The following is a 57,671-nucleotide window of genomic DNA, read 5'->3' as shown; positions in this document are numbered from 1 at the left end:
AGATAGTCGAGCCATTGGTAACCTTGCCCTTTGGTCAATGCGGATTGGTAAATGGCTTTGAGTTGCAATTCGTCTGATGATTGCGAAAAAACGACTCCGCCAAGGCTTAGCAATAGGGCTGTAAAAAAAGTTTTCTTCATAGTTTTAGGTTGTTTTGGAACATTATAGTTGGCGGCAATTTCGGGAAAGTTTATGAATTATTAGGTAGATTGTTTAAAAAATGGTTTGGGGTTGTTTAAGGTTTAAGATTGTTTAAAGTTTAAGGTTGTTGTGTTTGGGGTACATCGAGCCTTCGGCTCTTTTTCGATTTACTTTGAGTGGACTGGCCTGAAGTCCAGCCTTACAAAATATAACGAGTCTACGACTCTCTATCGAATGTAAGAGTTCCGGAGGAACGAAACATTTTGTAGCAACGGATTTTAATCCGTTATGTTTTTGATCCGTTGTGTATTAATGCATCGAATTTCAATGTATAAAAGAAACAAAACCTCTTATAAAAATAAGTCGTCTCGCCTAGCCTCGATCGCAGCGGCATCCTTTTTTACAAAAAAACCTAGTAGTGGGTTACTACTAGGTTTTTTTTGTAAAAAAGATAGAGCGGAGAGCGGGACGACTCGTAAGGTGCTCCGCTTACGTCTGCTCCTAAAAATTAAGGCAGTGGTTCGAAACTAATGGCGGTTCCTCCCCCAGCGGCTAATTGCAATTTGAGTTTGCTAGCCGATGTTACCACTTGTGTTTTGATGGTGTAAGCAATTGGATTTTTCTCCCAATGTGCATTTTTGGCATCTTGGTAGATGATGGCTTTGTATTTTTTGCCTTTGGTTAGAAAGTCCAATTTGATTTCGGTGGTTCGGGCATTTTCATCGGTGATGGCGCCTAGGAACCAAGTGTCTTGGCCTTTGGTTTTTCTGGCCACGGTAAGATAATCGCCGGGTTCTGCTTCTAGATACAAGCTTTCGTCCCAATCCATCGCCACGTCTTTGATGAACTGAAAAGCATCGGGATATTTCTCGTAGTTTTCAATCAAGTCGGCCGCCATTTGCAGAGGAGAATACATCGTCACGTACAAGGCCAATTGCTTCGCCAAAGTGGTGTGCACTTGCTCGGTTTTGTTTTTATCGTAGTAACTCATTTTGATTTCAAAAATCCCCGGAGTGTAATCCATAGGGCCGCCTAACTGACGTGTGAAAGGCAAAATGGTTTCGTGCGCTGGCGGATTTCCGTTGCTCCAAGCGTTGAATTCGTTTCCTCGAGCCGATTCGGCCGCGATGTAGTTGGGATAGGTTCGGCTGTAGCCTGTTGGGTGCGAACTTTCATGTGAGTTGACCATCAATTTATTATCGGCAAAGCGACGCGCCACAAAGTTAAAGTGATTCACCATTGCTTGTCCGTCGTGGAATTCGCCACGCGGAATGATTTTGCCCACATAACCCGTTTTGGCCGCAGGATAATCGAATTTCTTCATCAAATCGAGCGCGCGGTCCAAGTGGCGTTCGTAGTTGCCCACAGAACCCGAAGTCTCGTGGTGCATAATCATTTTTACATTTTTTGCTTTGGCGTAAGCCGAAACTTCTTCCAAATTAAAGTCGGGATAAGGCGTCGTAAAATCAAAAACATCCTCTTTCCAGTTGCCTACCCAGTCTTCCCAACCTACGTTCCAACCTTCGACCAACACACCATCGAAACCGTGCTTGGCGGCAAAATCAATATAGCGTTTGGTATTTTCAGTAGTTGCGCCGTGTTTGCCTGTTGGAATTGGATTGCCCGCAGCGTTTTGCGCATTTTGAGAACCCGCATAATCCCAAGTCGATTTCCCCACGTGCATTTCCCACCAAATCCCCACATATTTCATTGGTTTTATCCAAGAGGTATCTTCGATTTTAGAGGGTTCGTTTAGGTTCAAAATCAATTTGGAACTCACAATTTTTCTAGCATCGTCGCTTACCATAATCGTACGCCAAGGCGACACGCAAGGCGCTTGCAAATAGGCTTTGTCTCCTATGGCGTTGGGCACCAAATTGGCTTTTAGCGTGTACTTTTGCACGTTGGCATCCAAATGCATTACGGGATAATTCACCACCGCCGCTTCAAAAATATTGAGGTACAGTCCTGAAGGCGATTTCATTTGCAAAGGCGTTTGCACTGTGTATTTTCCGGGAATGGATTTTACTCCGATTCCGTTGTTAAGGTCCAGTTTTTCGTTGTCAATTTCGGAGAATTTCGTTTCGTTGTACACGTATTCATTGCTGTCAAAATCACCCGGAATCCAGAACACTTTATGGTTTTCTGTCAAATTGAATTCCGTTTTCTCGTCCGAAATGATAAAATAGTTTAGGTTTTCTTGTTTTGGGAAATCGTAGCGAAACGCCACTCCTTCGTCAAAGGCTCTAAAGACCAAATTGAGTTTTACTTTTGAATCTTTCTGAACCAAAGCTACAATCAATTCGTTGTAATGGTTCACGATTTGGGCTTGTTCACCTAGTACTGGTTTCCAAGTTTCGTTGACCGCATGAGTCGTTGTACCTGTCACTTCAAAATGGTTGACCAAAGCCGTTTTGTCTTTTAAACTCACCCCCAAAGCACTAGACAGCACCACAGGTTTATTTTTGTAGCTCACCGCATAGGTCGGTTGACCATCGGGCGTGAGCTGAAACGTAAGTGCCAAAGTTCCCGTTGGCGATTCCACCTTTTGTGCGGACACCCAACTCAGGGAACATAGGAGAAGTAAGGAAAATAATTGTTTCATATTGGATTCTATTTATTTTTGTAACTATAAAAATACGCAAAAAGTCACGAACCTTAGCTGTAATTAGGTAAGCCTTATGAGTTTTAATGGCAAAGAACACCACTCTAACGTTTGCGCACTCATAAGTTTTTGATATACTTCAGCAGTACAATAATTTTAAATTATCTATCAATTTCACACTCATAAATTGAATGCAGTTTGTATTAATTAAATGCTATAGATAATAGATTCTATGCAAATACTATTTGAAAATAAAGAGTTTGAAGGAATGTTTGGCTTAAATAAAAGTAAGACGAACTGGTTTAAACATTTCGATGCTTTAGTTTTTGTAGGCATGGGAGAAAAATCCACAATTGTTAGATAATATCAAAGACAAATTATTTACAACAACTACAATGGATTTGTAACTGCGTTAATTAAACCACCTGAATTTAAAAAGATTGCCTCAAGTAATTAATGAAGTTCAAAAAAATAATCTAAATTTAGTGCGGAGATTTCGATTAGAATTATTAGAATTTCAATTTAGATTAGGCTTTGATATAACTAAAAAAGGAAAAATCCATTTTGTTTAAACAAATAATGTACGATTTTTTTTACTTCGGATTTTAAAAAAATGGGGAATAAAACAATACACACCAAATTAGGCAATTATCGATTTGAATTTTTATTGACAGCTTTATTGTTATTAATTTTCGATAAAATATTCTTTCCAAATAATGATTTTTATCTAAAATACATTTGGCCATTAAATATGGTAGTGATTTCTATAGCTAGCTTTGGCATATATTTAGAGCATAATAAAAAAATAAAAACAATTCGAAATATACTTTCGCTTATAAGTATTTTAATGCCATTTGGATTTATTTTTCTAAATCAACATTTCTGGTTTATACAAATTCTAACTATATTTTTTATTATATACTATTGCTTTATTTTTAGCGAAGTAATGTTTCAAATAACATATTCGAAAGAAGTTCGCATTAATGTAATTATCGGTTCTTTTTGTGGTTACATGCTTTTGAGTATGATTGCTTTATTTACCTATTTATTAATTGAATATAATTTCAGTAATTCATTCCACGGCATTAGCACAGGCAATCCTTCTTTCATTTACAATGAGTTGTCTTACTTTAGTTTTATAACCCTTACCAGTATTGGTTTTGGTGATATTTATCCTATAACCGATATGAGCCGATTGGTTACTGCTTTTTTTGGTATGGCGGGACAGTTTTACATGGTTGCTGTTGTCGGAATTATTATCTCAAAATTCACATCAAAATAAAAAAACAAAGTAAAATGAAGATCAAAAGACATTCAAATGCCATATGGAACGGCATAGGAAAAGACGGAAAAGGAAGCATCACTTCTCAAAGTGGTGTTTTAAATCAAACGCAATATGGGTTTCAATCACGTATTGCTGAAGGAATTGGAACAAATCCAGAAGAATTAATTGCTTCAGCACACGCTGGATGTTTTTCTATGAAATTGGCCTTTAACCTTCAAGCAGCTAATTTTACGCCTAAAGAATTAAATACCGTTTGCGAAATTGTTTTTGAAGATGGAGTAATAATTGAATCGAATATAAGTTTAAATGCAAAAGTTGCAGGGATTTCAAATGAAAAATTCGATGAGTTAGTAAAAGATGCAAAGGCTAATTGCCCTATTTCAAAACTTTTGAATTGTAAAACTTCAGTAACTTCCCAACTAAATTAAAAAAATATATAACGCAATATTAGAATCTGCAAATGTTGGTTGATCCTTGTTTAAACTCATTTCAGAAAATCATTTTCGAAATAAGCCTCTGAAAACCAAAAAAATATTGGATAATGTTTCAGATAAAATTATCATAGAATCGATGAATAGTATCATAATGAAGGCCGAAAGATTTAACAAAGGATCGGAAAAAAATGCAGAGATTTTACCTTTGACTATTACTTTTTCGATTCTTTGATTTTCAATAATCAGTTTAACCAATACACCCTCTGAAAAAATTGCCATAAAAAACGGCATGAGCATAGATAAAGTCACAGAATACAACCTAAACACCCTAAACATTTTTAGAATTACGAAATCGGAATGGGAAAGAAATAATAATACTTAAACCAGAATTCTATAACTAAAACCCTAAACCATGAAGGAACTTCCCTGTTTTAGTGAAATAACCTCTCTCGAAAATCCTTAATACTTTCTTCTTCATCCGATGGATGGATGCGCTACTTCGTTTGTCAAAAAAAAATGTAAGTGAACACTTTCTACTAATTATATAACATTCCCTCTTAATTATATAAGCTTCTGATCTCTAATTGTTTTCACCTTTGTATTGTTGTGAAACGCATTCACAATGAAAAAAAATTATGATGAAAACAAATGCAGAATTACAGACAGATGTTCAAAACGCCATTAAATGGGAACCGTTATTGAATGCAGCAGAGATTGGAGTTACAGCAAAAGATGGTGTAATTTCTTTGACGGGCGTGGTAGATAGCTATGCAAAAAAAGTGGAAGCCGAAAATGCGGCCAAAAAAGTAATTGGTGTCAAAGCACTGGTCGAAAAAATCGACGTCAAATTCCCGAGTTCGTTCGTAAAGACCAGCTTAGAAATTGCCAATGAAGTGTTGGCGGCACTAAAATCAAATTGGTCGGTTCCAGAGGATAAAGTTACCGTTAAGGTCGAAGACGGCTGGGTGACGCTGGAAGGTGAATTGCCTTGGAATTACCAAAAAGAAGCTGCAAAAAGCGCTATTATTTATCTTGCTGGCGTAAAAGGCGTCACCAACAATATAAAAATAAAATCCGAAAGCCATGACGCCATTGAAAAAAGGGACGTCGAAAAAGCCATTGGCAGAAGCTGGAGGATAGACGATAGCGATATAGCTGTTTCGGTTTCTGGAACAACTGTTACGCTCAAAGGAACAGTAAGCTCTTGGTATCAAAAAGAAGAAGCGGCACGTATTGCTTGGAATACACCTGGTATTTGGCATGTAAAAAACGAATTGGAAGTAGACTACTATTACAGTATAGTAAACTAAATCCAATTTTAAGGCGGTAAAAGTTCATGCTTTTACCGCTATTCTTCTTTTAACACACTTTACTCCAACTTAGCAATTTTCTATGTGTTACTTGAATTAAAAATACCACTTCATAAGATTTTAACTTACTCATATGCATCAAATAAAATACTTTTTTGTTTCAAAAATTATGACAATGAGAGAAAGGATTGAGTTTATTTAGAGAAATTTATCAACTAAAAACTTATAATAAGTAGTGAACTAAGTGATCCTTTTTAGTCATAAAAAAAAGTAGTTAAAAAACGAACAGATTAATCAAAATCACTTTAAAAATAGGACTAAATGAAAACAGCCATAGGAATATCAGAATCTCATCGACAAGCCGTTGCCAATGAATTGTCTAAAATTTTAGCAGACGAAACGGTACTTTACATCAAGACTAAAAATGCTCATTGGAATGTAGAAGGCATCGATTTTTATGATAAACACAAATTTTTTGAAACCCAGTTTGGTCAGTTGGATGAAATAATTGATAGCGTGGCTGAACGTATTCGTTCCATTGGTCATTATCCTCCTGCTACGCTAAAATTGTATCTTTCATTAACTCATCTTACCGAACAAGAGAGATCACAAAATGATAGTCTAGCATTTATCAAAGAACTTTTAGGCGATCATGAAAGCATCATCATCATTTTGAGAGAGCATATCAAATCTTTTGCGAATGAGTTTCATGATTTGGGCACCAGTGACTTCATGACTGGATTAATGGAAACACACGAAAAAATGGCTTGGTTTTTACGATCTCATTTAAAAAATTAAATTATGTATTACGAAAACAATAATTTTTGGGGAATGCACTTTTTTTGGTGGCTGATTTGGTTTATTTTTCTTATTTGGATATTTGCCACACCCTACTCTATTCCGGGAGAAAGAACAAAATCCAACTCACCTTTGGGAATACTAAAAAAACGTTTTGCATCAGGACAAATTGATGTAGAAGAATTTCATAGATTAAAAAAAACGCTGGAAGAATTGTAAAAAAACAAAAAGTGGGCCCAAAAGCCCACTTTTCTTTACTATAATGTAAAATAAACTTACGCTAAATCAAAACGATCTGCATTCATCACTTTAGTCCAAACTTTAATAAAGTCTTTAACAAACTTTTCTTTGTTGTCGTCTTGTGCATACACCTCAGCATAAGCTCTTAAAACGGAATTAGAACCAAAAACCAAATCAACTCTAGTAGCTGTCCATTTGGTAGCTCCGGATTTTTTATCCACAATGTGATACAAATTATCACCTTCGGGCTTCCAACTGTAGTTCATATCGGTGAGGTTAACAAAGAAATCATTGCTAAGCACACCTTCATTGTTGGTGAATACCCCGTGTTTGGTTCCGCCATAATTTGTACCCAAAACACGCATACCGCCTAATAAAACCGTCATTTCAGAGGCTGTTAATCCAAGAAGTTGTGCTTTGTCGAGCATTAATTCTTCAGGTTGTACCACATATTTTGCTTTCATGAAATTTCTAAAAGCATCATTAGTAGGTTCTAGAACTTCAAACGATTCTACATCGGTCATTTCTTGCGTAGCATCTCCTCTACCTGCATGGAAAGGTACTTTTACATTAAAACCACCTTCTTGTGCTGCTTTTTCTATAGCGGCACTTCCACCTAAGACAATCAAATCGGCAAGACTTACTTTTTTAGACAAACTTGCTTGGATTTCGGTAAGCTTAGTAATTACTTTTTGCAATCTTTCTGGCTCATTAGCTTGCCAATCTTTTTGTGGCGCTAATCGGATTCGTGCACCGTTGGCTCCGCCTCTAAAATCAGAACCTCTAAACGTTCTAGCGCTATCCCAAGCGGTGTTGATTAATTCTGCTCTATTCAATCCGCTGTTTAATAAAGTAGCTTTTAGTTCTTCGATTTCTGTATCCGACAAGGTGTACTCCACTTTTGGAATAGGATCTTGCCAAATCAAATCTTCTTGTGGCACATCGGCTCCCAAATAACGTTCTTTTGGTCCTAAATCACGATGCGTTAATTTGAACCAAGCTCTAGCAAATACTTCAGAGAAATACGCTGGATCTTTATAAAAACGCTCAGAAATTGCTCGGTAAGCGGGATCCATTTTCATAGCCATATCAGCATCTGTCATGATTGGATTTCTTCGTACTGATGGATTGTGAGCATCAAAAGGTTTATCTTCTTCTTTAATGTTGGTCGGTTCCCATTGCCAAGCACCTGCAGGGCTTTTGGTTAACGCCCAATCATGATTCAACAACAAATCAAAATATTCGTTATCCCAACGAGTAGGATTAGTAGTCCAAGATCCTTCCAAACCACTAGTTACCGTATCGCCAGCATTTCCATTTCCTTTGGGGTTCAACCATCCTAAGCCTTGATTTTCAATTGCGCCACCTTCTGGTTCTGGGCCTAATTTTGATGCATCTCCATTTCCGTGTGCTTTTCCAACCGTATGCCCACCAGCAGTTAATGCCACCGTTTCTTCATCGTTCATTGCCATACGTTGGAAAGTAATACGAACATCGTGTGCTGTTTTTAAAGGATCGGGTTGTCCGTCTACTCCTTCAGGATTTACATAAATTAACCCCATCATTACAGCTGCTAATGGGTTTTCTAAATCTCTTTCTCCAGAATATCTGCTACCTTCACTACCGCTTTTGGCTAACCATTCTTTTTCTGCTCCCCAATACACGTCTTTTTCTGGATGCCAAATATCTTCACGACCTCCTGAAAAACCAAATGTTTTGAGTCCCATTGATTCATAAGCCATAGTTCCTGCCAATATTATCAAATCGGCCCATGAAATTTTGTTACCATATTTCTTTTTAATCGGCCACAATAACCTTCTTGCTTTATCCAAATTACCATTATCAGGCCAACTGTTTAGTGGAGCAAAACGGATGTTTCCTGTTCCTGCACCTCCACGACCATCTGCAATTCTGTACGTACCGGCAGAATGCCAAGCCATTCTGATCATCAAACCACCATAATGTCCCCAATCAGCAGGCCACCACTCTTGACTTTCTGTCATGAAAGCTTTTAAATCATTTTTTAATGCTTCTAAATCTAATTTTTTAAATTCTTCTGCATAATTAAAAGACGCTCCTAAAGGATTGGTTTTATTATCGTGCTGATGAAGAATATCTAAATTGAGGGATTTAGGCCACCAATCTTGATTGCTTGCACCTGAGTTTGCGATTTTAGTTAGCGCTCCGCTAGAAAACGGACATTTACCACTTCCGTTAGAAGAATTACTGTTACTTTCCATAGTATGTTTATTTTAAATTGATAGCTTAATGCTGGCTAATTTACCATAGTTTTTTCTTTTGATTATTTATTTTCAATAGATAAAAACTATTTTAAAAATGTAAAACATTATGTCTAAAGATATTAAATTAAATATAAATAAAAGACCAATAAAAACATACATCTATTGAACCTTTTAAACTAAGGCATAAAAAAACCTCTTAGTTTGCGCTAAGAGGTTACCTTATTTATGAATGCTTTTATTAAATATTGGTATTTAATTTACTGTTTTTCCGACTGTAGCTGAAATAAATCACCAAGCCAATTAATAACCAAACTCCAAAATAAATCCAATTCCAGACACTTAATTCGGCCATCATATAAAGACAACAAATTAATCCTAGCAGAGGAATTAAAGACAAATTTTGTTTGTAAGCCCAAACACTTAATACAATTAATGAGAACAAAAAGATCCACATGGGTATTTTGTGTTTAAATAACTTAAAACCACTTTCATATTTTTTGGCATCTGAAATTGGCAATCCAGCTACAACTGTCTCATATTTTGAATCATCTTCGGCATGTATACTCAATAAATTTTCTAAATCTGATGATGATTCAACCGCTGATTCTCCTTCTAAAGCGGTTAAATAAGTTGAAACCTTTTGAGTTTCTTCTTTATTCAATGAAGTCACTATTGCAGAAGGTTCATTGACTTGCGTTTTATTGGTAATAAAATCCATTGTAGCTTTTTCATTATATCCAAAAGCAAAAACTAAACCTATTATCAAAAGAAGAGGCATAATATATTTTGAATTCACATAGGGCGTTTTGAATTTCCCTCGTGGAATATCCGGTTTGTTTTGCAAGGCTAGTACACCAGCACAAACTAATACAAAAGCAAATAAAGTTCCGATACTGCACAAATCGGTAACCATAGTTAAGTTTAAGAACAAAGCGGGTACAGCTACTACAAAACCAGTAACAATTGTAGCAAAAGAAGGTGTCTTGAATTTTGGGTGTACCGTTGAAAATTTCTTTGGTAACAAACCATCTCTACTCATACTCATCCAAATACGAGGTTGTCCCATTTGAAAAACTAATAACACGCTAGCCATGGCAATAACCGCAGAAACTGCAATAATCCCAGACATCCATTTTAAATCTAATTTTTCAAAAACAAAAGCTAATGGATCCCCTACGTTCAATTGATTATAACTAACCATTCCAGTCAAAACCAAAGCGATTGCAATATATAAAAGTGTGCATAAAATAATAGCCCACATCATTCCTTTTGGCAAATCGCGCTGAGGATCTTTACATTCTTCGGCTGTCGTCGAAATTGCATCAAATCCTATGTAAGCAAAAAACACCGCTGAAACTCCCTTTAGCACCCCAGAAACGCCATTAGGTGCAAAAGGAGACCAATTAGCGGTATCTACATAAAATATTCCAACTGCAATAACTAATAATACGATACAGACTTTTATGGCAACCATTAGATTACTAGCATTTCGTGACTCTTTCATACCACGGTATACTAAAGCTGTAATCAATATAATAATCAACAAAGCAGGTAAATCGGCCACTAAATGAAAAGAACCAATGGTTGGAGATGTTGTCCAAGCAGTATAAGCAGCTTGATTGATAGCCGATAAATTCTCAAAAGATTTACCACCTTGCATTAAGGCTGTTGCGTGTTTAAAGCCATTAGAGGCCGTTAAATAATCCATTTGCACCCATTGCGGCAATGTAATGCCACCACTTTGTAGCAGTCCAGTAAAATAATCACTCCATGAGATGGCTACGGTAATATTTCCCACAGCATATTCCATGATTAAAGCCCATCCGATGATCCAAGCTATGAGTTCCCCAAAAGCTACATAAGAATACGTATAAGCACTGCCCGAAACAGGTACCATTGATGCGAATTCAGCATAAGCAAATGCAGCAAAACTACAAGCAACAGCTGTAAACAAAAACAAGAAAATAACCGCTGGACCTCCATCTGCACTTGCTTTACCAATGGTACTAAAAATTCCCGCACCTACTATTGCTGCAATACCAAAAGCAGTTAAATCACGAGCAGTTAAGTGTTTTCCTAATGCATCATGCCCCTCTAAATTATTTTTTTCAACTTGTTTTAAAATGTCTTGAACAGTCTTTTTCCTAAATAAACCTTTTAATGCCATGTTCTAAATTTTATAGGTAATGGTTAGTAATATATACTTTGCAAATAAATGCTTTTAATACTATAAATTAAATTATTACATCATAAAATTAAAACAAGCTGTTTTACAAATTGCATTAGCTTCAAATTTTACAATAAATACAAATAATTCTTTTTTATTGTTATTTAAAAGTCAAATATATACATAAAACCAATATAGAAGAGAAAATTAATAATTATATGATAATTATTTACTAACATCAAATTCACATAGTATATAATTATCTTACTAATATACCATGCTTTCATCTAATTCAATACGAAAAATAAAAAAGTACTGATGCAATAAAATATCCATTTTCAATATTTGTCGTATTTAAAAATGAAACGAAAAAATGGTTTTAAAATACACAGAAAATTGCATTTTATAGATAATCATTATTTTGCCGTTACATCACAATGCATCAAGATTTAGCCTTATAAAAAAAAATTGGCAGTCAAAAGCGAAAGCACACCATTGTCTTATACTTTTTTTTGCATTTAATTTTACAAATAAAACTAGATAAGTACCATTATTGATGACATTGCAAATCTTACCCTATCACCTAATTCAAACCTCTTTGTATTTACATTTGCAATCTATAATTTGTGAGCAAAACTAATTCATTTTATTACTTTTAACTGTTATACCTAAAAAAATCACCGCCTATTTTATTGGTTTGAAAAATCTATTTCATAAAAAAATAAAGCAAGAGGAAAATATACGTAAGAAAATAATTAATAATTATAATTACGATTATTAGTTATTTTTTATTTTTATAGAATTTTTCTTAAAACATTTGTTAATACACAACGTTTTGTTTATTTTTTTAATAGATAAAGAACATCAAATGTTAAATAATATGATTAATTTTAAAGTAACATAAAAAGCAGACGTTCATTAGACAAGCCAAACAAGGTTTACGCATTCCGACAAAAAAAGAATTCTTATTCAAACACTAATTCTTTCCTTCTCTATGCCTTCTTTATTTATTGTAATAAACTTAAAGTATACGAAATGGATAATAAAAAAGAAATCAATAGTTTTAATTGTTATTTATCGAATCCGAAGAATTACAAACAAATTATTGCACTAGATAGTGAAGTGGATACGTATATAAATACCAAAAAAAAACTTACTTCTGAAATTAATGATTTAAAAAAATCATTAATTGACTTACAAATAGAAAAAGAAGATCTAAGTATTCAAGTACTTCATCAATTTAAAGAATTGAAAAGTTCAGAAAAAGTACTAAAAAATGACATCCATAAAGGCTTGGAAGAAATCATGTTTACCATCTCTCACAAAGTTCGATTACCACTTACTAACATATTAGGACTAGCCAATCTATTAACCATTATTGGCAATACTAACGAAGAAAATCTAGAATTCATTGAACTAATCAAGGATTCAGCAAGAGATTTAGATAAAATTACTAAAGAACTTAGCTCTTTTATTTATGAGCTCAATCATAAAAAGTAAAATATACTATTTATCAACAAACAACAACTCAAAAAAAACGAAAAACATGCCTTAGAATTCTAACTTAAAACCTAAACACGATGAAAACATTTATTTTATTACTAGTAAGCGTCATCGCATTTGCACAAAATGAAAAAGAAAATTATCTATCATTTTCTGGCGCATTAGACGCGCGAAACTTGGTTTCTGGCAGTGAACCTACGAATAATAAAAGTGGTTTGAATTATTTTTTACAATTCGCAATGGTTTCAAGGAATTTTGAAATTAATGTAGGTTATGAACGTTTTGATATGATTCAATTTAGTAAAAACACCATAGGTTTAGGGTATCATATTCCGCTATATGCAAGAATTGGCAGCATGAATATTAAATCTGTTATAATTCCATCTATAGAACCCACCCTGATCAATAGATGGGGAAATTGGGGAGGAGGTATTTCAGATGAACAAAAAAGCTCCCACTTATCGATAGGTGCTAATCTAGCCTATCGGATTCACATCTCTGATTCGATTGCGGTAGAATATCTATTCAATGCATTACCAAGAGTAGACATTAATGCCATGTATGGAAACTCAAATTGGAAAGAAAGAAGGAGTATCAATGGAGTTCCGATAGTTGGAAGTAATTATATAAAATTAGTATATAAAATAGGAAAATGAAGATAATTCCAAATAAACAATAACCACTTTATTTTTACCTTTTTTGCCCAAAATAAAACCACTTTCAAAATTCATTGAAAGTGGTTTATTTTTTAACTCTATCTAGTTTTTGTAACAATACAATTTATTCAATACAAACCATTACAGTTGAATGTACTCAATACAACAGGCAACTTTATGAACTTATTAGAACATTATTCGTTTTTCTAAAGTAAAAAAAACTATTTTTGAAAGCATTATAAACGATTACAAAATGACCAAAAATAAAGCATTCCTTCCCTTATTAATTTTATTCATAGTTTTCATTACCAAGGGTAACGCTCAAAGAAATGAACATTTCCCAAAAAATGAATTCAGAGGTGTTTGGATTGCCACGGTAGTCAACATTGACTGGCCTAAAAAAAGTACTGACTCCGTTGCTAAACAAAAAGCAGATTATTTAAAAATACTTGATACGTATCAAAAGCTAAATTACAATGCAGTTATTGTACAAATCCGAAGTGTTGGTGATGCATTTTATCCATCAGATTTAGCGCCTTGGTCTCGATTTTTGACTGGGAAAGAAGGAAAAGCACCTACTCCATATTATGACACCTTAGAATGGATGATTAACGAAGCTCACCAAAGAGGTTTCGAATTTCATGCTTGGTTAAACCCTTATCGGGCTACATTCGATTTAAACAAAGCACAATTGAGCCCCAACCATGACATTTTTAAACATCCAGAATGGATGATTACTTATGGTGGAAAAATGTACTACAATCCTGCACTACCTGAGGTTCAAAATCATTTGGCGTTGGTGGTTGAAGAAGTAGTACAGAAATACGATATAGATGCCATCCATTTTGATGATTATTTTTATCCTTACAAAATCAAAGGTGAAGCATTTAATGATTCGGAATCTTACAAAAAATATGGTAACGGCTTGAACTTGGAAGATTGGAGAAGAAACAATGTAACCACTTTTGTTAAAAACATTCATTCGGTCATCAAAAATCACAAGCCTTGGGTGCAATTTGGCATTAGCCCTTTTGGTGTTTGGAGAAACAAGTCAGTAGATCCAAAAGGTTCTGATACCCAATCGGGACAAACCAATTATGATGATTTATACGCAGATCCCATTCTTTGGATGCAAAACAAATGGATTGATTACCTGTTACCTCAATTGTACTGGAGCATTGACCACAAAACCGCTTCTTATGCTAAATTATTAAAATGGTGGTCAGAAAACACGAATGGTGTTAATCTTTACATGGGCAACGGCACTTACAAAATCAAAGCCGATTCAGATAAAAAATGGAACAACATTCACGAAATTCCAAACCAAATTGATTTAACCAGAAGTTATCCCAACGTACAAGGGAATGCATTTTTCAGTGCCAAATGCTTTGTTGACACCCATCGAGACGTTACGCAATTGTTACAAAGCAATCAATATAAATATCCTGCCATTCCGTTGCCTGTTCCCAATTCTAAACACATTGTAATAGACACACCACTAGTCAATAAAATTGAAATTGATTCGGTCAATTGCACTTTTACTTTACCTATACCTTTGAATACAAAAATCAGATATGTAGTGGTATATGGTGCCAAAAGAGATTCCAAAATAAATATTCAGGAAGCCAGTCAAATCATAAAAAAATATTTTGTCGACCCAAAAGCAACAATAATCAATTTTAGCATTCCGCTAAGTGATATTGATAAAAACAAAGCTTTTGCCCTTACTTTTATTGACTTTTATGGCAACGAGAGCAAAGAAACCATCATTGATTTACCCAAAGAAGACTAACCCAACCTTTTCTACCATTCTATGAAATCAGAAAAAAATCCTTGGTATTGGATACCACTTTTGAATTTTGCATCAGGTTTTCCGTATGCCATTATCATCTCAGTATCTGTTTTGATGTACAAAAATTTAGGCATCAGTAACGAAGATATTGGAATGTATACTAGCTTACTTTACTTGCCTTGGGTAATTAAACCGCTTTGGAGCCCTTTCATTGATTTGCACGCTACCAAAAGAAAATGGTTTTTGGCGATGCAATTAGTCATTTCGATAGCCTTTTTAATCGTTGGATTAACCATACCAATGCAACATTTTTTTATGGTAAGCTTGGCGCTATTTTGGGTGGGTGCTTTTGCTTCAGCCTCAAATGATGTAGCTATTGATGGTTTTTATTTGTTGGCACTAACCAAAGACAAACAATCCTTTTTCTTAGGGATTCGAAGTACTTTTTACCGCTTATCAATGCTTACTGCTAATGGTGTAATTGTTCTTTTAGCTGGATTTTTAGAAGAAAAATACGGGGACAAAAGCAAAGCTTGGTCGTATACCATGCTTGTGGTGGCTTTGATTATGATTTTCATCACGGTCTACAACTTTTTTATGACGCCAAATCCAGAAATTGAACAGGAATACATAAAAAGCAATGCCAATCATAAAGGAAGCTTTACTGAAGTGTTTGCTACTTTTTTCCAAAAGAAACAAATTGGATTAATTCTTACGTTCATATTAGTATATCGATTGGGAGAATCTCAATTGATGAAGATGCTTACTCCTTTTTTGGTTGATGATGTAGCCAAAGGCGGAATGGGATTAAGCACCGAAGATGTTGGGATTATTTACGGAACCTTTGGAGTAGCAGCATTAGTTATTGGTGGAATCATTGGCGGAATCGTTATCTCGAGAGACGGACTAGGAAAGTGGATGCTTCCCATGATTTTAACGATGCATTTGCCAATTATTGGATTTGTCTATTTATCGCATTATCATCCATCAGATATTGTTAACATTCATTTTGAAATTTTAAAAGTTATTTTTGATTATAATTTAAATCCACACATAACCGTGGTGGTTGTTATTGAGCAATTTGGTTATGGTTTTGGTTTTGCGGCTTTCTTAATGTATTTAATTTACGTAGCCGAAGGAGAATCCAAAACCTCTCACTACTCTATCGCCACCGGCTTTATGGCTTTAGGAATGATGCTACCTGGAATGGCAAGTGGCTATATTCAAGAATATTTAGGCTATGGTAACTTCTTTATTTGGGTATTTTTAGCAACAATTCCGGGAATTATTTTATCTCGCTTTTTGATTTTTCCTTATGATTTTGGAAAAAAAGAAACAGAAAAACATTAATACAAGGTATGACAACCGAACAAAAAATAGGACAATTCTTTTTTCCCGCCGTATTTATTAACGACAGCGAGGAAAACATTCAGGCAACAGAACATTTAATTCGTGAATACAATATTGGCGGCTTGACCTTTTTTCACAGTCGAGCGAGTGCGGCTACCAATTATGAAGGCAACAAAAAAATTGAATTCAATGATGAGAGTTATGAACGATTAAAAGCCTTAATTGTACGCTACCAAAAAGCAGCTAAAACTCCGCTATTAATGAGTATAGATGCCGAATGGGGTTTAGCAATGCGAGTTGAAAAAACACCTCAATATCCTTATGCTATTACACTTGGAGCTGTTCCTGTTGCAGATAAAGAATTGGTCTATGAAATTGGAAAACAAATTGGAAAGGACTTAAAATCAGCTGGCATTCATTACAACTTAGCTCCTTTGGCAGACATTAATACTGACCCAAACAATCCCGTTATTGGGTATCGTTCTTTTGGCGAAGATAAAAATAAAGTCGGCACCTTTGCTTTGGAGTATTTGAAAGGAATGACAGCTGCGGGAATTTTGGGTTGTTTAAAACACTTCCCTGGTCACGGTAATACTAATGTCGATTCGCATTTGGGATTACCCGTTTTAAACGAAAACTTGGACGAATTACTATCGAACGAATTAGTCCCTTTTATTAAAGGAATTGAAAACAAGGTCGACTCCATAATGATTGGACATCTGGCGGTTCCAGCTCTGAACAATGGAGCAAATACCTCGGCTACGCTTTCAAAAGCGGTGATTGAAGGTTTGCTTAGAGAACGATTGGGATACGACGGTTTGGTGATTTCGGATGCGTTGAATATGCATAGTGTTTCTAAACTGTACTCAACTAAAGGCATATTGGAATGGGAAGCTTTTAATGCTGGGAACGATGTGTTGTGCTTTGCAGAAAATGTACCCGAAGGGATTCAGGAAATTTTAAAAAGAGCTGATATTTCTAGAATTGAAGCCAGTTTTGAACGTATTTGGAAGTGCAAAATACAAGCTGGATTGATTTCCGAAAGCAAAATTGAAACAACTGATTTAGACTGGAAATCTACAGCTATAATCAACCAGAAATGTGCTGAAAAAGCGATTACTCTTGTCAAAAAAGACAGCACCTCATCAATAACTGATTTTATCAGTAATGGTGGAAGCGTGGCAAAAGTGAGTGTGTATAGAGAAAATGACAATCCGTTTTTTGAAGGATTAGAAAATACGATTCCCGGAGATTCCTTTTCGATTGCATTGGGAGAGGAAAATCTGGAGGAAAAACTACAAGCAATGGACAAATATGACACTTTGGTCATTGCTTTATTTGTGCCGAAAGCGAAACCATTGGCTAATTTTGAAATTGAAGATACAATTATTACTTGGCTAAGCGATGTGGTCAATCGTAAAAAGGTAGTTTTTCATTTATTTGGCAATCCGTATGCGCTGCAAATGCTCCCGAATATTTTGGCTGCCAAAATTGTTGTCGTAGCGTACCAAGACCTTAAAGAATTTCAAGAAGTAGCGGCTCAAAAAATAGCTTTGAACCAAGGATACGAAGGAACTTTGCCTGTCACTTTGCTTTTGAAATAACTAAATGTAAAAAATATAGAAACGATAGTTAATTAGCTATCGTTTTTTTTTGACTTATGCCCACAAGAAAGCCCATTACTCCTTTTTAGCCACGATGGTAGCGGCATCCTTGCTTGCCGGGGTTCGGCAAGCAAGATATAGCGTACAGCGGGACTTTGTTTCCATAAAAGCCAATCGTGAGCCGCTCCTAAAAATTAGCCAAAAACGACCTACAAACCACTAATTATCAATATTTTAAATTATTTACAACGTTTTCATTAAAAACTGTTATTTTTTTACAAAATAAGCAACTCCTATCCAATTATAGTTAATTATAATTAAAACTTTGAATAACTCGTGCACTTACTAATTACCTTTGCCGAACAGAAATAATCAAAATTTTAAATTATAATCATTATGTCATTAGTAGGTAAAAAATTTCCAAGTATTGCGGTTGATGCTATCTCTGAAATGGGAGACAATTTGAAAATCAACATTTTTGAAGAAGCAGTAAACAATAACAAAAAAGTATTGTTGTTCTGGTACCCAAAAGATTTCACTTTTGTATGTCCAACAGAATTACACGCTTTTCAAGCCGCTTTACCAGAATTTGAAAAAAGAAATACAATTGTAATTGGTGCTTCTTGCGATACTAACGAAGTACACTTTGCTTGGTTAAACACACCAAAAAATAATGGTGGTATCGAGGGAGTAACGTATCCAATCTTGGCTGATACTAACAGAAACTTGGCTAACATTCTTGGTATTTTGGATATCGAATCTACTAGCTACAGCGAAGAAACTGATTCTGTAATTCTTGAAGGTTCTAACGTAACGTACAGAGCTACTTATTTAATTGACGAAACTGGAAAAATTTTCCACGAAAGTGTTAACGATATGCCATTAGGTCGTAACGTAAACGAATACTTGCGTATGGTAGATGCTTACACGCACATTCAAGTAAAAGGTGAAGTTTGTCCTGCTAACTGGGAAGCTGGTAAAGAAGCAATGAATGCTGACAGAAAAAGTACAGCTGAATACTTAAGCTTAAACTAATAACAAGTTCCAAATTTTAAATTCCAAATTCCAATGTAGTTCGTTTTAGCACTATCAAAAATTGGAATTTGGGATTTTAAAAATTGAATTTTAAAATTTAAATTATGTTAATCGAATTAAACGAAGATACGTTGGGTGCTTTGGTTGCACAAAACGAAAAAGTAGTGGTTCAATATTCGGCTTCTTGGTGTGGTAATTGCAGAATTATGAAGCCAAAATTCAAAAAAATGGCCACTGAAAACGAAAACATAACATTTGTTTTGGTAGATGCTGAAAATTCACCTGAATCTAGAAAATTAGCTAATGTAAGTAACTTACCAACTTTTGCAACGTTTGTTGGAGGAAAATTAGTCAACGAAACGCAAACTAATAAAGCAGAAGTTTTAGCCGATTTAGTAAAAGAAATCGCTTAAGAAAACGAATTATTCCAACTTACAATTATTTCCAATCTTTATACATTTAATCCAATGAAATTACCTGTTATCAAACACCTTACTCAATTTATAGAAGAAAACGATCAAGATTACATCATTGAAACTATTGAAGTTTTAGAAGCACTTACTGAAGTTTCTTCTTTAAAAGACGAAGAGTTGGATGTGATTGGCGAATTGATTTCGAATATGTATGGTGCTTTGGAAGTAAATAAAATGGTAAAAACAGGTACAGATAAAAAAGAAGCTTTGAACACGTTTATGAAGCGTGTTTTGGGATCGATTGATAAATAGATTCTGTTTTATAAATTATCAAAAAGCCTGCAAAGACAAAGTTTTCGCAGGCTTTTTGATTAAATAATTTTGAAGAAAAAATTATTCCATTTCTTGAAATAATTCGGCTTTTAGGGCTTCGTTTTCGTAGGTGTCCGTATCGAATTTAGGCGCTGTAGATGCCTTTAAGGCATTGAAACGTTCTAGCGCTTCCGTTTCATCTTCTTCCCCACTAAAATAAGGAAAAACGTCCATAATAGGAGATTCGGATATAGCTGGAATTGTGTATTCACCCATGGTGTTTTTCATGGCAATAGTCGTATTGTCAAACGCTTCTTTTACATCATTGGCTTGTACCAAAAGATACATATTAGTCTTGCGCTCCTTGCCACTTTCTTCATCAAAAGCCAATAAAGACACCTTTGATTTGAACCAACGATCGGCATTTTCAAAAGGATGAATTTCGGCATAATTGCCTACTTTTATGTTGGTAATCTTGAATTCTTCACTGATATAAGCCGCCATTTCTTCGTTGATTCTTTTTTCAGCCTCGGTATAGGATAAGGCATCTACCAAGTAAGGTTCGGTGGTAATCTTTTGTCCGCCAGTTTCATCGGTTTTTCTGTACTTTACTTTGCATTCGTACCAAATTGTGCTCATTTTGTTTTTTTTTAGGGAGCCAAAGATAACGTAAGCTAAAACAAAAAGGAACGTTTCTATAAATAGATATTCACAATTTTAAAGTAGTAAATCCATTATTCAATGAACCAACCTATTAAAAAAACAACAAGTTAAACTTTGTTAAATAGCAATAATTGAGCTTGCTATTTCTATTTCTTTCTCCCACAAAACGATATATATTCGTAATTTTGCCGTTTCATTACAAAAGAATAAAAAAAATACTTATGGCTACATTTAGCAAACAACTTTCCTTTCGTTGGTCAGATTTAGATCCCAATTTTCATATGCGTCATAGTGCTTATTACGATTTTGGTGCGCAGCATAGAATTGAAATATTAGAAGAATTAGGTCTAACGTTACGCGTGATGAAAACCCAACATTTTGGACCTGTTTTGTTTAGAGAAGAATGTGTTTTCAGAAAAGAAATCAACCTTTCGGATACAATAATCATGCAAACTAAAATTGCAAAAATGAAACCGGATGCTTCACGCTGGTCTATCGTACATGAATTTTACCGAGACGAGGTCTTGTGTGCTACCATTACGGTAGATGGTGCATGGATGGACACCAAATTAAGAAAATTAGCCCAACCTACCCCTCAAATTGTTGTCGATGCGTTGAATTCGTTTCCAAAGACAGCCGATTTTATTTCACTTTAAACATCAACATCTATGTTTACAATCGCTCAGATTAAAGAAGCACATAATAAAGTAAAATCAGGTGCTGATTTTCCAAAATACATTCAAGATTTAATCAACTTGGGGGTCATTGGTTACGATACTTTTGTTACCGATGGTCACGTAGAATATTTTGGCAGTAACAACTACAGAACAACTGCAAAAGAAACCTATGATACTTTGGCAGTAGCTACTTCAGCAAATAAAGAAAGATTTATAGAGCTTTTGGTCATGCATCAAGAAGGGCAAACCGATTATTTGACTTTTTGCCAACAAGCTGCTCAATGCGGAATAGCCCAATGGACCGTAAACATCATCGACAAAACATGCACCTATTATGATTGTAATCAAAATAGCATTTTAATAGAAAAAATACCTCTTTAAAAGAAAAAGGACTTGTATTTAAACTACAAGTCCTTTTTCATTTGTTATTCTTCGTCAGTTACGTGGGTTTTGCAATAATTGCGCCATCTATCAATACAATCTTGAAAATCTGCTGGTATTTCTGTATCAAAACGCATCATTTCGCCTGTCGTTGGATGAACAAAACCTAAGGTTTTAGCATGCAAAGCTTGTCTCGGCAGGGCTTTAAAGCAATTTTCTATAAACTGCTTGTATTTTGTAAACGTTGTCCCTTTTAGTATCAAATGCCCTCCATAACGTTCATCATTAAACAACGGATGACCAATATGTTTCATGTGCGCTCTAATCTGGTGGGTACGACCTGTTTCTAACTGACAAGAAATCAAAGTAACATAACCAAAACGCTCTAACACTTTATAATGGGTAATAGCTGGTTTCCCAATTTCTGGATCATCAAACACAGCCATTTGCATTCTATCTTTTAAATGACGAGCCAAGTTACCTTCAATAGTGCCTCCATCGGCTACAACATTTCCCCAAACCAAAGCAATATATTCCCGTTCGGTAGTTTTAGCCTCAAATTGTTTTGCCAAATGTGTCATAGCTGCTTCCGTTTTTGCAACTACCAACAAACCCGATGTATCTTTATCAATACGATGTACCAATCCAGGGCGCTCGCTACTGTTCATCGGTAGATTATCAAAATGATGTGCCAAAGCATTCACTAAAGTTCCCGTATAATTCCCATGTCCGGGATGTACCACCATTCCAGGATCTTTGTTAACCAACAATAAAGCAGCATCTTCATAAACGATATTCAACGGAAGATCTTCGGGAAGAATATGATTCTCAAAGGGTGGATGCGATAACATCACCGTTATTACATCAAAAGGCTTGACTTTATAATTGGATTTTACAGGAATATCATTTACAAAAATATTCCCATCTGTAGCGGCATTCTGAATTTTATTTCGGGTAGCATTCTGAATCAAGTTCATCAAATACTTATCGATTCTCAAAATAGCTTGCCCTTTGGGAACCTCAAATCGATAATGTTCAAATAACTCGTCTTCTAAATCTAATGTTTCGGTATTATTGTTCATTCAAAGGTGTTTCTGATTCTACAGCAGGCGCTTGCAAAGTATCTTTAGCCGCTTCATCTTCATAAGTCGCTTTTCCATCTCCCAAGACCAAATCAATTTTAGAGGCTTTCAAAACACGATCTCCCGCTTTTAGATTTCTACCCTTAAAGCGCATTTCTAAAACCATGTCTTTGGCCAAATTCGGAATATAAGTGACTGCCCCTGCTTCAAGTCCTAAAGCTTTTAGCGTGGGTACGGCTTCACGGTAGGTTTTCTCTATTAAATTTGGAATCTGAACTGAAGAAAATCCTGAAGAATTAATTTTAATGTATACTTTTCGACCTACTTTTACTTTGGTTCCAGGCAGTGGATCTTGCTCTACCACGCTAAATTTTGGATAATCATCTCTATAATCTACGGAGTCTAGAAGCTCATAATCCAAGTCCAAATCATCTAACTTCTCTTCTACTTGCTCTTCGGTTAATTTAGCTAAATTCGGAACTGCAATTTCATGCCCATGATCGGTAGTAAATGTTAACCAATGCATGAATAAATAAGCCAAAACAGCAATAATAGCGATAGCTATAAACAATTGCCCAAAAAAAACACGACTAGTAAGATACTTACGTAAATTCATAAATTAATTTTTTAGAAGCAACAAAGATAAAGGTATTTCGTTTCAAAAAAAATGATAATTTTGTTTTGAATACGTTTAATCATTTATTTGGATTAAACGTTTAACCGATTAAATTTTTAAAATGAAAAACATTGCCATCATCATGGGAGGTTATTCTAGTGAATACAAAATCTCCCTAATTAGCGGAAACGTAGTCTACCAAACCCTTGACAAAACCAAGTATATTGGATATAGAATACACATCTTCAAAGAAAAATGGGTATTCGTTGATGCTAATGATGCCGAATTTCCCATCGATCGCAATGACTTTTCGGTAACTGTAAACGGAACTAAAATCACTTTTGACTGTGTGTTCAATGCTATACACGGAACACCTGGAGAAGATGGATTACTTCAAGCCTATTTTGAACTTTTGGGCATACCACAAACGGCATGCGACTATTACCAATCCGCCTTGACCTTTAACAAAAGAGATCTTTTATCCGTTTTAAAACCCTATGGCATCAAAACCGCAACTTCGTATTATCTAAACAAAGGCGACCTTATAAATACTACCGAAATCGTAAAAAAAGTAGGATTACCTTGCTTTGTAAAACCTAATAAAGCGGGATCTAGTTTCGGAATTTCTAAAGTAAAAACAGAAACTGAATTGCCAATCGCTATCGAAATCGCCTATAAAGAAGATAACGAAATCATCATTGAAAGTTTCCTTGATGGCACCGAAGTATCCGTTGGCGTAATTAATTACCAAGGAAAAATCACCGTCTTGCCTATTACTGAAATTGTTTCTGATAATGATTTCTTTGATTATGAGGCCAAATATGAGGGAAAATCACAAGAAATTACTCCAGCCCGTATCTCTGACGAAATGACTCAAAAAGTAGGTGACATTGCCAAACGCGCCTATGAAGTTTTGAAAATGAAAGGTTTTTCACGTAGCGAATTCATAATTGTCGATGGCGAACCGCACATGCTAGAAACGAACACTATTCCTGGACTAACCACTGAAAGTTTGATTCCTCAACAAGCCAGAGCTGCTGGAATATCATTAGAAGATTTGTTTACTAATGCAATTGAGTTGGCAATTAATTAAGTTTCTGAGTCGCTAAGATTCTAAGCCGATGAGCTCTAAAAAAACAAGCAACTCACAACCACAAAAAACAAATGAAAAAAGCCATATTCCCAGGATCATTTGACCCGATAACCTTAGGTCACGAAGACATTATCAAAAGAGGCATTTCCCTCTTTGATGAAATCGTAATTGCAATTGGTGTCAATGCCGAAAAAAAATACATGTTTTCTTTAGACGAAAGAAAACGCTTTATTGAAGAAACTTTCAAAAATGAACCCAAAGTAACGGTGATTACTTATGAAGGATTGACCATCGATTTGTGTCACAAACTTGAAGCTCATTTTATTTTGAGAGGACTACGCAATCCTGCCGACTTCGAATTCGAAAAAGCCATCGCTCATACCAATCGCCGACTCTCTAAAATAGAAACCGTCTTTTTATTAACAGCAGCCCGAACTTCTTATATCAGCTCAAGTATTGTCCGAGATGTCATTAGGAACCATGGCGAATATGAAATGTTAGTTCCAGATGCCGTAAGAGTTAAAATACACAAATAGCAACAATCTAGTTCACAAGTTGTAGAAGCTAGTAATTAGCCCTATTTTTGCAAAACAATTAAGAATAGCTAAAATGAGTATAGAAAGAGAATTAAACAAACGTAGTGGCGGTAAATGTGAACTTTCAGGAGTTACTGAAGATTTAAAAGTGTACCAAATTTTACCCACCAGAAAAGGCGGTATAGACGAACATGTTTTGATTAATCAAACACTGATTGACCAAATAGAAAATCCTGAATCCATGGATATAAATCTTTGGAGATGTTTAAACGACAGTATGTGGAGCGAGCATCTTCCGGTTCAAGTACTCTCTTGGAGAATGTTAAGTCGTTTACACAATCAAGAACTAGCCGATCAAATGTATTTTGAAGAAGAGGATTTAGCTTGGGCAAAAGCTACAGGTGAAGGCGAAGAAGACGAAAACAAAATCATTCACCGAGATAGCAATGGTGTAATTCTAGAACACGGTGACTCTGTAGTCTTGATTAAGGATTTAAAAGTAAAAGGCTCTAGCATGGTGGCCAAACAAGGAACTGCTGTAAGAAACATTCGTTTAGACCATGAAAATGCTGAATATATTGAAGGAAAAGTTGACGGACAACAAATCGTCATTATTACACAATATGTAAAGAAAATATAACTTGCAGTTAGCAGTTAGCAAAAAAAAAGAAAACGCTTTGATATTTCAAGGCGTTTTCTTTTTTTGCTAACCATTTTCTTACCCGAGGTTTATAATCTAAAGGCTGAAATCCCCCCTACTCCTCTTCTTTTTTAATTACTTTTCTAGCCACTTCAATTTTAAACTTTTTTCCTTTCATTTTCTCATCACGAATGTTGGAAAGCAAATCTTTAACTTTATTGTATTTGACAGCAGCAAAGGAGATAAAATCTTTAACTTCAATCAAACCTAAATCGCCTTTTTCTAATTTCCCTTTTTGAGAAAAGAACCCTACAATGTCAATTTTATTGAGCTTATTCTTTTTCCCACCACTAATATAAATGGTTTGAAATTGAGGAGGTTTCGGTAAAACCACATGAGAACTCACATCCATTACTGACATGCTGTAATCAATATAATCGAGTTTCTTTTCGCTTTCATTTACAATTAAATAAGCCGTTCCTGAAGCCAACATACGTGCTGTCCGACCGTTTCTATGGGTAAACTCTTCTTCTTTCAAAGGCAAATGATAATGAATAACATGCTTCATTTCTGGAATATCCAATCCTCGAGCTGCTAAATCGGTTGTAATTAAGTAACTCATACTTCCGTTTCTAAATTGAATTAAAGCGCGTTCTCGTTCTTCTTGATCCATTCCTCCATGGTAATACGTCGCATAAATTCCTTTTTCATTCAAAGTATCACTTATGCGCTCCGCAGCATCTCGATGGTTGCAAAAAACAATCGCCGCTTCCGATTTCAAAGAACAAATCAATTGAAATAAGGTCATGAGTTTATCCTTCTCTTTTGAAACAACCATTTGTAATGAAAGATTATTTTCTTCTTTATTTTCTGGAATAAAATCCAAAATCAAAGGACTTACCACTCGAGTATATTTTGGAATTTCGATTCCCGAAGTAGCCGAAACCAAGACACGTTTATTGAGTTTAGTCAATTTTCCAATCACAAACGACATTTGTTCATGAAATCCAAGTTGCAAAGACTTATCAAATTCATCTAAAACGAGCGTCTGAATTTTATCCAAACGAAAAGTACCACGATCAATATGATCTGCGATACGTCCTGGAGTTCCAATCAAAATTGCGGGTGGATTACTTAAATTTTTAATTTCGGTATCAATAGCATGACCTCCATAACACACATTTACTTTGTAACCCGTACTCATTTTTTTCCATACTTGTTCAATCTGAAGTCCTAATTCACGAGAAGGCACCAAAATTAAACATTGAACCGAAAGAATTTCAGGTTGTAGTAACTCAAAAATAGGCAATAAAAAAGCTAATGTTTTCCCTGATCCAGTTGGAGAGAGTAATAAAACATTGTTTTCGTTAATAATAGCATCATGCGATACTTCTTGCATCTCGTTAAGATCTAAAATCCCTAAACTGGCAAGAATCGGTTTAAAATTGTGCGGTGTATTCATGGTGCAAAAGTAGTTAAAATAGTTGGTAGCGCCTATTTTCAGGGTTTAGCATCTTATGAATAATCAAAATATAAGAAAAATAAGTATATTTGAATTTTCCTCAAAAACACAACTACATGAAATTCATTTCTACACTTCTTCTATTCTTTTCACTTTCTATTATAGCTCAAAAAAACAACCAATACGATACTTTTTTTGAAAAAGGAAATGGAAACCAATCGGCTACATACGAAGAAACTATTCGATATTACCAACTATTAGCCAATGATTTCCCTACCATCAAAATTCAAGAAATGGGCTTGACCGATAGTGGTAAGCCGTTACATATTGTCATCTTCAATCCTGAAAAAGAGTTTGATTTTAAAAAAATTAATAACAATAAGGCGGTATTACTAATAAATAATGGTATTCATGCAGGTGAACCCGACGGCATTGATGCCAGTATGCAATTGTATCGTGACTTGGCTTTAGGTAAACTAAAAGCACCCAAAAACACCGTTTTAGTGTGCATTCCAATATATAACATTGGTGGTGCCTTGAATCGAAATACGAGTTCAAGAGCCAATCAAAATGGCCCAGAAGAATATGGCTTTAGAGGCAATGCCAGAAATTACGATTTGAATCGCGATTTTATAAAATCAGATACCAAAAACACCAAAAGTTTTGTTGAAATTTTCCATTTAACAAATCCTGATGTTTTTATCGACAATCACGTGAGTAATGGCTCGGATTATCAGTATAAATTAACCTACATCATGACCCAACACAACAAATTAGGAACTGTTTTGGGGAATTATTTAAATGTAGAAATGATGCCTTCTATCGTGAATGATCTACAAAAAAAGAAAATAGAAAGTACACCTTATGTTAATACTTTTTCTGATACGCCTGACAAAGGTTTTGGTCAGTTTTTTGAAAGCCCACGTTATACCACAGGCTACACTTCATTATTCAATACCATCGGGTTTGTTGTGGAAACACACATGTTAAAAAAGTATGCCGATAGAGTGAAAGTTACGTATGAGTACATGCGCTCTGCCATAGATTTCACGGATACCAATCATCAAAAAATAAAAACGCTTCGTATACAAAATGAAGAGCAATATTCACCCAACAAAAAATACACAATAAAATGGGAATTGGATACTACCAAAAAAACAACCATCCCTTTTTTAGGCTTTGAAGCTAGTTACAAAAAAAGTGACGCGACCACAGGAAATCGTTTGTTTTATGACCGATCAAAACCTTACAAAAAAGAAGTTCCTTTTATCAAAGAATATAAAGCAGTAAAAGAAATAGAAATTCCTAAATACTATGTTATTCAACAAGGTTTTTGGCCAGTAATAGATTTGCTAAAACACAATGGAATCAGCATGAAACCCATCAAAAACGACACCCTAATAAACGTTGAACGGTATCGTATTGCAGATTATAAAACCACATCCAATGCCTACGAAGGACATTATTTACATCGTAATACAACCGTTAAGCCTTCGATAGAAAAAGTACTGTTCAGAAAAGGAGATTTTTTAATTTCGACTCAGCAAAAAGGGGTAAAATACCTTTTAGAAACACTCGAGCCAGAAGGCGTTGATTCCTTCTTCAATTGGAATTTCTTTGATACAATATTACAACAAAAAGAAGGCTACTCTGATTATGTTTTCGAAGATACTGCGGCTCAATTATTAAATGACAACCCTAATTTAAAGACTGAATTTGAAACCTTAAAAGCAAAAGACACAGCCTTCAATAAAAATCCCGAAGCACAATTGGACTGGATTTATAAACATTCCGTTTACTATGAAAAAGCACACCTAAACTACCCTATATATCGTATTTTATAACAAAAAAAAAGCTCCTATTGTAGGAGCTTTTCTTCTTCAAATAACAACTTGATATTTTCATAAGAGTTTTTTAAGGCCTCTTTAATTTGTTCAGGATTCAGCCACGCTACTTTTTCTATACCTTCTTCAAGCTGACCTTGTGGAGTTCCCTCAAACTTAGACTGCATCTCAAACCAATGGGTGATTTTGAGTTTGTATTTACCATTTCGTTTAAAAACATGATAGGTTTTTTGCATTTTTCTGGTGATAGAAAGTTTATTCACTCCCGTTTCTTCCTCTACCTCACGCATCGCAGTAACTTCAATTTCTTCACCTTTTTCAATTCCACCTTTAGGCAAATCCCACTTTCCATTTCTAAAAATAAATAAAACCTCTCCTTTTTTATTGTAGACTAGTCCCCCCCCAGCTTTACAAACTGGAATTTTAGCTTTTAATGTCTTCATTATCTCCCTTTCATCAGGATGATATAAATATGCTTTTTGAATTTTATTTTGAAATATTTTAACAATAATTCGCTCTACATCAATACTCTCCAAAAGAAACAACTCAAAATCGGTCTCTTTAGAGATTTGATTTGTCAAAAAAAGTGGTTTGTCGTTCACAAAAACTTTATACATTTGTATTATGATTTTTAATAAAGATACTGCCGAAAAAACAGCCGAATTGCTTTTGCAAATAAATGCAATTAAATTGAATCCCGGAAATCCTTTTACGTGGGCTTCTGGCTGGAAATCTCCTATTTATTGCGACAACCGTCTAATCCTTTCATTTCCAGTGATAAGAAATTATGTCAGAGACGAATTTTCTAAACATATTGAAAAGCAATTTGGAAAACCAGATGTTATTGCTGGTGTAGCCACCGGAGCCATTGGTATTGGAATGCTGGTGGCAGAAAGCATGGGACTTCCTTTTGTATATGTTAGACCTGAACCCAAGAAACATGGCAGACAAAACCAGATTGAAGGTTTTTTACAAAAAGGGCAAAATGTAGTGATTGTTGAAGACTTAATTAGTACTGGCGGAAGTAGCTTGCAAGCCTTTGAAGCACTAAAAGAAGCTGGTGCCATTGTAAAAGGAATGGCTGCTATCTTTACTTATGGTTTTGATGTAGCCGAAGAAAATTTCAAAAATGCCAATTTAGATTTATACACCTTGAGTAATTACCAAAATTTACTCAATTTGGCGGTTGCAAAACAATACATTACAGAAAAAGAAGAAAGCACCTTAAGAGAATGGAATGCCTCTCCTTCAACTTGGGGAGTTCCAGAATAATACAATTTAATAGATAAAAAATGAATTTAGAAAGCCCTAAAGTTACTGTATCAAAATCTGCACAAGAATTATTTGATTTATTGACAGATGTCAGAAACTTTGAAAAATTAATGCCTGATAACATTGCAAAATTTGAAGTGATTGGTGAAGATGCTTTTATTTTTGGTTTGAAAGGAATGCCTGAAATCAAACTAAAAATGAAAGAAAAAGTAGCACCTAACAAGGTGGTTCTTGGAGCAGCAAGCGACAAATTGCCTTTTACGCTTACTGCAGCAATTGATGCAGTTTCTGAAGCTTCAAGTGAAGTTAAATTGGATTTCGAAGGCGAATTCAATCCGATGATGGCCATGATGATTAAAGGACCTATTGGAAAATTTATCGAAACATTAGCAACAAATATGACTAAGTTATAGTTACATATTAAATGATTCAGGAAAGGGCAAAATTTTTTTTTTGCCCTTTCCTATTTTAATACAACATTTGAATTTCTTTGATATCAAACTCTTTAAAGCTGTCATCTTCCAAAAGCACTTGAAGCTTCCCAAATGCAGAAACTCCCTGTATAATACCCATAAAATGCACTCCATTTTCATCTGCAAAAGGCATTGGTATGTCCTTCTTAAACAACCTTAGCTTATAATCCTTCCAAAAATGCTGCTCTTTTTCCTGCCATTCTTCAATATTTTGCTTTAAATATTTTACTAGTAACCGCAAAATCAATTCTCGGTCAAACTCCACCCCACAAATCACAGCTAATGATGAGGCTTTTGGTAAATCTTCAAAATTAGTTTGATTTACATTTAATCCCAAACCAATAATTGACTCTATACTACCATCGCTCTTAATACTGTTTTCAATCAAAATGCCACCAATTTTTTTAGAATATGACATTATGTCGTTAGGCCATTTTATACTTAATTCTGGCACATTGTAACTTTCTAAAGCCTCAATTACTGCTAATGCAAAAGCTATGTTTAAATGAAACAACCGACTTACATCTTGAAAAAAATCCTTTACCAAAACACTCATTATGAGATTTTTACCAACTTCGGACTCCCATTTATGTCCCATTTGTCCCTTCCCTTTAGTTTGTAATTCAGCTGTAACGACTGTAAAATTAACGGTTTCAGGAAGTGACGAAATCCCTTTAAGAAAATCGTTTGTAGAATCTATGGCATCGAGTTTGATTAACTTCATGTACTATTTTTTTAAAAACATAATTTAATATTATGTTAAGGTTCAAAAATAATCACAAAAAATGGTAACTTTACAAACTTATATACAAATAATTCATGGCGAAAAAGACTATTAATAATGACGTTTTGTTAGCAAACATCATCAAAGGAATCGAAGAGGTAAAAGGAAATGATATTGATATTCTTGATTTAAGAGAAATTGACACTGCCGTGTGTGATTATTTCATAATTTGCAATGGTACTTCTAACACACAAGTAAATGCGATTGTGAACTCTATTCAAAAAACGGTATCTAAAGAACTTAAAGATAAACCTTGGCATGTTGAAGGTACTGACAATGCAGAATGGGTATTGATGGACTATGTGAATATTGTGGTTCACGTTTTTCAAAAGCATATCCGCGAGTATTACAACATTGAAAGTCTTTGGGGTGATGCCAAAATTACAACTATCGAAAACAAATACTAAAGAAACTTAACTTCTAATGGCTAAAGAGAATAATCCAAATTCCAATAAATTTAAAATAAGTCCTTGGTTAATTTACGCAGCGATACTTATCATTTTTTTATTAATAAACTTTGCAACTGGAGGTTCAAGCCTACAAGAAGCATCACAGTTAACATCCTCTAAATTTAATGATTATTTAGAAAAAGGACAGATTGAAAAAGTAATTGTCTACAACAAATCAGAAGCCGAGGTATTCCTTACTCCAGCTGCTTTGAAAGAAGCAACACATCAAAAAGTAGCGAAAGATGTATTTGACAGACCTAACAAAGGTCCACATTACACCTTAGAAATTGGTAACGACCAAATTTTTCAAACCAAATTAGAAAAAGCGGTTAAAGAAGGAAAATTAAAAGATTTTAACTTTTTACAAAAAAACAATTGGTCTGATATTTTAATCAGCTTATTACCTATAATCATCATCATTGCCGTATGGATTTTCATCATGCGAAAAATGTCCGGTGGCGGAGCTGGTGGCGGGGGACAGATTTTCAATATAGGAAAATCTAAAGCTAAATTATTTGACGAAAAAACAGATATCAAAACCACTTTTAAAGATGTTGCTGGTCTTGAAGGAGCAAAAGAAGAAATTCAAGAAATTGTTGAATTCCTAAAAAACCCCGAAAAATACACTAATCTAGGAGGTAAAATTCCGAAAGGAGCTTTACTAGTTGGACCTCCTGGAACTGGAAAAACCCTTTTAGCTAAAGCTGTAGCTGGTGAAGCTCAAGTACCTTTCTTCTCCTTATCAGGTTCTGATTTTGTAGAAATGTTTGTAGGTGTGGGTGCTTCACGTGTACGTGATTTATTCAAACAAGCCAAAGAAAAATCACCTGCCATTATATTCATTGATGAAATTGATGCAGTGGGTAGAGCTAGAGGAAAAAGCAACATGTCGGGCGGAAACGACGAACGTGAAAACACATTGAACCAACTTTTAACAGAAATGGATGGTTTTGGCACCAACTCAAATGTAATTGTTTTGGCAGCAACTAACCGTGCAGACGTTTTAGATAAAGCTTTAATGCGTGCAGGACGTTTTGATAGACAAATCTTTGTTGACCTTCCAGATATTCGCGAAAGAGCAGAAATTTTTGCGGTTCACTTAGCTCCAATTAAAAAGGTAGAAGGATTAGATTTAGACTTCTTAGCTAAGCAAACTCCTGGTTTTTCTGGAGCAGATATCGCTAATGTTTGTAATGAAGCGGCACTTATTGCGGCACGTAACAATAAAACTGCTGTAGATCGCCAAGACTTTTTAGATGCTGTAGACAGAATCATTGGTGGTTTAGAAAAGAAAAATAAAATCATCACTCCTGATGAAAAAAGAGCAATTGCCATACATGAAGCGGGTCATGCAACAGTTAGCTGGATGCTAGAACATGCTGCTCCACTTATTAAAGTAACCATTGTTCCTCGTGGACAAAGCTTAGGAGCTGCTTGGTATTTACCAGAAGAAAGGCAAATCGTGAGAACAGATCAAATGTTAGACGAAATGTGTGCAACTATGGGAGGTAGAGCTGCAGAGAAAGTAACTTTCGACAGAATCTCTACAGGGGCTTTGAGTGATTTAGAAAAAGTAACTCGTCAAGCCAGAGCAATGGTAACTATTTATGGATTGAACGATAAGATAGGTAACGTAACTTATTACGATTCTACAGGTCAAAATGAATACGGATTTTCAAAACCATATTCAGATGATACCGCTAAAATTATTGACACTGAAATCTCTGAGTTAATTGAAGGACAATACCAACGAGCTATCAAAATATTAGAGGAAAACAAAGACAAACTCAACCAATTAGCTGACATCCTGATTGAAAAGGAAGTCATTTTCAAAGATGATTTGGAAACAATATTTGGGAAGCGTTCTTTTGACCAAAATCTAGAAGAAACTGTTTCTTAAATAATTAAAATCTTAAATACATATTTTTTAAAATCTTAATTCAAAACCCGCTTTTGAATTAAGATTTTTTTATCTTTGACCAATTTCCAATAGATTATTAAGAATAGTAACCCAATATGAGTCTTTTCAGAAAATTTTTTAGTTCTGGCCATACAAATTCAGATGACGAAAAAGAGAGCCAGAAACTCTCTTTTGAGCAAAACATCCCTATTGATGAGCAATTTATCTTTAATTTTAAGAGAAACGGAGGTAAATTTCTTTATTGTGATTCAATGTCGGAAGTAAAAGAACAATTTGAAAACATATTGGAGGAAAATGATTGGTTTGAAGGCGAAGCAATTTGTTACGAACCGACTTTATTTCCTTTATTAAAAGAAAACAACATTCTATTTGATAATCCTCAAAACCCAAATTTTTTATTGGCAACCTGCGAAAATTTAGTTTCTGACGAAGGTTCTATTTCCTTTTCTTCGAACCAAATTAAACAAAAAAAACCCAATGAATTACCAGTAAACATGGTAATAATTGCATATCCAAGTCAAATCATCCCTAGTAAAAGTGAAATACTTAGTGCCATTAAAAACAAATACAAAAGAGAATATCCCAGCAACATCACTACCATAAAATATTTCGAAAAAGCCCAAGAAGAAGATTTTACCCAGTATGGAAGTGCTGCAAAAAACTTATATCTTATACTACTAGAGGATCTATAAAATGAATGAAACGCTTAAAAGATCCATATCTGGAGCAGTATACATCGTTTTACTACTAGCTTCAATATTATATTCTACGGAAAGTTTTTTTATACTATTTGGTATTTTTTTGATTATCGCAGTTTATGAATTTTGTTCATTAGTACAAATAAATTCAATTGCACCTATTTTACTCAGTTCGATTTTTTACATTTCTGTTACTTTATTGAGCCATTACAATATTGAAACTACCAAATTCCTGAATAGAACATTACAAACTCAATTAGACCTGAACCTCAATATACATCAATTGGATTTGATTTTATTAGCTGTAACACTTGTAGTTTCAATAAAATGCATCTTGTTTTTATTCTATGATTCTATTCAAAAGATAAGTACCTCGTCAAAATACTTGTACCTCTTGGGTTACGTAACATTGCCATTTATTTTTATAACCAAAATCTCTTTTGGTGTTACTAATTACAACCCTAAAATCATTATTGGCTTATTTATTTTGATTTGGACTAATGATACCTTTGCATTTATTATTGGAAAATCAATGGGAAAACACAAATTATTCGAAAGAATTTCCCCCAAAAAAACCATTGAAGGTTTTCTTGGCGGCGTCATTTTTGCGGTATTTGCTGGTTTTTTGATTTCCAAATTATACATAGAACCAAAGCCTGAATTCAGTCAGAAATCAATATTGATTTGGATGCTTATTGCATTAATCGTAGGGGTGATGGGCACTATCGGAGATTTAATTGAATCCAAATTCAAGCGAATTGCAGAAGTTAAAGACAGTGGAAGTATTATGCCTGGCCATGGAGGCATACTAGATCGACTAGATAGTGTTATATTTGTAGCACCAATTATATTTTTATTTTACCAAATTTTAAATTATGTTTCATAAAGAAGGAACCCCAAGCATTTTATTAGGAACTACTTTCACAGCAGTAGTTTTGTTATTGTCTGATTATTTTATTGAAACAAAATGGATCGAAATGACCATTCAAATTGCTACTCTAGTTTTTTTACTTATCATTTTACAATTTTTCAGAAATCCTAAACGTACCGTGATTTTGAATGAAAACCAAATTTTAGCACCTGTCGATGGAAAAGTGGTAGTAATTGAGGAAGTTTACGAAGGAGAATATTTTAAAGATAAAAGGCTACAAATTTCTATTTTCATGTCACCAATCAATGTACATGTCACTAGATACGGCTTAAGTGGAATTGTAAAATTTAGTAAATATCACCCAGGAAAGTTTCTTGTGGCGTGGCATCCAAAAGCTAGCGAAGAAAACGAAAGAACTACAGTAGTTGTTGAAAATTCAACCTTTGGAGCTGTTTTATACCGTCAAATTGCGGGTGCATTAGCCAGAAGAATTGTTAATTATGCTCAAGAAGGAATGCAGGTCGTACAAGGCACAGATGCAGGTTTTATAAAATTTGGCTCAAGGGTAGATTTATTTTTACCTGTGGGAACTCCTATAAATGTAGCATTAAATCAAAAAGCAGTAGGTGGAAAAACTGTTATTGCAACAAAAGCATAATGACCAACGAAGCGTTAGACATTCTTTTCCAAGATGCTTTTGAAAAAGCTTCTAATATGACTAAACCATTGCCTCCAGATGTAATGTTGCGTTTGTATGCCTATTACAAACAAGCCACTTTTGGAACCTCCAATTACAATAGAAACGATACCTTTGACTTAAGAAATGCTTTTAAAACCAATGCTTGGATTCAGATCAGTCATTTAACTCAAGAAGAAGCCAAAATTTTATATGTAGAAACTGTAAACGATTTATTAAAAGAATAGAGAATCATGAGAAAATATTTTTTTTTAGCAACTCTTTTTTTATCCCTTATATTGTTATCAAGCTGCAATAAAAAAGAACTTGTAGAGGTCGTAGAAGTCCCTCTTCCGGCTGCAGAACAAAAAATAACCATTGGTAACCCAGAAGATGTAAAGGCAGATGATGGTTCTTTTCAGGTAGAACCTCTATCCTATAAATACGATGCATTATCGCCTTCAATTTCTGCATTAGCGCTTGAACTGCATTATTCTAAACATTATTTAACCTATACCAATAATTTAAACAAAGCCATAAAAGGTACTCCTTTGGAAAATTTACCTATTGAAGAAGTACTTACCAAACTAGACATTAGTAATCCTGAACTACGAAACAATGCTGGTGGCTATTACAATCACAGTCTTTTTTGGAAAACTATGGGGCCAAAAGGCGGTGGAATACCAAAAGACACCTTGGCAGGAGCCATTACTAAAGATTTTGGGTCTTTTGAGAATTTCACAACTCAATTTAAAAACACTGCTTCTAAGTTTTTTGGTTCTGGCTGGGTTTGGTTAGTAGTAGATCGTGAAGGAAAACTCCAAATTACTAGTACTCAAAATCAAGACAACCCATTGATGCCTTTAGTTCCTATAGTTGGTTATCCCGGGAAACCTATTTTAGCTTTAGATATTTGGGAACACTCTTACTATATTGACTATCAATACAAAAGAAAAAACTATATAGACGCCTTTTTTAATGTGATTGATTGGAATAAAGTCAATGAAAATTATCTGGCAACCTTTAAGAAAAAATAAATTAAATCGATAGTTTACGAATCTACTTGAGTTTACAAATTAAATTCCATAAAAAATGCTCCTATTACGGAGCATTTTTTATGAAACAAAACTAACTTTTTATTGCAATTTTAATATGAAAGATTCTGACGGAGCGATAGCTATTGAAGCCCTACCTTCTCCATTGGTCACTTTTAATTCTGTTTTGTATTTACCATACAATTGGTCTACAAGAGTATACGTACCGTCTTTTACATTCCATTTTTCAAGTAAATCTGCTGGAACTCTCATTTCATAATTACTGGCTATAGTCGAAGAAAAGTTGGCAACTACAATTAATTGCTCCTCTTTTGACCAACGTGCAAAAGTGTATAAATCTTTATCATATCCTTGCACTATATTTCTGTTAGCGCCTTGAATTTCTTGATACCCTCCCATCAAAGCTGAACTTTTTAATGAAAAATTCAAAAGACGTTTATAAAAATCACGCAATTCTTTTTCACTTGAAGACAATTGACCTCCATCAAATTTACCATTATTCATCCAACGTTGATGATGGGGCACTCCTATATAATCAAAAATAGATGTTCTAGAATGCGTTCCAAAACCAGCATCTTCTTTACCTGGCTCTCCTACTTCTTGACCAAAATAAATCATAGTAGGCGAAGAACTTAAAGTTGTCGAAACCACCATTAAAGGTTTTCCTCTTTCTCCACTACCAGCAAATTCTGGACTAGCAATACGTTGTTCATCGTGATTGTCCAAAAAATGAAGCATATGATGTTCGATATCCATCATATTATATTGAATTCCCGAAATTTCATCAGGCCAAGATCTACCTTGAATTACGTCTTTTAATTTATCGTAAGTTTCAACTTTGTCGTACAAATAGTCCATTTTACCCAAATGAATATAATTTCTGTATTCTTTTGGATTGTAAACTTCAGCCATTAAAAAAGAATCTGGATTAGCCATTTTAATAGCCGAGTTCATATAGCTCCAAAATTCATAAGGCACCATTTCGGCCATGTCATAACGAAAGCCATCTACACCTTTGGCAACCCAATACAAGGCAATATCTTTAAATTTTACCCAAGAATTTGGTACATTTTTATCTGCCCAAAAAGCAAAATGTTCTTTATAATCTTTTTTATCGAAACCAGCTGGAAGTTCAGGGAAATCTTTTCCTCCATCAGGTCGAATACCGTAATTTACTTTTACGGTTTCGTACCAATCATTTTTATCTGGTTTGGCCATTCTTGATCCGTTTCCGGTCCATTTTGCTGGAAATTCATCAAATTTTCCATCTGCCAAGGGGTGATTTTCCCCGTTGAGTGGTTTCGGAGCATCTGGAACTTCAAAACGTGTATTAGGGATGTAATAAAAATTGTTATCCCTTTTGTATTCTACGCTAATATCGTCATCGGCACCAAAATCTTTAACGCCTTTTGGATTGGTTTTGCCTTCATATTTACGTGCAATATGGTTAGGAACAATATCAATAATTACCTTCATTCCTGCTTTGTGCGTTCTTGCGATCAATGCTTCAAACTCGGCTAATCTATTGGCAGGATTGACTGCCAAATCTGGGTTTACATTATAATAATCCTTTACTGCATAAGGCGAACCCGCTCTACCTTTTATTACATCTGGATCGTCATTTGAAATTCCATAAGCAGTATAGTCCCGAACCAAAGCATGATGTGGTACTCCTGTGTACCAAATATGAGTCACCCCTAAATCTTTAATTTCATGTAAAGCTTTGTCGGTAAAATCATTGAATTTACCTACTCCATTTTCTTCAATTGTCCCCCAAGGCTTATTGTTTGCATTAGTATTCCCAAATAAACGAGTAAATACTTGATAGACCACTTTTTTGTGTTCTGTGGGGGTTGCTTTCTTTTCTGAATTCATTTTTACATCTTTTGTTTTGCATCCTACGGCAAGCACTAATGCACCTGCAAAGAAAATTAAGGCTATTTTTTTAAACATAGTAGATAAATTTTATTATTTCCTCATAATTATGAAAAATGAAGAAATAACTGTTCGATTTTCTAAATTTACAAAAAAAGCCCTAAAAATATGCCATTTTAATACAACCTTAGCAATCACCCCCTTTATTTTAATACTACTACAACGTGAGAGTATACAAAATTGTTAGTAATTTTAAATTTATTGTTAGCCATATTTTAACAGTAATTTTAACAGATACAAATAAATCATAATAAACCTATACTCCATTGGTTTTTTATAAATTTGACAAAAATTTTTCCCATTGAAGAAACTAATATATATTATCCGTTTTTGTTTGATAATTAGCATTACTCCTCACTTATTGGCTCAGGCTCCAAAGAAAATTGTTGTAGAACATTCCGATTTTTTTAATGTCAATCAAATCGAAGCTCCTGATGCTGCATTGCTTACAGGAAATGTTCGAATGATTCACGATGGTGTAGTCATGACTTGCAACAAAGCCTACTACTTTGAAAAAGAAAATTATATTAAAGCCTTTGGAAATGTGCAGTTGGTTCAAGGAGACACACTTTTCTTAAATAGTAAATATGCGGAATATAGCGGAAACGTAAAAAAAGCGTTTGCCACGGGAAATGCCGTTATGAGTTCCCCTGATGCAACTTTGGCTACCGATACCATTAACTTTGATCGCAATACACAAGAAGTATTTTATAATACCAATGGAACCATTGTCAACAAAGAAAATACACTCAAAAGTAAATCTGGAAGGTATTATGTAACACAAAAGAAGTTTCAATTCTTGACAGCAGTTACAATTACTAACCCAACTTATGTTATCAAATCCAACCATTTGGATTATTATAGTAACTCGGGACATTCCTATTTACTAGGTCCATCGACTATAACCAGCAAAGCCAACTATATTTACACAGAAAAAGGATTTTATGACACCAAGAAAAATTTAGCTCATTTTTTGAATAAATCCTATATCAAATATGACGACCGATTAATCAGGGGGGACAGCCTATATTATGACCGAAATAAAGAATTTGCATCCGCAACGCGAAATGTAAAAATAACCGATTCCATTAACAGAGGGATTGTAAAAGGCCATTATGCTGAAGTTTATAAAAAACAAGATTCGATGTTCGTTACCAAGCGAGCCCTAGCGGTAAACTTTGTAGAAAACGATTCCGTCTATATTCATGGTAAAAAATTAATGATCACTGGAAAAGAAGGTAACCGAATCATTAGAGCTTTTAATAACGTTCGATTTTACAAAACAGACATGAGCGGTAAATGCGATTCTATCCATTCTAGCACCAAAACAGCGTTGACAAAACTAATTGGTAATCCGATTTTGTGGAATGCAGAGAATCAAATTACAGGTGACATCATGCATTTAATTGGAGATTCTAAAACCCAAAAATTAGACTCCTTAAAAGTCCTCAATAACACGTTTATCGTCTCGAAGGACACCTTGGGCACCGGTTTTAATCAAGTAAAGGGTCAGAATTTATTCGGAAAATTCAAAGAAGGAAAACTCCACGATGTTGACATCATCAAAAATACAGAAGTCATTTACTACATGCGAAATGACGATAATGAGCTTATTGGAATCAACAAAAACAAGAGTAGTAAAATCAATATTGTTTTTGATAAAAACACCATTGAAACCATTACTTTCTTCAAAGAAGTAGATGGCGATATTTTTCCAGAGAAAGATCTTCCCGAAAATGCTCGGAAATTAAAAGGACTCGTTTGGCGAGGAGACGAAAGAATCAAATCCAAAGACGACATTTTTCCTCCCGAAGAAAACTTAGACAACGAAAAAATTGCCAAACAAACTAAGGTAGCAAATGATCGAGCAGGTGTGCCCATTAAACCCCGAAAAGAAACATTGAATTACGACAAGAAGAAACCTGCAGCAAAGACCAAAAAATAGCTGAAGTTAATTTTAAGTATTCAAAACATCCATAATGAAATGAATCTAACATTTTATTTAAACTGAGCATTCAAAATGAATACAGATTTTATCAAATACCAAGCACAGACTTCACCTTACCCATTAGGAATGGAAGTTTCGCATGCCATTGGTTCCTACATTTACGACACAAATAATAAGAAATATTTAGATTTTGTAGCTGGCGTCTCAGCTTGCACATTGGGCCATCAAAACAAGCGTGTCAATGATGCTATCAAAAATCAATTAGATAAATATTCGCACGTAATGGTTTACGGCGAATATGCTCAAAGTCCTTCTGTGGCTTTTTGCAAATTATTGGCGGAACATTTACCAGAACCGTTAAAGAAAACCTACCTAGTCAATTCTGGAACAGAAGCTATTGAAGGTGCCTTAAAATTAGCAAGAAGAACCACTGGTAGAAGTCAATTAATTTCCTGTCACAATGCCTATCACGGAAACACTATGGGATCCATGAGTGTTATGGGATTTGAAGAGCGCAAGCAAGTATTTCGTCCTTTAATTCCCGATGTGGATTTTATCACCTTCAACAACGAAGCCGATTTAGAAAAAATAACTACAAAAACTGCCGGTATAATCCTCGAAACCATTCAAGGTGGAGCAGGTTTTATTCAACCAGAAAATGATTTTCTAAAAAAAGTAAGACAACGTTGTACTGATGTGGGAGCTATGATGATAGTTGACGAAATTCAGCCCGGATTTGGTAGAACTGGTAAGTTATTTGGCTTTCAAAACTATGACGTAGTCCCTGATATAGTAGTTATGGGAAAAGGCATGGGCGGCGGAATGCCTGTTGGTGCTTTTACAGCCGCACCAGAAATGATGGATTTATTGAGTCATGATCCAAAACTAGGTCACATCACCACCTTTGGAGGTCATCCTGTCATTGCGGCAGCTAGTTTGGCCACCTTGCAGGAAATTACCGAGACAAATCTCATGACAGCTACTTTAGAGAAAGAAAAACTATTTAGAAGTCTTTTGGTACATCCTTTGATAAAAGAAATCAGAGGTAAAGGATTAATGCTTGCGGCTATGACAGAACATGCGGAAATTACCAACGAAGTAATTTTAAAGTGTCAAGATAGAGGATTAATTTTATTCTGGTTGCTTTTTGAAGGCTGTGCTATACGAATAACACCTCCGCTAACTATTTCAGATGAGGAAATTAGAGAAGGTTGCGCCATCATTCTTGAGGTAATGAATGAAGTAGCATTGAATAAAAGCTTATAGTTTCCTATTGGATACTATAACACGACTAAATTTCGAAATCAAGCTTGTTAATTAAATTGTTCACAACAATTTCAAAAAAACCTCACACTAACACTAAGGTTACCTAATTTTAAATTAGGCAAACTCAAAATAATTTAAGTATGCAATTAAGCAACGAAGAAGAAGACTATAGCTTATCGCTATCCAAATTTGAGTCGATGTTGAAAACCAACAAAGTGTTCTTTTTTGACTCCGAAGAATTTGAAGAAATTATTCTTCATTACCTAGACATTGGAAAAGCCAACTTAGCTAAAAAAGCCTTAAAACTTGCACTAGATCAACATCCAAAATCTACTGGACTTAAACTCGTTCAAGTAGAAATGTTAGTTTACGATGACAAACTAGACTTGGCCGAAAAAATGCTAAACGAATTGTATGCCATTGAGCCTACAAACGAAGAGATTTTCATTCAAAAAGCTAATATTTGGTCCAAAAGAGACCAACATGAAAAAGCAGTTGAACAACTCCAAATTGCCTTAAAATACACTGATGATTATGCAGATGTCTATAATCTAATAGGCATGGAATATTTGTTTATGGACAATTTAGAATTAGCCAAACAAAGTTTCATCCAATGTTTAGAAGAAGATATCGAAGATCAATCTGCTTTGTATAACGTAGTGTATTGTTTTGAATTTTTAGATCAAAATCAAGAAGCAATTGCTTATCTCATCAAATACATCGATAGAAATCCGTATAGCGAAATTGCATGGCATCAGCTAGGACGCTTGCATTACAGCGTAAAAGAATACGAAAACGCCATTCGTGCCTTTGATTACGCCACACTAATCGACGAAGAATTTTTGGGCGCTTTTATGGAAAAAGCAAAAGCTTTAGAACGCTTAAAAAAATATGAAGAAGCAATCGTAAGCTACACTAGGACTATCGAATTAGATGATGCAACTTCTTATGCCTTACTTCGCATTGGAAAATGCCATGAAAAACTAGGAAATAAAGCATTGGCTCTAAAGTTCTTTAACCAAACCGTTCATGAAGATCCTTTATTGGATAAAGGTTGGATAGCCATCACGGATTTTTACATGCGTCAAAAAAACTACCAAAAAGCATTGTTTTTTGTAAACAAAGCTTTGGCAATTGACAATCAAAATCGTTTGTACTGGAAACGTTATGCTACCATTAATAAACAAATGAACTTCTTTGAGGAAGCCGAATTTGGATACCGTAAAGCAGTTGAATTTGGCGATTATCAATTAGACACTTGGTTGTTTTGGGTAGATATTTTACAATTTTTAGGTGAATTTGAAACCGCGATACAAACTTTATTACAAGCGGCAGAATTTTTTCCAGAGGAAAACGAAATTGAATATCGTCTATCTGGATTATATCTAATGATCCAAGACGATACCAAAGGAAAATTTCATTTAAGCAATGCGTTACGACTTAATTTTGACAACTATATTTTAATAGAAGATTTATTCCCAGTAGTTTGGAATCAAAAAATGGTTCAAAACTATATTGCAAAACACAAAAAATAACAATGATTGATTCTCTGAAGATGCGTTTTGGATTACTCGGACGCAATATTAGCTATTCGTTTTCTAAAGGTCATTTTACAGAAAAGTTCAAAGATCCCGTATTTGAAGGCTATACCTACGAAAACTTTGACATTGAAGACATTAATTATTTTACAGAATTAGTCAAAAACAATCCTGATTTAAGAGGGTTGAATGTTACCATTCCTTACAAAGAAGCAATACTTCCGTTTTTGGATAAACTTTCAAAAAAAGCAACTGCAATTGGTGCTGTAAACACTATTAAATTTACCAAAAAAGGAAACCTAAAAGGATACAATACCGACTATTACGGATTCAAAAAATCATTAGAACCGCTATTGCAGCCCCATCACACAAAAGCCTTGATTTTAGGCACTGGTGGCGCTGCAAAAGGAGTTGCTTTTGCGTTGGAAGAATTAGGGATTTTGTACACCTTTGTTTCAAGAGAAAACAAAGAAAAAACTATTCGCTACGATTTACTCAATGCAACTGTTTTTGAAAACCATACCATAATTATCAATTCAACTCCACTAGGAACTAGCCCGAATACCGATAATTTCCCAGACATTCCTTATGAATTCTTTACAGAAAAACACATTGCTTATGATTTGATTTACAATCCTGCAGAAACTGTTTTTCTAAAGAAAGCCAAAAAACGTGGAGCACAAACCAAAAATGGTCTAGATATGCTCATTCTACAAGCTGAGAAAGCTTGGCGAGTTTGGAATAAATAACAAAATATTTCTTTATACTTTAAAAACATCAAATGACCCGTTTGGTTTTTTTTGTTTTCAAAAACTAATCAATCAAAAAATAAAACACAAAGACTTAACAATCAATTCATTTTACTAAATTAGCTTCACATAAATTCAATCTTTATGAGAAAGCTGTTGTTCCTATTATCATTTACACTACCGACTGTAGTACTTATTGCTCAAGTCAAGAAAACGATTCGAAGTGAACAAAATCCTTTTTCTGAAGCAAGATTTAATTATTTTAAAGAAAGCCTTGTTTTATTTAACGAATACTTAGACACAAAAAACGGTACATATAACACCACCAACCTTAGGGTATTAAAACCCATCGGTAATCGCGCCTGGACAATTCGTTTTGACGCTCCTTTAATCTCAACTAACTCAAATACGATTAATAAAACAGGGCTAGGTGACATCAGCATTGGAACATCATTTATTCCTTATCTAACAAATAAATCAGGTATTGCTAGTAGAATCAGAGTAACTTCAAATTCTGCTAATAATCCAAAGTTTGGTTTGGGAAAATGGATAATTTCACCAGCTATTTTTTATGGAATTTACATCGGCGCAAACAAAAAAATGTTATTGATTTCTGACTTAGAGTATCAATATAGCTTTGCTGGTTCTAAAAATAGAGCCGATATTCGAACAACTGTCTTCGAGAGCACTTTAACTTATTCCTTTGCCAAAAACTGGATCAGTTCTAACGTAGCTTTTCGTTATAACGAGACTAGACAAGGATTCCAAAATAGTACATTTGTAGAATTCGGCAGAAAACTAACACCCGATTCTTTATTCTACATCCATCCAAGTCTAGCCTTTGGAAATCAAAAAGCGTACAATTACGGAATTGAATTTGGAGTAGTCATTTTATACTAAAATTGCCCAAACTTAATTTCTAACAAAAAGAAGTTCTTTTAAATACAGTATAATATCTGCATAAACTAAGGAAAAATTTTGCAATTAGCCAATCCTTTAGTACCTTTCGCATTCTTTAAAATTAACCTTAAACATTTTATAAAATGTTAGAAGAAAAACACGATAACCTGCCCGATGCAGATGGAAAACAATTATCAGAAGCTGTTGATAATCAAAATACTATTGAGAGTCAACCGAATAGTGACGTAATTCCTGCATCAAGTTCAAATGACTCAACTACTGCGAATCAAACAATTTTAGATGCCATAGCTAGTACCAATGCCGAAGAAAGCGAAGATGAAACGCTAAAAGAGCGTCACGACATTCCATTGCTTGATTATGAAGCATTGGATATGGAAACATTAGTGAACGAACTACAAAAATTAGTCACTAATGAAAAAGTAATGTCTATCAAAGAGCATGTTGAGGAGATAAAAAAAGCGTTCTTAGCCAAATATCATCATCTTTTAGAAGAGAAAAAAGAAGAATTTCAGGCTGAAAATACTGATCCTAACGAAACTTTTGAATATCATTTTCCCTTAAAAAACAAGTTCGATCAATATTACACCCTCTATAAAGACAATAAAAACAATCATTTTAAAAGTCTTCAGACCAGTCTAAAAAGCAATCTAGAAGCGAGATTAGCTATAGTTGAAGAATTAAGAAATTTAATTGACCCACAAGCCAATATCAAGGATACGCTGAAACATTTTAACGACTTGAGAGAGCGTTGGAAAAATGCAGGCCCAATTCCTAAAGACAAATACAATCACGTTTGGAACAATTATCATTTTCATGTAGAGAATTTTTATGATTATTTGCATTTAGATCGTGAAGCAAGAGATATTGATTTCAAACACAACTTAGATTTAAAACTCAAAATAATTGCTCGAGTTGAAGCATTAGTTCTTGAAGAAGACGTTAACAAAGCGTTTCGTGAATTACAAGATTTACATAAAATATGGAAAGAAGACATTGGACCTGTTTCCAAAGAACATCGTGATGAAATCTGGAATAAGTTTAGCGAATTAACTAAACAAATGCATGATAAGCGCGAAAAATTGTTCGAAAAACAAAGAGGTTCTGAGCTAGAAAACTTAGCAACCAAAAAAGAAATTATAGCAAAAATAGAACAATTAGCTACTGAAAAAGTTAATGCTCATGCGCAATGGCTCACACAAATCGAAAAAGTTGAAGTCCTTAGAAATGCCTTTTTTACAGCTGGAAAAGTACCTTCTGATGTAAATGAAGCAACTTGGGCAGCTTTTAAAACTGCGGTAAGAAATTTCAATAGCTTTAAAAATTCTTTCTATAAAGATATCAAAAAAGACCAAACGGAGAATTTAAACAAAAAAATAGCTTTAGTTGCCAAAGCAAAAGAATTACAAGAGAGTGAAGATTTTGCTACTACTACTCCAATAATGAAGCAAATTCAGGAAGAATGGAAACAAATTGGTCACGTTCCTAAAAAGTATTCTGATAAAATTTGGAATGAATTCAAAGAAGCTTGTAACCATTATTTTGCAAAGTTAAAGGAGCAACGTAATGAAGAAAACAGTGAGGAAATAGCCGCTTTCGAGAACAAAAAGGCGTATCTAGAAACTATAAAAGAATTTCAACTTATTGGAGACCACAAAACGGATTTAGAGGCCATTAAAAAACACATTGAGACTTGGAAAAACTTTGGCAAAGTTCCATTCCCAAGAAGGCATATCGAAGGCAAATTCAATAAGATCTTAGATGCCTTGTTCGACAAGTTGAGCCTTAGCAAAAAAGAAACCGATATGATGCGTTTTTCCAACCGTATGGAAAATTTATCAGAGAGTAATGATATCCGAAAACTAGACAATGAAAAGATATTCTTGATGCGTAAAATTGAAGAAGTTCAAAACGAAATCTTTCAATTAGAAAACAACATTCAATTTTTTACTAATACCAAAAATGCTAAGAAAGAAAATTCAATAGTACTTGAAGTAAGAAAGAATATCGCCATTCACAAGGAAAGTCTTGAAGTATGGAAAGAAAAATTACAACAACTTCGTAATTTAAATTTAGAATAATAATTACTTAAATCCTCAACCACATGGTTGAGGATTTTTTTTTATGATTAAAATGTTTCACCTCTCTTCCTCCTAACGCCTCATTAATCATCAGGATTAGTGTATTTTTTTCATCAAAATAGTTTATCTTTTTATGTACAGATTTACAACTTGTCCGTCTATAAATTATACAAATAAATCCTATTCTCATAATTAATATACAACTGCTTGCGGTTGCCTTGTTGTTTACGAGTAATGATCATCAAAGTACAAGCATCACCATTTTCGTCCTTGCATTCAAAAGAGTAAATAATATCTGTTTTGTTTTCGTCTATTTTACCATAGGAAAGAATACTATACATTTGAAGTAGTGGAGTATACACCACAATTCTATGTTTAGTAATATCTAAGGTAATTGAGATATTGATTAAATCTAATTCAGACCATTCGCCCCATTTCCCTTTTTCATTTTTTTCCAAAACACTGTAGCCCGAAGTTTGAAACTTGTAGGCCTGTGCGTTCGACAACTGAAAACAGAAAAACAGTGCAAAAGACAAAAATAAAATAGTAGGTTTTGACATGGGACGTGTTTTGAATTGGGGTTAAAATTGGAACTGTCCCATTTCAATTTGGGCTTGCTGAAACTCGGCAATCATAGTATCAATAATTTCTTTTACAGGTTGAATCTCGGTGATTAATCCTGCAATTTGACCAATTTCTAATTCCCCTTCGACCAAATCACCTTCAAACATCCCGCGTTTGGCTCGGGCTCTACCAAGCAAAGCAACTAACTCTTCTTTGGTCGCGCATTTTGCATACAATTCCTGAACGTCATTATAAAACTTATTTTTCACCAAGCGCACAGGCGCTAATTCTTTTAGCGTAAGTTGGGTATCTCCTTCTTTTACATTGACGATTACTTCCTTGAATTTATCGTGAGCTGATGATTCTACCGAAGCCGCAAAACGACTTCCCACCTGAACACCATCGGCACCCAAAGCCATGGCTGCAAGCATTCCTCTTCCTGTGGCAATTCCGCCCGCAGCAATCAACGGAATGTTTATCTTTTGCTTCACCATCGGAATCAAAGTCAATGTCGTAGTTTCCTCTCGACCATTGTGTCCGCCCGCTTCAAAACCTTCGGCAACAACAGCATGTACTCCGGCTTCTTGTGCTTTTAATGCAAAAATCGAGCTACTAACCACGTGTACTACAGTTATTTCTTTTTCTTTCAAAAAAGCGGTCCAAGTTTTGGGATTTCCAGCTGAAGTAAAAACGATTTTAACGCCTTCCTCTACTATGATATTCATAATTTCTTCCACATTCGGATACAACATCGGAACATTGACACCAAAAGGTTGGTTTGTTGCTTTCTTGCATTTTTGTATGTGTTCTCTAAGCACCTCAGGATACATAGAACCCGCGCCAATGATGCCTAATCCTCCCGCATTACTCACGGCACTAGCCAATTTATAGCCACTGTTCCAAATCATTCCTCCTTGAATAATTGGATATTGTATGCCAAAAAGCTTTATAATTGAATTCATTGAATGTAAATTAATATTTAATGATTTTTCCTTGAACAGAAAAATTATTTCCTTGAATTGTGTATAAGTACATTCCATTCCATAAGGTTTCTACAGAAAAAAAAGTAGTTGTTTTTGAAAAAGGAACTTCCATTATTTTTTGTCCCAAAAGCGAATAAATAGTAAGTTGCGCCTCGTCTACTGTTGAAGGTAAAGTCACATAAACCGTTCCTTTGACAGGATTGGGATACAAAGAAAATGAAGCATCTTCAGTATCTATTGTGGCTAGAAGTCCTTTATTTACTGCCGCACTAAAATCGGGAATTCCATAGCCTAGTTGTGGCGTTGGAGTCAAATATTTATCCGAAGATTGAATAATTAAATTTCTAATTTCCTTATTTGTTTTATCTGGGAGAGCTTGCCATAAGCACGCCACCATTCCTGCTAGAATTGGACTCGAAAACGAGGTTCCGTTGGCTGTTCCAATGTTCCCTAATTCATTCGACACTACAGCAGCTTGACCTTGCGCCATCACTTCTGGCTTTACCCTACCATCAAACGAGGGACCAATTGAACTAAAAACGGCTCTAGTTTTCGATGCATTAACAGCACCTACCGCAAGCACAGAAACCGCATCTGCCGGAGCAGCTATATTGGGATTGGATGTGTTTCCTGAATTTCCTGCAGAAGCCACCACAATCATGCCTCTACTAAAAGCAATTTCAGCTCCTCTACTTATAAACGCAGTAGCTCCATTCATGTCAGCGTACGTATAGTTGTACTTGGGGTTATCAAAATCAAAGTAGCCCAACGAACTATTAATGATATCCACTCCCAAACTATCTGCTTTCTCTGCGGCCTCTACCCATAAAGTTTCCTCTATAGGATTTTCAGAAGCATCGTTTTCGGTAACAAAAAGATAATAAGACGCATCAGGAGCCGTTCCTACCAAGGCTTGGTCTTGATTCCCACCCATAGTCGAAACCACCAACGTACCATGATTGTCACCAGTATAGTAATTTGCACTTCTGTTTACATAGTTATAACCACCCAAAATCTGATTATTATCTCTCAACTTTTTAAAGGCCAGTTGAGTGTCCACCCCAGGAAATCCAGCATCTAAAACCGCTATAATTTTACCGCTACCCGTGTAATTTTGTTGATGCAATAAATGTCCATTCAACATCTGAATTTGATTGGCTGAAGTGCCATAATTATAATTGATTGCGGTGTTGTATTTTTTTTGAACCTGCTGATTTTTTGATATAGTAGCATTTTTTCCACTCGCATTTAAGGTCTTATCTGCAAAGCTGATTTTAGCAACAAAAGTTAAATTTTTAAGGTAATTAATGTCCGCTTGAGTACCGCGAACATGCAACGCATTCAACCATTTTGATTGCCCCATTACTGTAATTCCAGCAGATTCTTTTACCGATTTTTTATAAGAAGCTGGAATGGGAACATCCTTACTATCTAAAGCGATTTTTTGTCGCGTTCTTCTATCAATAGCGCGCTGTGAGAGCATCAATTGAGGATTATCCAAATAATTCTGGATATTGGTTTTATCACCAAAATACACCCAAGCATCTTGTTGTGAAAAGACCAAAAATGATTGGAATAAGAAAAATAAAAAAGCTATTTTTTTCATGTCGAAATGTACTCAAAAAATCATTATGAATTAAAATATTAAGATTTTTTAGGAGCACAAAATTTGGGATTTCATCACGTTTGATTCCGCTGTCCTTCCTGTCTTTTTTTATACCTCTCCGTCTACAAAGTTGGTCAGGTATACAAAAAGAACATTCCCTCCCATCGGGGCTATGGGAGTCTAACTCCTTTTCAGAAAGAATTAAAAAATAAAACAACCAAAATACCTTTCAATTAGAAGATTGATTTGGGCGAACTATAAGTACATTTTTTGAATTTCAACCTATTGTGTAATTGCAAATAAGCAAATAAATAATAAAAGTATGTTCCAAAAAGCAATTGAAACAAACTTACTTAATGAGTTACTATTTAACTACTATTTCTTTTAAATAGGATATTCAAGTAATGCTAAATATAGATTTCTATGTTGAATTGGCAAGTTTAATGTAGAAGGTGTTGTATAATTCTCGACAAACTTAAAACCGTAGCTCATATAATAATCCAAAATACTTTGATTATCTCCCCAAGTATCCAACCTAATGTATCTTAAGTTTTTACATTTTGCCAATTCTATTGCCCAAGAAAGCACTTTACCAAATTGTTTCTGTCCTTTACATTTTGGATTAACCACAACTCTATGCAAATAAATCGCGTCCTCTTTCTCTTTTTCTCTCCAAATAATAGGATCATAAAAGCAAATACTAAAAATGCATACAATTGTATTATTTCAACAATTTTATATTGAAGATTTTCTTTAATATCAGCTTTCAATACATTTTTATCATACCCATCCCAAACAGGGAAACCTTCTTTTTTTTGATAGTGTATTGCTTCCTCAAAAAGGTGATAAACAAAACCTAAGTCGTCAATAGTGGTGTTTTGAATGCTAATCATATTTTTATTTTTGGATGAGTACCTCAAATTAAAAAAAACCTAAAATCTAATGCACAAAACTAATTAATTCAAGCGATAACCCCTGAACCTAACAACTCGTCTTCTTGGTACCAAGCTACAAATTGACCTTCAGTAATTGCGGATTGTGGTTCATCAAAAATTACATACATTCCATTTTCTTCTTGATACAAAATAGCTTTTTGTAACGGCTGACGGTAACGAATACGCGCCAATACCTCTTTTGCTTCACCTGCAGATAAGGCTAAATCTGTACGAATCCAATGCGTTTCAGAAGCATCAATAAACAATCCTCTTCTAAATAATCCCGGATGATTACTTGATAAACCAGTATAAATTGTATTCGTTTCCACATCAGTAGCAATAACAAACAATGGCTCTGTTGTCCCGCCAACATTAAGCCCTTTTCTTTGACCAACCGTAAAATAATGAGCCCCTTGATGTTTCCCAACCACCTTCCCCATTTCTGGAGTATAAGTGATTTTATGAGACAATGAAGCTAAAGTTTCAACTTTATCGGTTGAAGCATAAATCGGATGATTTTTGTCTATTTGAATAATTTGACCTTCTTTGGGTTGCAATTTTTGTTGTAAAAACTCTGGTAAACGTACTTTTCCAATAAAACATAAACCTTGAGAATCTTTTTTCTCTGCGGTAACCAATTCCATTTCGGCCGCTATTTCACGAACCTGAGGTTTAGTTAATCCACCAATTGGGAACAAAGACTTAGCTAACTGTTCTTGAGACAATTGACATAAAAAATAAGATTGATCTTTGTTATTATCAACTCCTGCGATAAGGTGATACAACGGTTTACCGTCTATTTCAGTAGTTCGTTTTTGGCAATAATGTCCAGTAGCTACATAATCTGCTCCTAAACTCAAAGCTATTTCTAAAAAAACGGCAAATTTAATTTCGCGATTACACAATACATCAGGATTTGGAGTACGTCCTTTCTCATATTCACTGAACATGTAATCGACAATTTTTTCTTGATATTGCTCACTTAAGTCTACCGTTTGGAAAGGAATTCCTAATTTTTCGGCTACCAATAAAGCATCGTTGCTATCTTCTAACCAAGGGCATTCATTGGATATCGTTACTGAGTCATCGTGCCAATTTTTCATAAATAGCCCAATAACTTCATATCCTTCTTGTTGCAACAAATAAGCTGCAACACTAGAATCTACGCCTCCAGAAAGACCAACCACCACTCTCTTTTTCATCAAAACCCTTTTTTAAATAGGGTGCAAAGTTACAAAACATTTAGCACAGAAATTATCTAAGCAACCGTTAATTCTTTTTGCTCTTGGCAAGCCCTTCTGGATAACTCATGTTTCGCTTTTTAACCAACTTATTTTTTTCGTAAAACTCCCAAACCCCTTCTTTTTTACCCCATACAAAATTTCCTTTAGAAGCAATGAAACCATTAGTTTCTCTAAAAATAGCTGGTCCGTTATACTGTCCCTTTTGATAAACAGTTTCTTCTAAAACAATACCTTTATCTGAATAAATTTTGCAACTTCCGTGTTTAAGACCGTCTTCGTAATGCGTCTCTTCAGCCACTTTGCAATCTGGAAAATAAACTGTTTTCAATCCTGACAACTTCCCATTTTTATATAATTCTTTGGTCATTATTGCTTTCGAATTGAAGTGATAATAAATCCATTCGCCTTCAAATAGTTTATCTACTACTTTGCCTTCACTTACCTTAAACTTATTTTGATTGTAAAAAATAGTATATGCCGAATTGTCTTTGTCATTAAACTCTCTAGTGGCAATTACATCCGCAGCTTTTGTATCATCAAAATACTTAAAAACTCCTACCTCTTTTCCGTGAACAAAAGTCCCCTCATACCGCAGTCGTTTTGATTCTTCGTAAAATCCCCTCCATAGACCATTTTTTTTACCAGCACTGTCTAATTGATTAGTTATTGTGCTTTGACCAACCATAACTGTAACTTGCATAAAAAAAACCAAAAGCCATCTGTTCTTAATCATATAGATAAATTTTATATAAAACTATTATTGTTGTTTTTCTCGATAAATGTAACAGAAACGAAAAACTCACATCATTAGTACTAACTTTAAACAAAAAACTTCCGCCAAAAGCGAAAGTTTTTAAATTCAAATTAGAAACATTATTTTTTCTTTTGTTGAGCCGCTTTTTGAGCTTCAGCTTGTTCCATTGCTTCTTGTAATTTGCGTTGGAATCGACCTTGTTTTTTAGGCTCTTTCAATTTATTTTCTTGGATTTGAGCGTGAATTTTATCTCCATCGATAAAATATCTTTTGATTACCAACATAATTATAATTGTAACCAAGTTGGAAATAAAGTTATACAAACTCAAACCTGCTCCATAACTATTGAAAAAGAATAACATCATCAATGGCGAAACATAAATCATAATCTTCATCATTTTGGCCATATCCGGCATGCCTTCTTGTTGTGGCGCAGCCATTTGTTGATCTCCTGAAGTCATTTTCATATAGAAGAAAATTGCAATCGCTGCCAAAATTGGAAACAAACTGATATGATCTCCATACAATGGAATATGGAAAGGCAGTTTTACAATTTCGTCAAAAGAAGATAAATCATCTGCCCAAAGGAAACTTTTCTGTCTTAATTCAAAAGCTGAAGGAAAAAACTGAAATGAAGCCATCAAGAAAGGCATTTGTATCAATGCTGGTATACAACCTGCCATAGGATTTACCCCAGCTTTGTTGTACAACTTCATTGTTTCTTGCTGCTTTTTCATTGGGTCTTTCTTGTATTTTTCACCCAATTCAGCAATTTCTGGTCGTAATACTTTCATTTTGGCTTGCGACAAGAACGATTTGAAAGTAATAGGCGACATGGCCAATTTGATTAAAATGGTAAAAAGAATAATCGCAATACCATAAGCAATATAAGAACCTAGGAAACCAAATAAAGGCACGAAGATAAAACGGTTGATCCAACCGATGATTCCCCAACCTAAAGTGATGATTTTTTCTAGATTTTGATCATAACTAGCTAAAGTCTTATAATCAGATGGGCCTAAGTACCAGTTTAATTTATAATCTAATTCACCATTGGTAAAAGCCAAAGGTAAGTTCGCTTTGAATGATTTTGTAAAAGTAGTATCAACTTTCTCATCATTCATAAGATTGGTAGAAACCAGTTGTGCTTTCTCAAAAGGTGTTTTAGAAACTAAAATTGAAGTAAAAAAATGCTGTTTGAATGCAATAAACGTCGGTTTTTCAAGAGTTTCTTCTTCTTTAGCACCTAATCCAGCATAATCAACTTTACCCTCTTTATGTTCAAAATAAATCTCAGTATATTTATTTTCGTAAGCAATACTCTTTTCATTTCTATATGCTTTCAAGTCCCATTCTAAATCCAAAGGTTTAGCGGTATTCAATACTTGATTCAAGCCTTGAGAACGCACATCAAAACCAATCATATAATCGTTTGGCTTCACTATGTATTTATATTCCAAAAATGCATTTGGACCTGACTTTAACTTCATAGACAACACTTGATCTGCTCCTATTTTGGTTAAAGTAGGCTCAAAAAACAAGTCTTTGGTATTTAAAGTTCTGTTGTCATTGGTTTGCAAAACAATATTCAAATTAGCATTATTGTTTTTTATCAATTCTACCAACTGACCAGACCCTTTTTTGAATTTTTCAAAGTTTTTCAAAGTTGCCTCAGCGATATAACCACCTTTATTAGCAATTTTTAATTTTATCACTTCATTTTCAATCGTAGTAAAATCATTTTTTGCAGAAGGTAACGTCGCAGAATAAGCAAAATTTCCTAATGTTTTTTGCAAAGCTACCAATTGAGTAGAATCGCCAGTGGCTACCGCAACAGTTGCTTTTTCAACTGCTTTATTCGCCAATTCTTTTGCTTTTTGAGCTTTTAAAACCAATTCTTTTTGGGCTTTTTCAGCAGCCACAACTTTAGGATCGGGTTGGTTTTGGTACATAATCCAAACCAAAATTCCAAAAATCAATATAAAACCGATAATTGAATTAATGTCAATCTTTTTTTCTTCCATTATTATCTATGTTCAAAATTCAAAACCGAAGTAGTTTACTCCAGTTTAGTGTTAGAATACAACTTAAATGCTTTGTTACAACTATTGTATTATTTCTTTTTGGCTTTTACGGTAGCAGCTACAAAACTCACAAAAATTGGGTGAGGATTCGCAACGGTACTTTTATATTCTGGATGGTACTGAACACCAATAAAAAACGGATGATTTTCAATCTCAACGATTTCAACCAAACCAGTATCAGGATTCACTCCAGAAGCAATCAAACCAGCGTTTTGCAATTGATCTACATAAGCACTATTGTACTCATAACGATGACGGTGACGCTCCGAAATTTGTGTTTTACCATATATTTTGTGCGCTAACGAGTCAGGTTTTATTTCACATTTCCAAGCTCCTAAACGCATCGTACCTCCTTTATCCGTTACTGTTTTTTGATCTTCCATCAAATTCACGACTGGATGAGATGTATTCTCATTCATTTCGGTAGAATTCGCGTCTTTGTAACCCAAAATAGTTCTTGAATATTCTATAATCGACATCTGCATTCCTAAACAAATACCGAAAAATGGAATATTATTTTCGCGAACATAACGCACTGCTTCTATTTTTCCTTCGATTCCTCTTTCTCCAAAACCTGGCGCTACTAAAACCCCATCCAAACCAGCTAATTTTTCCGCAATATTTGAAGGGTCCAAATGCTCTGAATGAATCGAAATCACATTTACTTTTGTTTCATTTGCCGCTCCTGCGTGAATGAAGGCTTCCAAAATAGATTTGTAGCAATCTTGCATTTCGACATATTTCCCAACCAAACCAATATTTACGGTATGCTTAGGGTTTTTTAAACGTTTCAAGAACGTGTTCCAATTTTTTAAATCTGGAGCTGCTTTTTTAGGCAAATCTAATTTCTTCAAAGCTACTACATCCAATCCTTCTTCCAACATTAAATTAGGCACTTCATAAATAGTAGAAGCATCGATAGATTGAATAACTGCTTCTCTTTTTACATTACAAAACAAAGCCAATTTGTTGCGAATATCATCAGCAATTTCGTGCTCCGTTCTACAAACTAAAATATCAGCTTTAATTCCGCTTTCCATCAATGTTTTAACAGAGTGTTGAGTAGGTTTTGTTTTCAATTCCCCAGCTGCTGCCAAATAAGGCACTAAGGTTAAATGAATAACGATTCCGTTGTTTTCTCCTAACTCCCAAACTAACTGACGAACGGACTCGATGTAAGGCAATGATTCAATATCTCCTACAGTTCCACCAATTTCTGTAATTACAATATCATAATCGCCTGATTTACCAAGCAATTGCATTCTGTCTTTAATTTCGTTGGTAATATGAGGCACTACTTGAACCGTTTTTCCTAAAAACTCTCCTCTACGCTCTTTTTCAATAACTGAAAGGTAAATTCTACCCGTAGTAACGTTATTCGCCTGAGAAGTAGGAACATTTAAGAAACGTTCGTAGTGACCTAAATCTAAATCTGTTTCGGCACCGTCATCTGTAACATAACATTCCCCATGTTCGTATGGATTAAGTGTTCCTGGGTCAACATTGATATACGGATCAAATTTTTGAATAGTCGTTCTATAGCCTCTTGCTTGTAACAATTTCGCCAATGATGCCGCTATAATTCCTTTTCCTAATGAAGAAGTCACACCGCCAGTAACAAAAATATATTTCGTTTGATTCATTCTGTAGTTGTTTGTAATGTAGTTATGTAAAAAAACGTGGCAAAAGTACAAATTTAATTGGAATACTTACCTGCTTCAATCAGTAGAATTTTAGAATTTAACCACATTAAAAAGAAGCCTCAGCATTTAGAATACTAGATAAAGCACTATTCTAAATCCGGAGGCAATTATTTTAAGGTTTAGGGTATTTCTTTTTTATATTTCGAATTAAATCTTCTAATCCGTTGGCTTTTAACTCATAAATTAATTGTAGTTGATCTCCCAAAACGCCTTTGGGAAAGCCTTTATTTCTATACCAAACGATATAATATTCTGGGATATCGATGAGATACCAACCTTCGT

The 57,671-nt window shown here is 34.6% G+C and carries 55 protein-coding genes (2 of these 55 running past the window's edge); 34 read left to right on the top strand and 21 right to left on the bottom strand.

All coding sequences use genetic code 11. The features are described from left to right. Positions 1-140: the start of a M20/M25/M40 family metallo-hydrolase gene (locus FLB_RS04225; protein WP_064714703.1), read on the bottom strand. Its footprint begins 1,231 nt before the window's first position; only the first 140 of its 1,371 coding nucleotides appear in the window; its start codon is at positions 138-140; its stop codon lies beyond the left edge, outside the window. A gap of 509 nt (positions 141-649) precedes the next feature. Further along, complete coding sequence (locus tag FLB_RS04220) at positions 650-2,746, bottom strand: glycoside hydrolase family 97 protein (protein WP_064714702.1); 2,097 nt, start codon at positions 2,744-2,746, stop codon at positions 650-652. Between the two features lie 946 nt (positions 2,747-3,692). Between FLB_RS04220 and FLB_RS14335 the strand changes: the two genes are divergently transcribed. The 5 genes from FLB_RS14335 to FLB_RS04190 all read left to right on the top strand — a co-directional run bounded on the left by FLB_RS14335 (position 3,693) and on the right by FLB_RS04190 (position 6,792). Then, the gene (locus FLB_RS14335) at positions 3,693-4,028 is read left to right on the top strand and encodes a potassium channel family protein (protein WP_197488930.1); all 336 of its coding nucleotides are present in this window, start codon (positions 3,693-3,695) and stop codon (positions 4,026-4,028) included. A gap of 14 nt (positions 4,029-4,042) precedes the next feature. Next, positions 4,043-4,459 (top strand): OsmC family peroxiredoxin, encoded by a 417-nt coding sequence (locus tag FLB_RS04210; protein ID WP_064714700.1) that lies wholly within the window; start codon positions 4,043-4,045, stop codon positions 4,457-4,459. Between the two features lie 641 nt (positions 4,460-5,100). Further along, a complete protein-coding gene (locus tag FLB_RS04200; protein ID WP_231891038.1) occupies positions 5,101-5,775 on the top strand; it encodes a BON domain-containing protein in 675 nt (224 codons plus the stop codon). Positions 5,776-6,096: 321 nt separating this feature from the next. Beyond that, a complete protein-coding gene (locus FLB_RS04195) occupies positions 6,097-6,573 on the top strand; it encodes a Dps family protein (protein ID WP_064714697.1) in 477 nt (158 codons plus the stop codon). A 3-nt stretch (positions 6,574-6,576) separates the two neighbouring features. After that, positions 6,577-6,792: an SHOCT domain-containing protein gene (locus FLB_RS04190; protein ID WP_064714696.1), complete on the top strand. Its 216-nt coding sequence runs from the start codon at positions 6,577-6,579 to the stop codon at positions 6,790-6,792. A gap of 56 nt (positions 6,793-6,848) precedes the next feature. Here FLB_RS04190 and katG read toward each other — a convergent pair whose 3' ends face one another. Together katG and FLB_RS04180 are read right to left on the bottom strand one after the other, a co-directional pair. Then, the gene (gene katG / locus FLB_RS04185; RefSeq protein WP_064714695.1) at positions 6,849-9,053 is read right to left on the bottom strand and encodes a catalase/peroxidase HPI; all 2,205 of its coding nucleotides are present in this window, start codon (positions 9,051-9,053) and stop codon (positions 6,849-6,851) included. A gap of 241 nt (positions 9,054-9,294) precedes the next feature. Further along, the gene (locus FLB_RS04180; RefSeq protein WP_064714694.1) at positions 9,295-11,223 is read right to left on the bottom strand and encodes an amino acid permease; all 1,929 of its coding nucleotides are present in this window, start codon (positions 11,221-11,223) and stop codon (positions 9,295-9,297) included. Between the two features lie 1,035 nt (positions 11,224-12,258). Here FLB_RS04180 and FLB_RS04175 point away from each other — a divergent pair. The 8 genes from FLB_RS04175 (at position 12,259) to FLB_RS04140 (ending at position 19,888) form a co-directional block, all read left to right on the top strand. Next, complete coding sequence (locus FLB_RS04175; RefSeq protein WP_064714693.1) at positions 12,259-12,723, top strand: histidine kinase dimerization/phospho-acceptor domain-containing protein; 465 nt, start codon at positions 12,259-12,261, stop codon at positions 12,721-12,723. 80 nt (positions 12,724-12,803) lie between these two features. Continuing rightward, positions 12,804-13,382 carry a hypothetical protein gene (locus FLB_RS04170; protein WP_064714692.1) on the top strand — a complete coding sequence of 193 codons (579 nt, stop codon included), beginning with the start codon at positions 12,804-12,806 and terminating at the stop codon, positions 13,380-13,382. Between the two features lie 253 nt (positions 13,383-13,635). After that, positions 13,636-15,174 (top strand): glycoside hydrolase family 10 protein, encoded by a 1,539-nt coding sequence (locus FLB_RS04165; RefSeq protein ID WP_064714691.1) that lies wholly within the window; start codon positions 13,636-13,638, stop codon positions 15,172-15,174. A 21-nt stretch (positions 15,175-15,195) separates the two neighbouring features. After that, the gene (locus tag FLB_RS04160) at positions 15,196-16,524 is read left to right on the top strand and encodes an MFS transporter (protein ID WP_064714690.1); all 1,329 of its coding nucleotides are present in this window, start codon (positions 15,196-15,198) and stop codon (positions 16,522-16,524) included. Positions 16,525-16,532: 8 nt separating this feature from the next. Further along, complete coding sequence (locus tag FLB_RS04155) at positions 16,533-18,128, top strand: glycoside hydrolase family 3 protein (protein ID WP_064714689.1); 1,596 nt, start codon at positions 16,533-16,535, stop codon at positions 18,126-18,128. Positions 18,129-18,524: 396 nt separating this feature from the next. Further along, positions 18,525-19,163 (top strand): peroxiredoxin, encoded by a 639-nt coding sequence (locus FLB_RS04150; RefSeq protein ID WP_064714688.1) that lies wholly within the window; start codon positions 18,525-18,527, stop codon positions 19,161-19,163. Between the two features lie 104 nt (positions 19,164-19,267). Further along, positions 19,268-19,576, top strand: a complete 309-nt coding sequence (locus FLB_RS04145; RefSeq protein WP_064714687.1) for a thioredoxin family protein — start codon at positions 19,268-19,270, stop codon at positions 19,574-19,576. A gap of 54 nt (positions 19,577-19,630) precedes the next feature. Then, positions 19,631-19,888: a DUF6952 family protein gene (locus tag FLB_RS04140; protein WP_064714686.1), complete on the top strand. Its 258-nt coding sequence runs from the start codon at positions 19,631-19,633 to the stop codon at positions 19,886-19,888. Positions 19,889-19,969: 81 nt separating this feature from the next. Here the strand turns inward: FLB_RS04140 and FLB_RS04135 are convergent, their stop codons facing one another. Then, complete coding sequence (locus FLB_RS04135) at positions 19,970-20,527, bottom strand: DUF4494 domain-containing protein (RefSeq protein WP_064714685.1); 558 nt, start codon at positions 20,525-20,527, stop codon at positions 19,970-19,972. A gap of 245 nt (positions 20,528-20,772) precedes the next feature. Here FLB_RS04135 and FLB_RS04130 point away from each other — a divergent pair, with 245 nt between their 5' ends. Both FLB_RS04130 and FLB_RS04125 read left to right on the top strand, forming a co-directional pair. Further along, complete coding sequence (locus FLB_RS04130) at positions 20,773-21,207, top strand: acyl-CoA thioesterase (RefSeq protein ID WP_064714684.1); 435 nt, start codon at positions 20,773-20,775, stop codon at positions 21,205-21,207. 12 nt (positions 21,208-21,219) lie between these two features. Further along, on the top strand, positions 21,220-21,609 hold the full coding sequence (locus FLB_RS04125; RefSeq protein WP_064714683.1) for a DUF1398 domain-containing protein: 390 nt from the start codon (positions 21,220-21,222) through the stop codon (positions 21,607-21,609). 44 nt (positions 21,610-21,653) lie between these two features. On the opposite strand, the gene FLB_RS04120 is transcribed toward FLB_RS04125, so the two are convergent. Both FLB_RS04120 and FLB_RS04115 read right to left on the bottom strand, forming a co-directional pair. Beyond that, positions 21,654-22,691, bottom strand: a complete 1,038-nt coding sequence (locus tag FLB_RS04120; protein WP_064714682.1) for an RluA family pseudouridine synthase — start codon at positions 22,689-22,691, stop codon at positions 21,654-21,656. After that, positions 22,681-23,307, bottom strand: a complete 627-nt coding sequence (locus FLB_RS04115) for a PASTA domain-containing protein (RefSeq protein WP_064714681.1) — start codon at positions 23,305-23,307, stop codon at positions 22,681-22,683. Before FLB_RS04115 ends, FLB_RS04120 begins: the two co-directional genes overlap by 11 nt. A gap of 121 nt (positions 23,308-23,428) precedes the next feature. On the opposite strand from FLB_RS04115, the gene FLB_RS04110 reads away from it, so the two are divergent. The 3 genes from FLB_RS04110 to FLB_RS04100 all read left to right on the top strand — a co-directional run bounded on the left by FLB_RS04110 (position 23,429) and on the right by FLB_RS04100 (position 25,576). Continuing rightward, a complete protein-coding gene (locus tag FLB_RS04110) occupies positions 23,429-24,400 on the top strand; it encodes a D-alanine--D-alanine ligase (protein ID WP_064714680.1) in 972 nt (323 codons plus the stop codon). Positions 24,401-24,471: 71 nt separating this feature from the next. Then, the gene (coaD, locus tag FLB_RS04105; RefSeq protein ID WP_064714679.1) at positions 24,472-24,936 is read left to right on the top strand and encodes a pantetheine-phosphate adenylyltransferase; all 465 of its coding nucleotides are present in this window, start codon (positions 24,472-24,474) and stop codon (positions 24,934-24,936) included. A gap of 73 nt (positions 24,937-25,009) precedes the next feature. Beyond that, positions 25,010-25,576, top strand: coding sequence for a PhnA domain-containing protein (locus FLB_RS04100; RefSeq protein WP_064714678.1), 567 nt, complete (start codon positions 25,010-25,012; stop codon positions 25,574-25,576). A gap of 115 nt (positions 25,577-25,691) precedes the next feature. Here the strand turns inward: FLB_RS04100 and FLB_RS04095 are convergent, their stop codons facing one another. Further along, positions 25,692-27,038, bottom strand: coding sequence for a DEAD/DEAH box helicase (locus FLB_RS04095; RefSeq protein ID WP_064714677.1), 1,347 nt, complete (start codon positions 27,036-27,038; stop codon positions 25,692-25,694). A 116-nt stretch (positions 27,039-27,154) separates the two neighbouring features. Between FLB_RS04095 and FLB_RS04090 the strand changes: the two genes are divergently transcribed. Then, positions 27,155-28,882 carry a M14 family metallopeptidase gene (locus FLB_RS04090; RefSeq protein ID WP_064714676.1) on the top strand — a complete coding sequence of 576 codons (1,728 nt, stop codon included), beginning with the start codon at positions 27,155-27,157 and terminating at the stop codon, positions 28,880-28,882. 14 nt (positions 28,883-28,896) lie between these two features. Here FLB_RS04090 and FLB_RS04085 read toward each other — a convergent pair whose 3' ends face one another. Further along, positions 28,897-29,499 carry an NUDIX hydrolase gene (locus FLB_RS04085; protein WP_064714675.1) on the bottom strand — a complete coding sequence of 201 codons (603 nt, stop codon included), beginning with the start codon at positions 29,497-29,499 and terminating at the stop codon, positions 28,897-28,899. A gap of 7 nt (positions 29,500-29,506) precedes the next feature. Here FLB_RS04085 and pyrE point away from each other — a divergent pair, with 7 nt between their 5' ends. Both pyrE and FLB_RS04075 read left to right on the top strand, forming a co-directional pair. Then, complete coding sequence (gene pyrE / locus FLB_RS04080; protein WP_064714674.1) at positions 29,507-30,154, top strand: orotate phosphoribosyltransferase; 648 nt, start codon at positions 29,507-29,509, stop codon at positions 30,152-30,154. Positions 30,155-30,174: 20 nt separating this feature from the next. Continuing rightward, positions 30,175-30,567 carry an SRPBCC family protein gene (locus FLB_RS04075; protein ID WP_064714673.1) on the top strand — a complete coding sequence of 131 codons (393 nt, stop codon included), beginning with the start codon at positions 30,175-30,177 and terminating at the stop codon, positions 30,565-30,567. Positions 30,568-30,622: 55 nt separating this feature from the next. Here FLB_RS04075 and FLB_RS04070 read toward each other — a convergent pair whose 3' ends face one another. Beyond that, the gene (locus tag FLB_RS04070; protein WP_064714672.1) at positions 30,623-31,351 is read right to left on the bottom strand and encodes a biotin--[acetyl-CoA-carboxylase] ligase; all 729 of its coding nucleotides are present in this window, start codon (positions 31,349-31,351) and stop codon (positions 30,623-30,625) included. 95 nt (positions 31,352-31,446) lie between these two features. Between FLB_RS04070 and rsfS the strand changes: the two genes are divergently transcribed. From rsfS to FLB_RS04035, 7 genes are all read left to right on the top strand, one after another. Then, positions 31,447-31,818, top strand: a complete 372-nt coding sequence (gene rsfS, locus FLB_RS04065; RefSeq protein WP_064714671.1) for a ribosome silencing factor — start codon at positions 31,447-31,449, stop codon at positions 31,816-31,818. A gap of 16 nt (positions 31,819-31,834) precedes the next feature. After that, positions 31,835-33,760: an ATP-dependent zinc metalloprotease FtsH gene (gene ftsH, locus FLB_RS04060; protein ID WP_064714670.1), complete on the top strand. Its 1,926-nt coding sequence runs from the start codon at positions 31,835-31,837 to the stop codon at positions 33,758-33,760. 116 nt (positions 33,761-33,876) lie between these two features. Continuing rightward, positions 33,877-34,473 (top strand): hypothetical protein, encoded by a 597-nt coding sequence (locus FLB_RS04055; RefSeq protein ID WP_064714669.1) that lies wholly within the window; start codon positions 33,877-33,879, stop codon positions 34,471-34,473. A 1-nt stretch (position 34,474) separates the two neighbouring features. Beyond that, positions 34,475-35,365 (top strand): phosphatidate cytidylyltransferase, encoded by an 891-nt coding sequence (locus tag FLB_RS04050; RefSeq protein ID WP_064714668.1) that lies wholly within the window; start codon positions 34,475-34,477, stop codon positions 35,363-35,365. Continuing rightward, positions 35,355-36,008: a phosphatidylserine decarboxylase family protein gene (locus FLB_RS04045; RefSeq protein WP_064714667.1), complete on the top strand. Its 654-nt coding sequence runs from the start codon at positions 35,355-35,357 to the stop codon at positions 36,006-36,008. The genes FLB_RS04050 and FLB_RS04045 overlap by 11 nt, the downstream gene beginning before the upstream one ends. Then, positions 36,008-36,274 (top strand): acyl-CoA-binding protein, encoded by a 267-nt coding sequence (locus FLB_RS04040; RefSeq protein ID WP_064714666.1) that lies wholly within the window; start codon positions 36,008-36,010, stop codon positions 36,272-36,274. Before FLB_RS04045 ends, FLB_RS04040 begins: the two co-directional genes overlap by 1 nt. Positions 36,275-36,280: 6 nt before the next feature. Beyond that, the gene (locus FLB_RS04035; RefSeq protein ID WP_064714665.1) at positions 36,281-37,063 is read left to right on the top strand and encodes a superoxide dismutase; all 783 of its coding nucleotides are present in this window, start codon (positions 36,281-36,283) and stop codon (positions 37,061-37,063) included. A 99-nt stretch (positions 37,064-37,162) separates the two neighbouring features. Here FLB_RS04035 and FLB_RS04030 read toward each other — a convergent pair whose 3' ends face one another. Beyond that, positions 37,163-39,034: an alpha-amylase family protein gene (locus FLB_RS04030; RefSeq protein WP_064714664.1), complete on the bottom strand. Its 1,872-nt coding sequence runs from the start codon at positions 39,032-39,034 to the stop codon at positions 37,163-37,165. Between the two features lie 283 nt (positions 39,035-39,317). Here FLB_RS04030 and FLB_RS04025 point away from each other — a divergent pair, with 283 nt between their 5' ends. The 6 genes from FLB_RS04025 (at position 39,318) to FLB_RS04000 (ending at position 47,516) form a co-directional block, all read left to right on the top strand. Beyond that, on the top strand, positions 39,318-40,961 hold the full coding sequence (locus tag FLB_RS04025) for an OstA-like protein (protein ID WP_064714663.1): 1,644 nt from the start codon (positions 39,318-39,320) through the stop codon (positions 40,959-40,961). A 75-nt stretch (positions 40,962-41,036) separates the two neighbouring features. After that, on the top strand, positions 41,037-42,230 hold the full coding sequence (locus tag FLB_RS04020; RefSeq protein ID WP_064714662.1) for an aspartate aminotransferase family protein: 1,194 nt from the start codon (positions 41,037-41,039) through the stop codon (positions 42,228-42,230). Between the two features lie 140 nt (positions 42,231-42,370). Continuing rightward, positions 42,371-43,765 (top strand): tetratricopeptide repeat protein, encoded by a 1,395-nt coding sequence (locus tag FLB_RS04015; protein ID WP_064714661.1) that lies wholly within the window; start codon positions 42,371-42,373, stop codon positions 43,763-43,765. 2 nt (positions 43,766-43,767) lie between these two features. Beyond that, on the top strand, positions 43,768-44,517 hold the full coding sequence (locus FLB_RS04010; RefSeq protein ID WP_064714876.1) for a shikimate dehydrogenase family protein: 750 nt from the start codon (positions 43,768-43,770) through the stop codon (positions 44,515-44,517). 144 nt (positions 44,518-44,661) lie between these two features. Continuing rightward, on the top strand, positions 44,662-45,417 hold the full coding sequence (locus FLB_RS04005; RefSeq protein WP_064714660.1) for a hypothetical protein: 756 nt from the start codon (positions 44,662-44,664) through the stop codon (positions 45,415-45,417). A gap of 143 nt (positions 45,418-45,560) precedes the next feature. Beyond that, the gene (locus tag FLB_RS04000) at positions 45,561-47,516 is read left to right on the top strand and encodes a DUF349 domain-containing protein (RefSeq protein ID WP_064714659.1); all 1,956 of its coding nucleotides are present in this window, start codon (positions 45,561-45,563) and stop codon (positions 47,514-47,516) included. A 158-nt stretch (positions 47,517-47,674) separates the two neighbouring features. Here FLB_RS04000 and FLB_RS03995 read toward each other — a convergent pair whose 3' ends face one another. From FLB_RS03995 to FLB_RS03955, 10 genes are all read right to left on the bottom strand, one after another. Beyond that, positions 47,675-48,076, bottom strand: coding sequence for a hypothetical protein (locus FLB_RS03995; RefSeq protein ID WP_064714658.1), 402 nt, complete (start codon positions 48,074-48,076; stop codon positions 47,675-47,677). Between the two features lie 21 nt (positions 48,077-48,097). Then, a complete protein-coding gene (locus FLB_RS03990) occupies positions 48,098-49,042 on the bottom strand; it encodes an NAD(P)H-dependent flavin oxidoreductase (RefSeq protein ID WP_064714875.1) in 945 nt (314 codons plus the stop codon). A gap of 10 nt (positions 49,043-49,052) precedes the next feature. Further along, on the bottom strand, positions 49,053-50,669 hold the full coding sequence (locus tag FLB_RS03985; protein WP_064714657.1) for a S8 family serine peptidase: 1,617 nt from the start codon (positions 50,667-50,669) through the stop codon (positions 49,053-49,055). Positions 50,670-51,053: 384 nt separating this feature from the next. Further along, a complete protein-coding gene (locus FLB_RS14540; protein ID WP_410503411.1) occupies positions 51,054-51,299 on the bottom strand; it encodes a hypothetical protein in 246 nt (81 codons plus the stop codon). Then, entirely contained in the window at positions 51,239-51,562 is a 324-nt protein-coding gene (locus FLB_RS14325) for a hypothetical protein (protein ID WP_197488936.1), read from the bottom strand. The genes FLB_RS14540 and FLB_RS14325 overlap by 61 nt, the downstream gene beginning before the upstream one ends. Positions 51,563-51,630: 68 nt before the next feature. Continuing rightward, positions 51,631-52,806 (bottom strand): tRNA 2-thiouridine(34) synthase MnmA, encoded by a 1,176-nt coding sequence (gene mnmA, locus FLB_RS03975; RefSeq protein ID WP_064714656.1) that lies wholly within the window; start codon positions 52,804-52,806, stop codon positions 51,631-51,633. Positions 52,807-52,873: 67 nt separating this feature from the next. Then, positions 52,874-53,581 carry a toxin-antitoxin system YwqK family antitoxin gene (locus tag FLB_RS03970; protein WP_064714655.1) on the bottom strand — a complete coding sequence of 236 codons (708 nt, stop codon included), beginning with the start codon at positions 53,579-53,581 and terminating at the stop codon, positions 52,874-52,876. Between the two features lie 140 nt (positions 53,582-53,721). Continuing rightward, positions 53,722-55,626, bottom strand: a complete 1,905-nt coding sequence (yidC, locus tag FLB_RS03965; protein ID WP_064714654.1) for a membrane protein insertase YidC — start codon at positions 55,624-55,626, stop codon at positions 53,722-53,724. 89 nt (positions 55,627-55,715) lie between these two features. Next, positions 55,716-57,329: a CTP synthase gene (locus tag FLB_RS03960; protein ID WP_064714653.1), complete on the bottom strand. Its 1,614-nt coding sequence runs from the start codon at positions 57,327-57,329 to the stop codon at positions 55,716-55,718. A 172-nt stretch (positions 57,330-57,501) separates the two neighbouring features. After that, a protein-coding gene (locus FLB_RS03955) for a DUF3820 family protein (protein WP_064714652.1) crosses the window boundary here: on the bottom strand, positions 57,502-57,671 show its 3' portion. It continues 61 nt past the right edge of the window; the window shows 170 of its 231 coding nt (coding positions 62-231); the start codon falls outside the window, past its right edge; it ends in the stop codon at positions 57,502-57,504.

It is taken from the genome of Flavobacterium succinicans, from assembly GCF_001662485.1.
Classification (GTDB): Bacteria; Bacteroidota; Bacteroidia; order Flavobacteriales; family Flavobacteriaceae; genus Flavobacterium; species Flavobacterium succinicans_A.
This window is presented reverse-complemented; position numbering and strand designations above follow the sequence as displayed.

Bases quoted from the DNA above. Each gene is read 5' to 3' on its own strand.
- FLB_RS04220 (WP_064714702.1), bottom strand. From the start codon at position 2,746: ATGAAACAATTATTTTCCTTACTTCTCCTATGTTCCCTGAGTTGGGTG.
- FLB_RS14335 (WP_197488930.1), top strand. From the start codon at position 3,693: ATGTTTCAAATAACATATTCGAAAGAAGTTCGCATTAATGTAATTATC.
- FLB_RS04210 (WP_064714700.1), top strand. From the start codon at position 4,043: ATGAAGATCAAAAGACATTCAAATGCCATATGGAACGGCATAGGAAAA.
- FLB_RS04200 (WP_231891038.1), top strand. From the start codon at position 5,101: ATGATGAAAACAAATGCAGAATTACAGACAGATGTTCAAAACGCCATT.
- FLB_RS04195 (WP_064714697.1), top strand. From the start codon at position 6,097: ATGAAAACAGCCATAGGAATATCAGAATCTCATCGACAAGCCGTTGCC.
- FLB_RS04190 (WP_064714696.1), top strand. From the start codon at position 6,577: ATGTATTACGAAAACAATAATTTTTGGGGAATGCACTTTTTTTGGTGG.
- katG (WP_064714695.1), bottom strand. From the start codon at position 9,053: ATGGAAAGTAACAGTAATTCTTCTAACGGAAGTGGTAAATGTCCGTTT.
- FLB_RS04180 (WP_064714694.1), bottom strand. From the start codon at position 11,223: ATGGCATTAAAAGGTTTATTTAGGAAAAAGACTGTTCAAGACATTTTA.
- FLB_RS04175 (WP_064714693.1), top strand. From the start codon at position 12,259: ATGGATAATAAAAAAGAAATCAATAGTTTTAATTGTTATTTATCGAAT.
- FLB_RS04170 (WP_064714692.1), top strand. From the start codon at position 12,804: ATGAAAACATTTATTTTATTACTAGTAAGCGTCATCGCATTTGCACAA.
- FLB_RS04165 (WP_064714691.1), top strand. From the start codon at position 13,636: ATGACCAAAAATAAAGCATTCCTTCCCTTATTAATTTTATTCATAGTT.
- FLB_RS04160 (WP_064714690.1), top strand. From the start codon at position 15,196: ATGAAATCAGAAAAAAATCCTTGGTATTGGATACCACTTTTGAATTTT.
- FLB_RS04155 (WP_064714689.1), top strand. From the start codon at position 16,533: ATGACAACCGAACAAAAAATAGGACAATTCTTTTTTCCCGCCGTATTT.
- FLB_RS04150 (WP_064714688.1), top strand. From the start codon at position 18,525: ATGTCATTAGTAGGTAAAAAATTTCCAAGTATTGCGGTTGATGCTATC.
- FLB_RS04145 (WP_064714687.1), top strand. From the start codon at position 19,268: ATGTTAATCGAATTAAACGAAGATACGTTGGGTGCTTTGGTTGCACAA.
- FLB_RS04140 (WP_064714686.1), top strand. From the start codon at position 19,631: ATGAAATTACCTGTTATCAAACACCTTACTCAATTTATAGAAGAAAAC.
- FLB_RS04135 (WP_064714685.1), bottom strand. From the start codon at position 20,527: ATGAGCACAATTTGGTACGAATGCAAAGTAAAGTACAGAAAAACCGAT.
- FLB_RS04130 (WP_064714684.1), top strand. From the start codon at position 20,773: ATGGCTACATTTAGCAAACAACTTTCCTTTCGTTGGTCAGATTTAGAT.
- FLB_RS04125 (WP_064714683.1), top strand. From the start codon at position 21,220: ATGTTTACAATCGCTCAGATTAAAGAAGCACATAATAAAGTAAAATCA.
- FLB_RS04120 (WP_064714682.1), bottom strand. From the start codon at position 22,691: ATGAACAATAATACCGAAACATTAGATTTAGAAGACGAGTTATTTGAA.
- FLB_RS04115 (WP_064714681.1), bottom strand. From the start codon at position 23,307: ATGAATTTACGTAAGTATCTTACTAGTCGTGTTTTTTTTGGGCAATTG.
- FLB_RS04110 (WP_064714680.1), top strand. From the start codon at position 23,429: ATGAAAAACATTGCCATCATCATGGGAGGTTATTCTAGTGAATACAAA.
- coaD (WP_064714679.1), top strand. From the start codon at position 24,472: ATGAAAAAAGCCATATTCCCAGGATCATTTGACCCGATAACCTTAGGT.
- FLB_RS04100 (WP_064714678.1), top strand. From the start codon at position 25,010: ATGAGTATAGAAAGAGAATTAAACAAACGTAGTGGCGGTAAATGTGAA.
- FLB_RS04095 (WP_064714677.1), bottom strand. From the start codon at position 27,038: ATGAATACACCGCACAATTTTAAACCGATTCTTGCCAGTTTAGGGATT.
- FLB_RS04090 (WP_064714676.1), top strand. From the start codon at position 27,155: ATGAAATTCATTTCTACACTTCTTCTATTCTTTTCACTTTCTATTATA.
- FLB_RS04085 (WP_064714675.1), bottom strand. From the start codon at position 29,499: ATGTATAAAGTTTTTGTGAACGACAAACCACTTTTTTTGACAAATCAA.
- pyrE (WP_064714674.1), top strand. From the start codon at position 29,507: ATGATTTTTAATAAAGATACTGCCGAAAAAACAGCCGAATTGCTTTTG.
- FLB_RS04075 (WP_064714673.1), top strand. From the start codon at position 30,175: ATGAATTTAGAAAGCCCTAAAGTTACTGTATCAAAATCTGCACAAGAA.
- FLB_RS04070 (WP_064714672.1), bottom strand. From the start codon at position 31,351: ATGAAGTTAATCAAACTCGATGCCATAGATTCTACAAACGATTTTCTT.
- rsfS (WP_064714671.1), top strand. From the start codon at position 31,447: ATGGCGAAAAAGACTATTAATAATGACGTTTTGTTAGCAAACATCATC.
- ftsH (WP_064714670.1), top strand. From the start codon at position 31,835: ATGGCTAAAGAGAATAATCCAAATTCCAATAAATTTAAAATAAGTCCT.
- FLB_RS04055 (WP_064714669.1), top strand. From the start codon at position 33,877: ATGAGTCTTTTCAGAAAATTTTTTAGTTCTGGCCATACAAATTCAGAT.
- FLB_RS04050 (WP_064714668.1), top strand. From the start codon at position 34,475: ATGAATGAAACGCTTAAAAGATCCATATCTGGAGCAGTATACATCGTT.
- FLB_RS04045 (WP_064714667.1), top strand. From the start codon at position 35,355: ATGTTTCATAAAGAAGGAACCCCAAGCATTTTATTAGGAACTACTTTC.
- FLB_RS04040 (WP_064714666.1), top strand. From the start codon at position 36,008: ATGACCAACGAAGCGTTAGACATTCTTTTCCAAGATGCTTTTGAAAAA.
- FLB_RS04035 (WP_064714665.1), top strand. From the start codon at position 36,281: ATGAGAAAATATTTTTTTTTAGCAACTCTTTTTTTATCCCTTATATTG.
- FLB_RS04030 (WP_064714664.1), bottom strand. From the start codon at position 39,034: ATGTTTAAAAAAATAGCCTTAATTTTCTTTGCAGGTGCATTAGTGCTT.
- FLB_RS04020 (WP_064714662.1), top strand. From the start codon at position 41,037: ATGAATACAGATTTTATCAAATACCAAGCACAGACTTCACCTTACCCA.
- FLB_RS04015 (WP_064714661.1), top strand. From the start codon at position 42,371: ATGCAATTAAGCAACGAAGAAGAAGACTATAGCTTATCGCTATCCAAA.
- FLB_RS04010 (WP_064714876.1), top strand. From the start codon at position 43,768: ATGATTGATTCTCTGAAGATGCGTTTTGGATTACTCGGACGCAATATT.
- FLB_RS04005 (WP_064714660.1), top strand. From the start codon at position 44,662: ATGAGAAAGCTGTTGTTCCTATTATCATTTACACTACCGACTGTAGTA.
- FLB_RS04000 (WP_064714659.1), top strand. From the start codon at position 45,561: ATGTTAGAAGAAAAACACGATAACCTGCCCGATGCAGATGGAAAACAA.
- FLB_RS03995 (WP_064714658.1), bottom strand. From the start codon at position 48,076: ATGTCAAAACCTACTATTTTATTTTTGTCTTTTGCACTGTTTTTCTGT.
- FLB_RS03990 (WP_064714875.1), bottom strand. From the start codon at position 49,042: ATGAATTCAATTATAAAGCTTTTTGGCATACAATATCCAATTATTCAA.
- FLB_RS03985 (WP_064714657.1), bottom strand. From the start codon at position 50,669: ATGAAAAAAATAGCTTTTTTATTTTTCTTATTCCAATCATTTTTGGTC.
- FLB_RS14325 (WP_197488936.1), bottom strand. From the start codon at position 51,562: ATGATTAGCATTCAAAACACCACTATTGACGACTTAGGTTTTGTTTAT.
- mnmA (WP_064714656.1), bottom strand. From the start codon at position 52,806: ATGAAAAAGAGAGTGGTGGTTGGTCTTTCTGGAGGCGTAGATTCTAGT.
- FLB_RS03970 (WP_064714655.1), bottom strand. From the start codon at position 53,581: ATGATTAAGAACAGATGGCTTTTGGTTTTTTTTATGCAAGTTACAGTT.
- yidC (WP_064714654.1), bottom strand. From the start codon at position 55,626: ATGGAAGAAAAAAAGATTGACATTAATTCAATTATCGGTTTTATATTG.
- FLB_RS03960 (WP_064714653.1), bottom strand. From the start codon at position 57,329: ATGAATCAAACGAAATATATTTTTGTTACTGGCGGTGTGACTTCTTCA.